Genomic DNA, 57,334 nt, shown 5'->3' with positions numbered 1-57,334 from the left:
GCCCACGCCTGCAGCCGTGGGTCCCCGGCCGTCACCGCTTCCGCGTGAGCCCTGCGAGCGCAGTCGATCGCCCCCGCGGTGTCACCGACGCAGGTGTTGTGCGCCCAGGAGAGGTAGTTCAGGTGGGTAGCGGCGGCGGCGTGGTCGGCAAGCTCGGCGGCGGCTTCACTGGACAGGGTGAACACCCGGGGCCAGTAACCCCAGTGGATCCAGCGGTCGGAGAACCAGTGCATGGCTTCGGCCACGTCGACCACCCGTCGCCACTGTCCGGCGGCGGCAGCCAGTTCCAGCGCGGCAAGCCAGTTGTCGGCCTCTGTCGTTAACCATTGCTGTGCTGTCTCCTGGGTGTCCACCCGCACGCGGTCGTCTTCCAGCCCGGGCAGGGCCGTAAAGGCGGGGTCAAACCGGCAACCGGCCACGATCGCGGTGTCCAGTAGCCAGTGCACCGCCCGTGCTTCGACGGCGGCGCGCTCGGTTTCGGGCTCTTCCTGCTCCAGCCGCCGCCGGGCGAAGATCCGGATGAGGTCGTGCAGCCGGTAGCGTGCGGTGAAAGCCGATTGGACCAGGCCGAACTCGACCAACTCGTCCAGAACGTCCTCCGTGTCGGCATCCGGCAGCCCTGCCAGCACTGCGGCCAGTTCCGGGCTGCAATGCGGCCCCGGCATCAGGGCCAGCCGCCGGAAGAGCCGCTGTGCGGCGCTGGACAACCGCGTGTAGGACAGTTCGAAGGCCACGGTGACCTCCAAGTCGCCCGCGGTCAGTGCGTCCAGACGGCGTTCCTCGTCCTCGAGCCGGGCGGCTAGCCGGTCGGGCGACCAGTCCGGACGGCTGGCCAGGCGGTTGCCGACGATCCGCAGGGCCAGCGGGAGGTTGCCGCAGGAGTGGGCCAGCCGCGACACCGCGTCAGCGGTACGACCGGCGGCAGGCAGACCCGCGATCAGGCGTTCCAGCAGATCTCGGGCTTCCTCGTCCGGCATGGACGACAGGGGGAGCCGGTCCACCCCCTCCAGCCCGGTGAGCATCCGGCGGCTGGTGACCACCGTCATGACCGCGCCGGTCGCCGGCAGCAGGGGGCGGATCTGGGCTTCGTCCGCCGCGTTGTCCAGGATTACAGCGATCCGGCGCCCAGACGCCACGGACCGGTACTGGGCGGCCCGGTCGCCCAAGTGCAGTGGCAACCAGGCGTGGGCAGGTTCCAGGGCACGGATCAGACGCTCCAGCACGATGCCAGGGTCCAACGGACGTGCGTCCAGGCCCCGCAAGTCGACGAAGAAGCACCCGTCCGGGAAACGCTGCGACAGCGCGGTGACGGCGTGTACGGCCAAGCTGGTCTTACCGACTCCCGGCTGGCCCGAGATCACGACGACGGGCGCCCGCCCGTCCGGCGGACCGTCCGCGAGCGAGGCCAACCGGTTCGACTCCTCGCTCCGACCGGTGAAGTCAGGTACCGCCCGCGGCATCGCCATCAGTCCCGGAGCCGAGGCCGGGCCGCGTTGCCAGCCGACCGCCTTCGGCGGGACTTTGCCCGTGCTCATCTGTGCCGAATGCGAATCCGGCTCAGTCGTCCCCTCGTCCGCCGTACGCCGTGCGCGATTCCGTACCGCGTCCGCCAGCGCCCAGCGCCGGTGCAACTCGTTCAGTTCCTCGGAGGTCGCCTTGCACACCCGGGCGAACCGGGCGACGGCAGCATTGTCGGTCGGCACCCCTTCCCCCTTGCAGTACCGGTGCAATGTCGAGGTGCTCATGTGAGCCTGCTTTGCCAGCGCCGCATAACTCAGTCCGGACCGCTCCTTCAACTTGCACAGCAGCTCGGCGAAACCAGTTGACTCCTCCGCTGTCCCCACCATTCCTCCATCCCATTCGACATCCCACGATCACTACGTTTCTCCAGGTCAGAGCAGTGTGGGCATCCCGGTATTCCAGAAATCCTGAGGGAATTGCCACCGGGACGCCGCACGGTACAAGCTCGGGGCTGTCCAAGTGCGGCACTTCGTCCGACACGGTCACCGGCCCCGTTCAACTCGTCCTCGGCAGGCCGTGATCCGGCCTCCTTCCGGGTGCGGGACCTCGCTTTCGTACCCGGAATGAGGAAACCAGCAAGGCACCAGTTCGAGTCACCTCCGCCGCAATGCGCGCCAAGACATTGGCCTGAGCACCTCAGTCGACGGTCGTGATGCCAGTCCGACCACGAGAGGAAGAAAGAGAATGAAACTTCCCATGCGCCGCTCCCTCGGTGTCGCAGCAGTCGCCGTAGCCGCCCTGGCGGCCACGGCCATGCCCGCTACGGCCGCCACGACGTCCACCAACGGAGTGTTGATCAACCGTACGGACTGCAACGAGAACGGCTACCTGGAAATTCACAACAACAGCGGCCGCGACACGCTCTGCTTCGCCAACGCCGGTTCGATTCCGGTCGCCATCTACGGCGTGAACTGGGTCGAGTCGGGGAACAACGTCGTGACCCTTCAGTTCCAGCGAAACCTGAGTGACCCGCGGCTCGAGACCGTCACCCTGCAGCGGTGGAGTTCATGGAACCCGGGCCACGTCCATGAGATCATATCGATCCGGATCCACTGACACCGAAGAGCGGTCGAAGGGCCTTTCGGGCCACCTTCTCGGACGACTTCTTCATGGCGCGATCGGTCGTTGACCGAGGCTTTCCCACCTGTCGAAGCCCTGGTCGGGTTGCGGCATACCGGTTGCATCGCACGGCGAAACTCCTGGTAGATCGTTTCTCGGCCGAGGGCCATCGCTCACCGGGAGTTTCGCCGGTCTGCTGTCCGTATACCGACGGGAGACCGGTTCGCGCCGGCGGCACTTGGCGCAGGACCGACGCATCCGATTCGTCCTGACGTGCTCACGAGACGGTGAGACCCATGTCCGGCCTCCCGACCGAAGCAGACGTCGAAAACACGACCATGAGGGCTCCGGGGCACGGCAATCGCCCCAGAGCCGCCGGGGTGACGGAGAGGTCGTGTCCAGACGCGGGCGAAGATCCAGCCGCGCAGAGCCGCGTGGCTGCTCGACTGGGACCGTTGGGAGCTCCCGGAGGCCGGTGACGGCAACGGGGGCATCGCGAGCGGCGGGCTGTACGCCAGCACGGGCCGGCCGGAGGTTCCACAGTCCTCCGGCCGCGCGCCGACGACCGGAGGACTGTGGAACCGGCTCACCTGGCGCGCAACTTGCGCCACGTGTTCTCCCCGACGATGCCGTCGCTGGTGATACCCCTGGAGCGCTGGAACGCAGCAACTGCGTCGAAGGTGTTGCTTCCGAACACCCCGGCGGCACCCGGCGAGCCGACGCCGTAGCCCTTGTGCGGGAGGAGGCACTGGATCTCCTTGCCCGGTCGCCGACGGCTCCCTGACGGATCACGATGTTCGACGCGCAGCTGTAGTTCGCGGTCCAACCCGCGTAGTTCGTCGACACCCGCCAGATGACGGAACAGGCAGCCGCCGAGGCGGACGACGAGTCTTGCCTCGACTGCCGTACCGGGGCCGGCCAGCACCATTCCCAGTGCGAGGGCGGGGCAGGCGGCTGCTCCGGTGAACGCGCTCCGGAAGCGGGTGGAGGACCGCAGGCTCATGTTTTCTCCTCGCTGGGCGCAGTTCTTTGCGTATCAGGGTGAGTCAGACTGATACGGCGACACTGGCAGGACAAGCGAACAACCACCACAAGCTTCCGTCCGTTCCAGACAGACCGGAGCTGTCCAACAGCCGCCTTGCGGCTACACGAACAGGGCGGAGTGCTCGGCCGCGCGGCCGGTGCGGATGCCTGCGGCGGTGCGTACGACTGGTGGGGCATCGGCGGGGCCGTGACGCCGCCCGCGTCGCAGAGGAGGGCGGTAGGGCGATGAGGTGGTGCGTACGGCCTACGGGAAGAGGAAGTTGACGAGAGTGGTGTCGACGAGCTGGGACACCGGCTTGAGCTGAGCGGACGTGGTGCCCACGCGGTTCTGGAAGACCGCGACGAAGCGTCTGCCGGTGGACCTCTCGTCGATGATCGCCGCTTCCGAGCACACGACCGCTCCCGTGTTCAGCGGCCCCTGCCCGACCTTCGAGAACACCATGTCGAAGTTCACCGTGGTGTCCTGGTCGAGCATGGAATGACGATTCAGCACCGCCTGCCGCAGCAGGGCCAGCATGGCTTCGTCGCCGTCCCCGTCGACAAGCGGGGTGTTCTGGGCACCGGCCAGACTCCGGCCGCCCAGAAAGGCGAACAGACGCGCCATCTGCCGGGCGGACGTCGCCTGCGCCACGGGCCCGGTGTCGTTGACGCACGGAATGCGCCGGGGCGTGAATCCGTTGGCGAAGTCGCCGCACAGCCACATGCCGTCGGCCGTCTCCGGGCTGCCGGTGGCGCTGTCATCGAAAAACCCCGCCGAGGCCGCGGCCTTGGTGAGATAGCCGAAGCCCAGCCCGTGGATCACCGTGCCGGCGGAGGTGTTGCTGCCGTTGGCGATCGCGTCCGACAGCTTGTCGGAGAACGCGGGAGTGAATTCCACGAAGGAATCTGCCCGCACGTCGAAAACGTCGTCCCAGCGCGGAAGCAGGGTGTTTCCCATGTCCACCCCTCGGAGCTGGGCCACCCGTTGCGCGTCGATGAGCGGATCGAACGCGTCGCGCAGCATGGTGATGACGTCGGCCGGAGGCGGTCGCGCGTCGAAGGAATCCACCAGTTCGTTCGTGGCGCGCAGCAGTTCGTGTGCCGCCCACATGGCGGTGGCCTTCAGCAGGCTCGCCGAGTAGTGGACCTCGAGTTCGAGCTGTCCGGTGAAGAAGTGCGGCTCCTGCTGGTTGAGGGCCACGACGACGACCGGCTCGCTGCCGAGCGCCTGCCCGGACGGGGTCTCCTTCGCGTCCTGGAACGCCTTGTCCAGACCGGCGTCCCGCTCCAGCAGGTCGCCCTTGAGATCCGGGAACAGCCCCATGGCCGCCTCCTCAGTGGTGGGGACCGTGCGGCCCTCTGTGCGGGCCTCCGTGGGGACCGTCATGTGGACCGTGGGGCCCGCCGTGGGGACCGTCATGTGGACCGTGGGGCCCGCCGTGGGGACCGTCATGTGGACCGTGGGGCCCACCGTGGGGACCGTCATGTGGACCGTGGGGCCCACCGTGGGGACCGTCATGTGGACCGTGGGGCCCGCCGTGGGGACCGTCGTGCGGCCCGTGTGGCCCGTCGTGCGGCCCGTGTGGCCCGTCGTGAGGCCCGTGCGGGCCAGGGTGCGGGCCGTTGTGGTGCGGTGATTCCACCTCCACCGTGTCCATGTACACGACGCTGCCCTGCGTCCCCGCCTCCGGATCCTCGGGATGGTAGGCGACCGTGACCGCCTCCTCGACGACCAGGAGCCTGCGGGCCGCCCCGCTGTCCGGCCCACCGCCCGCAAGGGGCAGTTGCCCCGTGTAGTCGGAGGCGGAGAGGGAGACGTCGTCGGCGCGCTCGAGTGGGGACGCGCTGTCCTCCAGGGTGAACCAGGCGACGGCGTCGTCGTCGAGTTCCGGATCGCGCTCCTGGAGGAACGCCGTCGCCCTGGCGGGACGCACGCCCGTGTCGGCCCCGCCGGGCACGGTGTAGTTGGGACCGGACAGCCGGACGAGCAGGGGATCCGTGCCGGCCACGGTGAGGATGCGCTCGGGGAGGACCCTCAGGTTGTCCGTGAGCACGATCTGCGACAGATGGTCACCCGGCAGGGAAGCGGGCTGGAAGCGCGTCAACGCCAGCCGGACGAACGGGAAGTAGGCGCCCCCGGTGTCGAGATCGATGTCGCAGAACCAGCGGCCGGCATCCCGGTCGAACCGCGGCTCGTAGCCGACGGCCGTGACCGTGAAGCCGGCGGTGAAGTCCGAGGGCTCCGGCAGGGGGAGGCCCGCCGCGACCGTCGCGGCGCCGGGGAAGGCGGACGCCGTCGGCGCGCTGACGGGCGCCGAGACGTGGATGGGGTCGCGGCCCATCACGCTGATGAAGGGGTACGAGGACTCCGGCGCGTCGCTCCCCTCGTCGCGGACCAGCACCCCGAGCAACTCGCCCTCGCCGGAGGAGAACCACGGCCGCTCCAGATAGACCCGCAGGCCGCCGAGCCGACGGCGGGTGAGCGTGCCGGGCAGGGAACCGGACGCGTCGAAGGACTGGGTCGGCACGACGTCGATCACCTTGGGCGCCGCCGGCTTGGCGCTGCTGAACACCGTGTGCGTGACGTCGACCGGCTGCTCACCCGGCCGGGACAGCAACCGCTGCTCGGGATGGTCCCCGAGATCGGCCGGGAAGCTGTCGGCGAACGGCGTGGTCGCCACCACGTGGTACCGCACCGTCCGGTGCTTCGTATCGCCGAACTCCTGCTTCTGCAAGGTCGGCGGAATGCTGCTGTCGCCGTCGGCGCGCGCCTGCTCTGCCGCCCGGGTGTTGAAGAACAGCGTGCCGCCGGCCAGGACGAAGGGGAGGGAGGCAGGGTCGTCGGGGACGTCGCTCCCCTCGAGCGGCGGCTTCGGCAGCGTCAGCCCGAAGACCGGCGCCGCACGGTCCTGCGGCGTACCGGGCTCCTCCTGCGCCGGGTCGTCGGTCACCTCGGTCCACTCCGCGAACAGATCGATCCGGTCGGTGCTCGCGGGGTCCACGCCGACCGTTCCCGACAGGTGCTCGGCGGTCTCGCCGTGATCACGCCCCGCGAGGTCCGGGATCTCCAGGACGGGCGCCGTCAGGGGGTGCTGCACGGCATGGACCAGAGTGAGCTCGTACCAGGGCGTGAGCATCCAGTGACGGCCGCTCCGGGACGCGTTCATGATGGCGGCGAAGCCGTCGCTGCTGTCGCCCAGCTCGTCGTGGCACCAGCGCAGCATGCCCATGATCCCTTCGTCGACGCGGACCTTGGAGCTGACCCGTACGACGGCCACCGCCGCCTTGGGCAGCGAGACCGTCAGCACGCGGGCGGCCGCGTCGAGAACCGGCGGCCCGGACCCCTCGACGACCCGCAGCCGCAGCGACCGGGGCGTGTGCCACTGCGCACCGGCCCACGGCACCTCGAAGGGCTCGTCCCGCTGGTTCTCGGGCAGGCCCGGCAGCCCGTGGAAGACCACGCCCAGCGACAGCGGATCGGGCAGGTACGGCACCTGGACCGACTCCCCGGTGTGCAGCGCGTAGCCGCCGGGGTGCCCCGGGGTGTCGGGCGCCGCCCGGAAGCCGGGCAGCCCGGGATCGTCGAGACTGCCCGACTCCCGTACGGCGAGCTGGTACACCGCCTGCCGGGTCGTCGAGTTGCCGGAGGCGATCGCGTCGTCGAGCTTGCCGTGGCGTTCGACGCACTCCAGCGACGCCTTCGGAGCCACCAGATGCCGTTCGTCGACGGGCAGGTACGGCGGATGCGTCCCGCCTGCGACCAGCGGGGAGGCGTTGAAGGCGGCGGCGTACGCGGCGGTGGACTGCCCGTCGTCACTGCGGATCACCATCCGGTGCGCGCCGGTTCCCTCCAGGAAGGGGGAGCGCGGCAGCAGCAGGGGGGCCGGGACCGGTTCGTGCCGCCGGAAGGTCGTCCCGCCGACGGGCAGCGCCAGATCGTCCTGGTCCATCCGGTCCGTCGCCTGCTCCACGGTGGGGCCGTTGCCCGCCAGGTCGACGGTGCGGACACGGAGTTCGTACTGAGCACCGAAGCGCAGCCGGGGCAGGCTGCCCGGCTTCGGAGCGGTCTCGATCTGCAGGGGCAGCTTCGTGAATGCCTCGTTGCGGACGGGCTGCGGTCCCGCCGTCGGGTCCGGTGTACCGGGGCCGCCGTTCGGGTCGTAACCGTCGACCATCACATTGCCCGGCAGGGGAGCCGACAGGGCCCAGCCGTTCCAGGTGACCATGTGCTCGTGCACATGGACGCGGCCGTCGGGCCCGTCCGGCTGCATCAGGCCGGTCTGCACGAAACCCTCGTCCGTGACGGGGGGAACGATGGGCGCGGTGCCCGCCTGCGCGCCGGGCGGGTTGTAGTTCACGATGCGTTCGTTCAAGGACCGCCACTTCCCCCGGTCGTTGACGTCGACCCGGTAGCCCCGCACCAGGTCCTCCGAGGTGAACGTGGTCAGGCCGGCATCGTCCCGCTGCCGGTGCTGGTCGGCGGCGTGCAGGAGACCGGACTGGAGGGCCTGTGCGTGGCCGGTGTGGACGAGGGCGAGGCCGGTGGTCCGTACGGTCGGCGGCGCGGCGGGGGCGGGTGAGCCCTCGGGCGGCGCATCGGCGGCGGCGGACGCGGCGAGCAGCTTCAGGTTCGTACCGTCCGTGTCGGTCTGCTCGATGCGGTACGTGTCGGGCCGTTCGACGCCGTCGTCACTCTCGCTGACGGGCAGCGCGAGCAGCCCGCGGGCGGGTGGACCCAGCGGATCGGATCCGGAGGCGGCGGCGCAGAAGTTTCCGTCCTGGTCCAGGACGTACAACGTGGCCGGCGTGTCCGGGACATTGGCGGAGTCCGGGAGCGCCGACGGGACGGTGGGGACGAGCACCAGGCCCAGCCCCCCACGGGTGCGCGGGAGTTGGCCGACCGGCAGGGCCAGGTCGATGACCAGGCCGAGGCGGCGCAGCAGCGCCGGATGGTCGCCGAGGGCGGAGAGCATCTGGTGGAAGTCGGGCTTGGGCTTGTCGGGCCGCGGCGGTGGCTCCGGCAGCTCGCCCGCCCCGGTGGACCCGTCCCGTATCTGCGGATGGAAAGCGAGGAACTGCTCCTGGGCCGAGGAGAGATCCGGCTGTACGTTGCCGGTGGGGTCGTCGGCGGCTCGTGCGTCGGCGTCGTCGAGCTTCCCGGTGACGTTCCGCAGGGTGTCGGGCATGTCCCCGCTCGCGGGGAATCCGGCGAACCCGCTCATGGCCGCGGGGTTCGGCAGCTCGGTCGGCGAGGCGGACGCGATGTCGGCGTAGGCACGGCGGTCCGCTCTGGCCAGGTCCGCCGCCGCATAGGTCACTTTCGCCCGTGGCGCGTAGTCGTCGAAGGCGAAGGAATCCAGCGGGGTGTCCGGGTGGAAGAACCGTTTCCAGAGGTTCGAGTCGGCGGGATTCCCGGTGAGGGTGAGTGGGCCGAACGGCGCACCGGCCGCCGTGCTGCGCCCGGTGCCCTCGTCCACGGTCGCGGTGTCGAGCATGAAGCGGGCGTTCGCCAGGCGCGCCGGCCAGTCGAGGAAGTCCTCGAACGGGGCGAGGGTCGCCCCCTGGCCGTCGCCGTCGACGCTCAGCCGGGGCGCCACGAACACCGAGACCAGGGCCTGGGTCCCGTCGGGCGACAGGCCGGCCGGCAGGACGACCCACTGGATGCGCTGTCCGATCGTCACGAGTGGATTCCCCTTCGTCTCGTTCGTCCCGCGCGGCTCCCGTGGCGCGCCCGGCTCAGGGGGCGAAGGCCAGGCAGTAGGTGTCCCAGTGGCCCGGCTTCACACAGTCGGCGAAGCTCGGGTCGCCCGAGCCGCCGAAGCGGCGCTGCAGTCCGAGGGAGACGGACTTGCTGAAGAACGCCACCTTCACACTGACGGTCAGGGTGCCCTCGCCGTACACTTCCGTACGGTTGCCGGACTTGACGTACGTGAGCTTCAGATAGAACTCCACGGACACGCTGACCAGCCCCAGCACGGACAGATAGCCGCCGCAGCGCAGATACCCGGTGAGCTGCACCGCCTGATCGCTGTACGCGAAGTAGATCCCCGCCATCAGATGGACGCCGCCGCTGGCGACCCCGAGATCGAGCGAGGTGTTGCCGCCGAACTCCAGTGACCCCTCGATGAGCTGGATACCGGCCGGGCTGACCGTCAGCGAGAAGAACCCGCCGCCGCCGAAGATGCCGACGCTCAGGTTGAACGGGTGGAACCGCTCGGCGACCGAGAAGCGGAAGGTGACCACCTGCCGGTCGTCGAACGGGATCCGCAGCTCCGCGCCGAGTGACACGTTGCTCAGACTGAAGACGCCGAACTGCACGGCGGGAACGGCGAGGGTGTATCCCGCCTTGATCCCGCTCTGGTCGACGTCCACGTAGGCGCCCTTGCCGAAGCCGTCCTTCGGCAGCAGTTCCTTGAGCGTGTTGATGAATTCCAGCGCGCTCTTGAAGCCGACCTGCAGACCGGAGGCGTTGAGGACCGGCCGGCTGCCCGGCTTCGTGACGAACTCGATCCGGCCGAAGTCGACGGTCAGGAGGCCGGCGAAGTCCAGGCCGAAGCCGGTCAGTACGCCGCGTACGGTCGACTTCTGCGCGGCGTCCGGCGTGCAGACCGTGGTGGCCTCCAGCGTGAGGGAGGCGTTCTTCAGGTTGATCGCGGCGAAGTCGGCCCCGGGCACCAACGGGGTCCGGCCCTGATGGAGCGCGGGCGTCCACAAGTAGCGCAGTTCCCGGCCGTTCGCCAGTTCGCGGGCCCGCAGGATCGGCACGGGTAGCAGACCCCTCGCCAGCCGGTCGGCGATGATCTCGTCGGCGTGCGGGCCGGTCAGCTGGGCCAGACCGTCGATTCCGGCGGGAGCGACCGGCTCGAGCAGTTTGAACAGGTCGACCGAGCCGAGCAGTTTGGCGTCGCCGAAGATGTGCTGGAGCTGGTCCATGCTGACAGCGGTCGCGGCACCGGCGAAGTCCTGTGGCAGCAGCCCCGCCTTCGCCGTGATCGCCTGGACCACCGAGGACGGCTGCGCGAGACCGCCGGCCTTCTCCGCGGCGAAGCTCACGGCCAGCGGGTCGACCAGGTCGAGGAAGGCGGAGCTGGGACCCGCGGCGGCGAACCCGCCCGCGACGTAATCCCGGCGCAGGGCGACCTGCCGCTCGGCGGGCGAACCGGTGAGCTGCTCCACGGCGTGTACCCGGGCCGTGGCAAGCTGCATCTCCGGCAGTGCGCCCAGCGGATGACCGGACACGGGGGCCATCGTGAAGGTGAGCGACCCGACCGGCATGCTCGTGGCACCGGACTCCACGCCGTCCGGCAGCGGCGTCAGGGCCATGGTCTGGCCCTGGAGCGTGACCCGGCGAAGGTCCTCGGGAGCGGAGCCGTAGATCCCGGCCACGTCCACGCCGGAGACTTCGCTCAGCGTGAAGAACAGCAGCGGCATGGTGAACGTGACGTGGCGCTGCTCGCTGTCGGTGCCGACGACGGTGAAGCGGAACGGCTCACCGGACCCCTCCAGCTCCACCCGGTGGGTGTTGTCGGCGGGGGCGAGCGGTGGAGTGATGGTGTCGGTGATGCGCAACGCCGCGAACGGCATGCTCTGGCCCGCATGGTGATAGTCGACTTCCGCCCCGTACGTCTGCTCGGGCTGCGTGACGGTGATGCGGTCCTCCCCCACCAGGTACGCGACCACCGTGCCGTCCCCTTGGGCCATGAACCTGCGCTTGGCGGTCTTCGTGCGGACCGCCGCGTGGCCCGAGCTCAGGAAGCCGCGTTCGACGACCCGTACGTACTGGTCCCGGCCCAGTTCCGCCTCGTGGTGGTAGCCCTGCAGGGAGATCCCCGGCAGCGGCGCGAAGTCGCCGCTCATCCGGACGCACGCGCCGAGCGGGGTGAGGATGAAGCGTTCGGCGCGCAGCGGCGCACGCCGGAATCCATCGACCGGCAGGCCGTTGAAGACCAGCTCGCCGGCGCTGGTGACCTTGACGAGGTCCCGCAGGTTGTCGTCACTGATGGGGGAACTGATGCGCTGCGGAGTGTCCGTGAAGGCGGCGAATGCCTTGAGCAGCCCCTCGGCTCCGTCCTGTCTCCTCAACGCCGCGCGCCACAGCGGTGCGTGCCCGTCCTTGGACACCGGGCCGTGCGTGAAGGACCATCCGCTGTCCCCCTCGGTCCCCAGCAGGAGGCGGGCGGGGAACTCGATCGCGGTGCGCGGCAGTCCGCCGAAGACGGAGATCTCGCCGTCGTCGGGAGGTATGGACACCGGTACGGAGGTGTTCTGCAGGAGTTCCCAGGCCAGCAGCGCCTCCGAGGCGAGGTCGATGCCGTCCTCGCCGTCCGGGAGCAGCAACGCCAGCCTGCTCGTCCCGGCCGAGACCGCCGGGACCGTCGGCGGGAAGGCATCGCGCACGTCCGACTCGCCGACGTGCTGCGGCGGAAGCCCGAAGAGCAGCACCGCCGGTTCGTCCGCGTTCTCGCGCACCAGCCGGGAGCCGTCGCGTTCGAGGTTGATCACCGAAACATGCAGCAGGAGCATGTCCTCGACCCGCAGAATGGTGAACGGATCGGCAGCCATCGCGGCACCGCCCTCTGTCGGCCGTCCCTTCTCCTCAGTGTGTCAAACGGGTGAGGTGTACGCACTTTTTGCCGCCTTCGTCGGGGCGGGCTCGGTCATGCGCCGTCTTCCATTTCCCGAACCCCGTAGGCAGGTCCCGCCACGGGGTGCCGGGTGCCAGTCCGCCGGCGGGAGAATGCCGTTGACGACTGCGCGGTGATCCCGCCGCCGGCCGCCCCGCCGTACCTCCTTCGGAAGGCGCGGCTCCGGCCGAGCCCACTCCGCGTCCGTGAGATCACCCCGCCCCGGGAGGGTGCTCCCGGTCCCGCGCGGTCAGAAGTGGGTGCCGCCGTCGATGCGGATCTCGGTCCCGGTGATGAACCGGCCGTCCTGGGAGGCGAGCATCGCCACCACGGACGCCACCGTCTCGGGGCCCGCGAAGCCCTGGCCGAGGGCGGGGGAGAGCTTGGCGAACAGGCGCATGTCCGCGTCGGCGGGCAGCCCCGGCCCGCTGCTCTGCCGGCTCGCACCGCTGCCGTCGGTCATGCCGCTGGAGATGGAACCGGGCTGCACGGCGGTGAAGCGGATGCCGCGGGACGCGTACTCGGCGGCGAGCGCGTGCGTCATCGACTGGATGCCGCCCTTGCTCGCCGCGTACGCCGCCATGTAGGGGTGGGCGAACTCGGCCGAGGTGGAGCTGAAGTTGACGACCGCCGCGTCCTGCCCGGCCAGCAGCGCCGGTACCGCCTCGCGGATCACCAGGAAGGTGCCGACGAGGTTCACCCGCAGGACGCGGGTGAAGTCGTCGAGGCTCGTCCGGTCGGTGTGCGAGGAGCGCAGGATGCCGGCGGCGTTGACGAGCACGTCGAGACCGCCGAGCGAGGCGGTCGCGGCGGCGACGCCCGCGCGTACGGAGTCCTCGTCGGCGACGTCCACGACCAGGGTCGTGAGGCGGTCCGCGTACGCGGCGGCCTTCTCCGCGGTGTCCCGCAGGCCCTGCTCGCTCACGTCCGCGGCCACCACGCTGCCGCCCTCGGCGAGGATGCGGAGCACGGTGGCCTGGCCGATCCCGGACCCGCCTCCGGTGACGAGCGCGCGGCGGCCTTCGTAGCGGTTCATGTGTCTCTCCTGCCCGTCCCACCGGGTCGCGGCGGGATTGTGCGGCGCCGGTTCCCTTGCCGTCCGGCGTTCCGATGTCCTTCACGTTACGACTAAGTGGCACGTTTTGCCACCTGGGCATCGTGTGCCAGCGGTGGCGTGCGGGCCGTACCCTTCTGGGGTGAGCACGAAGCCGCCCCCCTCTCTGACCGAGCGCCGCAAGGCCGCGACCCAGCTCGACATCGCCCACGCGGCGGCCGGGCTGTTCGCCGCACAGGGCCCGCACGCCACCACCGCCGAGGAGATCGCCCGGGACGCGGGCGTGGCGCTGCGGACCTTCTACCGCTACTTCCGGTCCAAGCAGGACGCGGTGAGCCCCCTCCTCGCCGACGGGGCCGACCGGTGGCGGGCGCTGCTGGAGGCGACGGAGCCCGGCACCGGCCTGTTCCGGGCCCTGGAGGCGGCGGTGGAGCGGTCGCTGGCGGCGCCGGACGAGGAGGCGGCGGAGGCGCTGCTGCGGACCCGGGGGCTGCTGCGGGCGGCGGCCGACGACCCCGCCCTGCGCGCGGTCTGGTACCGGGTGAACCAGGACTCCGAGGAGCGGCTCGTCCCGGTCGTCACCCGGCTCGCGGCCGGACGGCTGGAGGCGCTGCAGGCGCGTCTCGTCGCGGCGGCGGCCACGGACGCCATCCGCATCGCGCTGGAGACCTGGGCCGGCACCGACGCCGACGTCACCGGCGAGGGGTCCCCGGCGGCCCTCGCGCTGCGGTGCCTGCGTCAACTGCTCGGCGGGATGGACGCGTTGGCCGCGTCGGACGGCGGGAACCGGTAGCGTCCCGCGCCCGTCCCCGCCCGCCGGCCGGACAGGCGGGCCCGCCCGCCCGGACCGGGGGCGATGTCAGTGGGTGCCCCTACGGTGAGGAGCAGTTCAGGACCCGCGGGCACGGCCGTGGGTCCGTCCGGGGAGGGGTCTGCCATGTCCACGGCGTCCGCGATGTCGACGACGTATCTGGAGCTGTCGCAGGAGGGCGGCGGCGCCCACAAGTTCTACGAGGTGTCCGTGCACGGCCCGGTGGTGACGGTGCGTTACGGCAGGATCGGCGCGCCCGGGCAGACGCAGACGACGTCGTTCTCGACCGAGGAGAAGGCGCGGGCCGCCGCCGCGAAGAAGGTGGGCGAGAAGGTCCGCAAGGGGTACGCCCCGGCCGTCCCGGGCGGCCGTGCGCCGCGCTCCGTGACCCGCCGCCAGGTCAGCTCCGCCCCCTCCACCGCCCGCGCCGTGGCGCCGGTGCTGTGGCGGTTCCGCACCGGCTCCGCCGCGTTCGGCGTCCACGTCGACGACGAGCGCTGCTGGGTGGGCAACCAGGCCGGCGACGTCTACACCCTGGACCACGAGGGCGCCGTGCTGGCCCGCTTCAGCCTGCCGGACGGGGTGAAGTGCCTGGTCGCCGACGACTTCTGGATCTACGCCGGCTGCGACGACGGCAAGGTCTACGACCTCTCCTCCAAACTCCCCTTCGCCGCCTACGACATCGCGGCCGACGTCGACATCTTCTGGCTGGACATCCACGAGGGCGTGCTGGACGTCTCCGACCGCGAGGGCCGCCTCACGGTCATCGACCACGAGGACGAGCACCAGTGGTCCCGCCGCAGCCAGGGCGAGCACGCCTGGATGGTCCGCGCCGACGACCGGGCCGTCTACCACGGCCACCAGCGGGGCGTCACCGCCTACGCGCCCGACGGCGGCGGCGAGCTGTGGCACACCCCCACCAAGGGCGGCGTGCTGTTCGGCTGGCAGGAGCGGGACGCGGTGTACGCGGGCACCGCGCACAACGCGGTCCAGCGGCTGTCGAAGCACACGGGTGTCATCGAGGCGACGTACGCGTGCGACGGCGCGGTGTACTCGTGCGCCACCTCGCCCGGCGGCCGGTTCGTCTTCGCCGGTGACGCGGCCTCCTCCGTCTACTGCTTCGACCGGGACGGCAGGCGGCTGTGGAAGCTCGGCACCGGCAGCGGCTCGGCCCTGTCGATGCAGTACCGGGACGAGCGGCTGTACCTCGTCACCACCGACGGCTCACTGGTGTGCGTCGACGCGAGCGAGGCGGCCGTCGCCGCGGCACAGCAGGGCACGGTGCCGGTGGCGCGGGACGTCAAGCTGGCCGCCGCGCTGCCGACGTACGCTCCGGCCACGGCGGTGGCCGCGGTGGCCACGGTCGCGCAGGCGCCCGCCGGGGCGGTGGTGGTGGAGTGCCTGCAGGAGGGTGGCCGGCTGCGGGTGCACGTGCTCTCGGACGGCTACGACACCTCCTGGAACGTCCAGTTCCCGCGCGCGATACGCGAGCCCGGCGCCCGGTACGTCGTCGACGCCCTGCACCCCGCGGCGGGCGGCTTCTACCGCGTCCGCGGCGACATCCGCCGCCTGCTGTGACGCGGCCCGTCCCGGCCCGGCCCGCGGCTCCGGCCGCCCCGGGCGTCGTACGACCCCCGGGGCGGCCGGTCCGGCCGAGCAGAGGTTCCCGGCTCAGAAACTGGTGGTCGTCGCCCGGTCCAGGATCTCGCGGGCGACGGGGAGCACCTCGGCACGGTCCCGGGGGACCAGGCCGATCCGGGTGCGGCGGTCCAGGAGGTCCGACTCGTCGAGCGCGCCCTCGTGCCGCACCGCCCACAGGAGTTCGGCGCGGGTGACCGGGTGGCCGGGCAGCACCGGTTCGACCAGGGCCGGGTCCCGGACGGCCAGCGCGTGCACCGCGACGGCCTCGGTGCCGTACCGGCGGACCAGGCGGCGCGGCACGGGCAGCGCCCGCAGCCGGCCGGGAGCCGCGGCGCCGACCAGCGGCAGCGCGGCGGTGGGGGAGGGGCCGGCCCGCAGCCCGCGGGTCGCCGCGGCGGCGTCCACGGCGTCCTCGGCCATCCGCCGGTAGGTGGTGAGCTTGCCGCCGACCACGGTGGTGACACCGTCGGGCGAGGTCAGCACCGCGTGCCGGCGCGAGACGTCGGAGGTGCGCGCCGCCGCGCCGCCCGGCCCGGCGGCGTCCAGCAGCGGGCGCAGCCCGGCGAAGGCGCCGACGACCTCGTCCCGTGACACGGGGGCGTCCAGGACGGAGCCGAGCACGTCGAGCAGGAACCCGATGTCGGTCTCGGGGACCTCGGGCACGTCGGGGATGCCACCGTCCACCGGCTCGTCGGTGAGACCGACGTAGACCCGGCCGTCCCCCTGCGGCAGGACCAGGACGAAGCGGTTGGTCTCGCCGGGGACCGGGATGTGCAGTCCGGCCGGCAGGGTGCCGAGCCGCTCCGAGCGCAGCACCAGGTGGGTGCCCCGCGACGGCCGGATGCGGATGCCGTCGGCGAGGGCCCCCGCCCACACCCCGGTGGCGTTGATCACCGCGCGGGCCCTGATCTCGCCCTCCTCGCCGGTGAGTTCGTCCCGGACGCGGGCGCCCGAACCGGTCAGCTCCAGCGCCCGTACCCGGGTCAGCACCCGGGCGCCGTGCGCGGCGGCCGTCCGGGCCAGGGCCGTCACCAGCCGGGCGTCGTCGGTCACCTTCCCGTCCCAGGACAGCAGCCCTCCGCGCAGCCCGGACGCGTGGACCGCGGGCGCGAGGTGCCGGGCCTCCGTCCCGGACAGCCGGCGGGGCGCGGGCAGGACCCGCCGCGGGGTGCGGGCGGCCAGCCGCAGCACGTCCCCGGCCCGGAACCCGGCCCAGGCCAGCGACGCCTGCGCCCGGGACACCAGCGGGGTCAGCGGCAGCACGAACGGCTGGGCGGCCACCAGGTGCGGGGCCGTGCGGGTCATCAGCACCCCGCGCTCGACCGCGCTCTCGTGGGCGACGTCGAACTGCGCGGAGGCCAGGTAGCGCAGCCCGCCGTGGATCAGCTTGGAACTCCAGCGGGAGGTGCCGAAGGCCAGGTCGTGGGCGTCCACCGCGACGACGTCCAGGCCGCGGGCCGCCGCGTCGAGCGCGGCCCCGGCACCCGTGGCGCCGAGCCCGACGACCAGGACGTCGGCCACCCGGCCGTCGGCGGCCTCGGCCAGTTCCCGGCCGCGCCGGTGCGCGTCGAGGGACGAACCGGCCACGGCCTCGGTGTGGCTCATGGCGTCAGGATCCTCTCCAGAAGGATGCGCAGCTCACCCAGGAACGCGGCCGAGTCCAGTTCGGGATCGTCCTCGTCGGTCATCGTGCGCAGGGACAGGGTGAAGGACTGCACGGTCAGCAGCAGGGCGCGCGCCTGCCGTTCGGTGTGCCCCGGCCGGACCGACCCGTCCGCGTGGCCCTCGCGCAGGGCGTCCGCCAGCAGCGCCAGCAGTGCCACCTGGCTCGCGCCGCGCCGGTCGAGCACGTACGGCAGCAGCAGTTCCGGGTCCACGTCGAGGATCTTGCGGAAAAGCGGGTGCGCCCGGAACGCCGCCACCCCGGTCGTCAGCCCGTCCACGATCCGGGTGCGGGTGCTCACCCCGGGCGCGGGCTCCGGGATGGCCCGGGTGGCCACGCCGACCCACTCCCGGGTCATCAGATCGCCCACCAGGGTCCGCAGGTCCGGCCACCGCCGGTACAGCGTCATCCGGGAGACGCCGGCGCGGCGGGCGACGTCGGCGAGCGTGGTGCGCCGCACCCCGACGGCGAGCACGCAGTCACGTGCCGCGTCGAGCACGGAATCACCGTCCGAACCGTTGTGACGAATAGGCGTCATGTGTCACAGTGTAACGCCCTGGGAGCGGGACGGAACCGGCCCGGCCCCGGGACGGCAGCCGAGCCGAGCGAACCGAGCACACCGACCTGTGAGGACGACCGTTCAATGGACATGCTGTGGAACGGCTGGGGAGACCCGGCCAAGGCGGCGCCGCTGCCCGACTCGGTGACCGGGCTGCTGCGCGACCTGCTCGGCGTCAAGCCGTACGGCACCCCCGCGCTCGCCCTGGACGACGTCCGGCTGCCCGCTACCACCGCCGGGCCCGCCGCCCTCGGGGCACTGGCCGACGCGGTCGGCGGCGAGGAGCACGTCCGCACCGATCCGGACAGCCGCGTCCGGCACACCCGGGGCAAGTCCACCCCCGACCTGCTGCGCACCCGGGCCGGCGACTTCTCCGACGTTCCCCAGGCCGTCGTCCTGCCCGCGAGCCACGACGAGGTGCTCGCCGTCCTGCGCGCGTGTGCCGCGCACGGCCTGGCCGCCGTCCCGTTCGGCGGCGGCACCTCCGTGGTGGGCGGACTGGCACCGCGGCACCGCGCGTTCGTCGCCCTCGACCTGCGCCGCATGAACCGCCTGCTCGACCTGGACCCGGTCTCCCGTACCGCCACCCTCCAGCCCGGCCTGCGCGCCCCGGAGGCCGAGGCCCTCCTCGCCGGACAGGGCTTCACCCTCGGACACTTCCCGCAGTCCTTCGAGTGGGCCACCATCGGCGGTTTCGCCGCCGCCCGCTCCAGCGGGCAGGCGTCCGCCGGCTACGGCCGCTTCGACGACATGGTGCTCGGCCTGACCGTCGCCACCCCCGAGGGCACCCTGGAGACCGGCCGCGCCCCCCGCTCCGCGGCCGGCCCCGACCTGCGGCAGCTGATCCTGGGCTCGGAGGGCGCCTTCGGCGTCATCACCTCCGTCACGGTCCGCATCCGGCCCCTGCCCGAGGCCCGGGTGTACGAGGGCTGGCGGTTCGCCTCCTTCGAGGAGGGCACCGCCGCCCTGCGCGCCCTCGCCCAGGACGGGCCCCGGCCCACCGTGCTGCGGCTGTCCGACGAGACCGAGACGCTCATCGGCCTCGCGCAGCCCGACGCGATCGGCGCCGGCCCGGCGCAGGACGGCGCCGGCTGCCTCGCGATCACCGGTTACGAGGGCACGGCCGAGGACACCGCCCACCGGCGCGAACGGGCGGCGGCCGTCCTGGCGGCCCACGGCGGCACCCCGGCCGGCCCCGAACCCGGCGAACGCTGGGCGCACGGCCGCTACTCCGCGCCCTACCTGCGCGACGCCCTGCTCGACGCGGGTGCGTTCGCCGAGACGCTGGAGACCGCGGCCTTCTGGTCCCGCGTCCCCGGCCTCTACGCGGCCGTCCGGACCGCCCTGACCGACACCCTCACCCGGGCCGGCACCCCGCCCCTGGTGATGTGCCACATCTCCCACGTGTACGAGAACGGCGCCTCGCTGTACTTCACCGTCGTCAGCGCCCAGGGCGAGGACCCGGTGGCCCACTGGACGCCCGCCAAGCACGCCGCCAACGAGGCCGTGCTCGCCGCCGGCGGCACCATCTCCCACCACCACGGGGTCGGCACCGACCACCGCGACTGGTACGTCCGCGAGGCCGGCCCGCTCGGCGTCGGCGCCCTGCGCGCCGTCAAGCGCCGCCTGGACCCCGAGGGCCTGCTCAACCCCGGCGTCCTGCTGCCCACCGACTGAACCCACCCGATCCGACCGCCCGCCGCGAAAGGCACCCCGATGCGCCAGTTCACCGCCGTCGTCAACCCCACAGCGGGCGGCTCGACCGGGGCGGCGACCCTGCTCCGGCTGGCCCGGCTGCTCCGCGCGGCCGGCGCCGGGCTGGAGACCGAGTACAGCCACAGCCTCGCCCACGCCCAGGACATCGCCCGCACGGCCGGCGAGCGGGGCCGGATCGTCCTGGCCGTGGGCGGGGACGGCATCGCCGGGGGCATCGGCGGCGCCCTCAGCGGCACCGGCACCGTCCTCGGCCTGGTCCCCGCCGGCCGCGGCAACGACTTCGCCCGCGCGCTGGGGCTGCCCGCCGACCCGGACGCGCTCGCGGACATCCTGCTGCACGCCGAACCACGGCCCGTCGACACCGTCGAGGTCCAGTCCGCCGTCCACTCCGGCACCGTGGTCCTGGGCAGTGTGTACGCCGGGGTGGACGCGGAGGCCAACCGGCACGCCAACAACGCCCGGCTGCTGCGGGGTGCCGCCTCCTACTACGCGGGCGGCCTGCGGGCCGTCACCACCTGGCGGCCGGCCGACTACCGCGTCACCGTCGACGGCGAGGAACACACCCACCGGGGATACACCGTCGTCGCCGCCAACTCCCCCTACTACGGCTCCGGCCGGCTCATCGCCCCCGGCGCGCGCGTCGACGACGGCCTGCTGGACATAGTCATGATCCGGGAGGCCCCCCGCCGGCTGTTCTTCACCCTCATGAACGAGCTGCGGACCGGTGCCCACGTCGGCCGTCCCGAGGTGCGCGTCCTGCGCGGCCGGGAACTGCGCATCGAGGCCGCCCGACCCGTCCCGTACGGCGCCGACGGCGAGGTGGAGGCCACCCTCCCGGTCACCCTGCGGGTACGGCCAGGGGACCTGCCGGTGCTGTACTGACGCCCAGCGAGCCCGCGGCCCGGCCCGCCGGCCATCTCCGCCACGTGCCACCCCGGCGCCCCTCCGCTTGCGGTGCCGACCGCGCGGGGGTTCAGTGATTACGGACCCTCACAGGCCCCGCCTCGCCGACCCCCGCCCCGCGGCCCCCGTGCGGCCGGTCCCGCGGAGGCCCGCGCGGACCCCTCGTCGCGGACTGCCGACCCCACGCGCGCCAGGAGCTGTCATGTCGATGCCGTTCGGTTCACCCCTCGGTTCGTCGGACCCCTTCAACGAGCTGCTGAACCGATTCTTCGGGATGTCGCCGGCGTCCTCGCCCCCCGCCGTGCAGCGCGTCCCCATCGGCCGGCTGCTGACCGAGTCGTCGCAGCAGTTGCTCACCCTGGCCGCCCAGCGGGCCGCCGACGACGGCACCTCCGACCTGGACACCGAGCACCTGCTCTGGGCGGCCACCCAGGTCGACCCGTCGCGCCGGCTGCTCTCCCAGGTGGGCGTGGCCCCCGACGGGCTCGCCACCGAGCTGGGCAGGATCCTGCCCCGCGAGTCCGGCGAGCCCTCCGCGCAGCCCGGCCTCACCCCGGCGGCCAAGCGCACGCTCAGGGCGGCCTACGCCCAGTCCCAGGCGGCCGGTGTGTCGTACATCGGTCCCGAGCACATCCTCGGCGCGCTCATCGGCGACAGCGACAGCGACTCCGGCGCGGCCCGGCTGCTGCGGGCCGAGGGCCTGGACGCCAAGCGCCTCGCCGGGCTGGCCGAGCAGTCGGCGGCGCGTGCCGAGGCGGCCCCCGCCGAGCGGAAGAAGCCCGCCACCACGCTGGACGAGTACGGCCGGGACCTGACCGAGGAGGCGAAGGCGGGCAGGCTCGACCCGGTCGTCGGGCGGGGCGAGGAGATCGAGCAGACCGTGGAGATCCTCTCCCGGCGCACCAAGAACAATCCCGTGCTGATCGGGGAGCCCGGCGTCGGCAAGACCGCGATCGTGGAGGGGCTCGCCCAGCGGATCGTGGCGGGCGAGGTCCCCGACACCCTGAAGGACAAGCGGGTCGTCTCGCTGGACCTGTCGGGCATGGTGGCGGGGGCCCAGTACCGGGGGCAGTTCGAGGAACGGCTGAAGAAGGTCATCGAGGACGTCCAGGCGGCCGGCGGCGACATCATCCTCTTCATCGACGAGATGCACACGGTCGTCGGCGCGGGCGCCACCGGCGAGGGCTCCATGGACGCGGGCAACATGCTCAAGCCCGCCCTCGCGCGCGGCGAACTCCACGTCGTGGGTGCCACCACCATTGACGAGTACCGCAAGTATGTGGAGAAGGACGCGGCCCTGGAGCGCCGCTTCCAGCCGGTGCTGGTGCCCGAACCCACAGTCGAGGAGACGGTGCAGATCCTCGAAGGGCTGCGCGACTCCTACGAGGCGCACCACCAGGTCCGCTTCGAGGACGGCGCGCTGACGGCCGCGGCCGAACTCTCCGACCGCTACATCAGCGACCGCTTCCTGCCGGACAAGGCGATCGACGTGATGGACCAGGCCGGGGCCCGGGTGCGGCTGCGCAGCGCGGGCCGCTCCACCGAGGTCGTCAGCCGCGAGGACACCATCGCCAAGCTGCGCCGTGAGCTCGAACAGGCCGTGTCCGCCGAGGACTTCGAGAAGGCATCGGAGCTGAAGCGGCGGATCGCGGAGGCGGAGGGCGAACTCGCCGGCATCGAGGAACGCCGTGAAGGGGTCGTCTCGGTCACCGCGGACGACATCGCCGACGTCGTCGCCCGCCGCACCGGCATCCCGGTCGCCCAGCTCACCGCGAGCGAGAAGGAGAAGCTGCTGCGGCTGGAGGAGGAGATGCACGCGCGGATCGTCGGCCAGGACGAGGCGGTCAGCGCGGTCTCCCGGGCCGTCCGCCGCAACCGCGCCGGCATGGGCGACCCGAACCGCCCCGTGGGGTCCTTCCTCTTCCTCGGCCCGACCGGCGTCGGCAAGACCGAACTCGCCAAGACCCTCGCCGCCCTGCTGTTCGGCGACGAGGACCGCATGGTCCGGTTCGACATGAGCGAGTTCCAGGAGAAGCACACCGTCGCCCGGCTGGTGGGCGCGCCCCCCGGATACGTCGGGTACGAGGAGGCGGGCCAGCTCACCGAGAAGGTCCGCAGGCAGCCCTACAGCGTGGTGCTCTTCGACGAGGTGGAGAAGGCCCACCCGGACATCTTCAACACGCTGCTGCAGATCCTGGACGACGGACGGCTGACCGACGCCCAGGGGCGCACCGTCGACTTCCGGCACTGCGTGGTCATCATGACGTCCAACATCGGCGCGCACCGCATCCTGGACCACCAGGGCGACGTGTCGGAACTCAAGGACGAGTTGATGCAGGACCTGCGCGGCCGGTTCCTGCCGGAGTTCCTCAACCGGATCGACGACATCATCATCTTCCACGGCCTGTCCGAGGACGACCTCGAGCGGATCGTGGACCACCTGCTGGACCGCAGCAAGCACCGGGTGCACGCCCAGGGCATGCGCCTGGAGGTCACCGAGGCGGCGAAGAAGCTGCTCATCGCCCACGGCCACCAGCCGGAGTTCGGCGCCCGCCCGCTGCGCCGCACGATCCAGGCGGAACTGGACAACCGCATCGCCGACCTCCTGCTCGGCGGCGAGGCCGAGCCCGGCGACACGATCGTCGCCGACGTGCTCGGCGACTCGCTGCACTGCACGGTGCGCAAGTCCGACGCCGGTGCGCCGTCCGGCACCTGAGCGGGGCGCCCGCCGGGTCTACGACGCCGGTGGAGCCTCGCCGATCGAGACCACGACCGCCGTCACCGGCCCGTCCGGGGTGTCGTAGCGCACGGTGTCCCCGGGCCGGCGGCCGAGCAGGGCGCGGCCCAGCGGGCTGTCGGCGGTGACCAGGGTCTGGTCCAGCGCCTCGGCGACCTCCGCGACCTGGAGCGTCTCCACCGGACCGCCGGAGAAGCGGACGGCGACCGTGCTGCCCACGCCGACCTCGTCGGTGGGGGCGGGCCCGGCCTCCGCCGCCTCTCGCAGCCGTACGGTGATCTCCCCGATGCGGCGGTCGAGGCGCTCCAGCTGGTCGGCCCGCCGCAACTCGTCGGCCTGATCGGCCTCGTCGCCCACCGGGGCGGAGTCGCGGAGCGTCCCGGCGACCAGCCGGCGCTCGTCCCGCAGATCGGCCAGCTCCTGCTCCAGGGCGTGTCGGGCCTGCGCGCTGATGGGCTCCGGCTCACCGGTCATGGTCTCTGCTCCTCCGCGGTGGACGGCGGCCGGACCGCGTCTCGGAAACCGGCATGGCGCATCATAAGCGGACAGTCCGCCTGAGTGGTTCGCGGTGGAGTGGTGGTCGGCGCGGCGATAGTGTGCGGATGTCCGCAATGTCGGTACACGGAGCCGTACGCGCTCCGTCCGCGGCCGTGGAGGGAGGTGTCCATGTCCTCGAAGCGACGCCGGAAGAAGAAGTCGCGCCGCAAGCACGCGGCCAACCACGGGCGACGCCCGCAGTCCTGACGGACCGGTCGGACCTCACCCCTCCAGGGCGTCGCGGACGCTCGGGTAGCAGGCGATGAGGGGGGTGAGGCCGACGATCTCCAGCGTCCGCAGGACGGGCCGGCGCAGGCCCGCCAGCCGCAGCCAGCCCGTGGGGGCGTGGGCCTGGTGCCCGGCGATGAGGACGTTGATCCCGCTGGAGTCCATGAACGGCACACCGCTCAGGTCCGCGACGGTGCGCGCCCCGGGGGTGGTGGTCGGGGGGCTGAGGGCGTCCCGCAGGGCGCCCGCGGTGTGGTGGTCGACCTCGCCGGTCACCGTGACGACGGTGACCCCGTCCACGGTGGCTCGGATGACCGACAGCCCCTCCGGTCCCGCCTGCTCGTGTATGCCTGCTGTCTCTGCCACGAGTCCCTCGTCCACGCTCGCCGATCCTTGCCCAGAGCTTTGCCCAAGCTTCTCTCACGGGAGGCTGCCCCGGATCGCGCGGAGGATGCAGGCTGGTCGCACACCGTTTCGGGGCGTGCGCCCGGTACGGGCTCCCCGGTTCCACCGCACTTCCTCCACGGGTCCGGCGTACGGCATGTGACGCACCGCCACTTCGGCCGGCGGGCGCGGGGGAGACACTCGGGGACGCCGAGTTCCGGACTTCCGTCCGGGCGTATCGTATGCCGGAACATAAATGTCACGATGTGGAATGACGCGGGCATCCGTGTCGGATGAGGGGGCGGGACGTGCGACAGGCGGCCGGGGTCCGGTGGTGGCGTCGAGGGAGCGGTGCGGACGCCGGCCGGTGGCTGCTGCGCGGCCCGGCGCAGGTGATGTTCCTGCCCGACGCCCGCACCGGCGCCGTCCTCTGCGCCGCACTGGCCCTCGCGGACTGGCGGTACGGCCTCTACGCCCTGGGCGGCGCCGCCGTCGGCACCGGCACCGCCCGGGCGCTGCGAGTGGACCCCGACCGGGTGGCGCAGGGTCTGGAGGGCTTCAACTCCTGCCTCGTCGCCCTGGGCCTCGCGGTGTTCCTCGGCGCGGACCGGCCTGCCACGGTGCTGCTCGCCGTCCTCGGCTCCGTCGTGACCACGATCGCCACCGCCGCGGTCGTCCGGCTGCTCGGCGGCTGGGGGCTGCCCTCGCTGACCATGCCCTTCTGCCTGGTGGCGAGCGCGCTCACCATCGCCGCGCCCGCCTTCCCGCGGATCTGGCCGCACGGCCGCGGCCTCGCCGCACTGCCCCTCGCGGCGTCCGGCCCGGGCACGCTGCACCCCGGTGACCTGTGGCGGGCGTTCTTCCGCAACATCTCGCAGGTCTTCTTCATGGACCAGTGGTACGTGGGCGCGCTGCTGCTCGCCGGTCTCTTCCTGGCGAGCCGGGTGGCGGGCCTGGCGGCCTGCGCCGGCAGCGCCACGGGCCTCCTGACCGCCTGGGCGCTCGGTTCGCCGGCGGCCGGGATCGCCGACGGCCTCATGGGGTACAACGCGGTACTCGTCGCCCTCGCCCTGTGCGGCGTCTTCCTCGCGGCGGCCCCGGCCGCACTGCTGTACGCGGTGCTCGGCGCCGCCACGGCGACCGCCGTGACGCCGGCCGTCGCCCACCTGCTCGCCCCTTCCGGCGGGCACGCCTTCACCTGGCCGTTCGTGCTGACCACGCTCGGCTTCCTGGCCGCCGCCCCCGCGTTCCCCCGGCTGACCGGCGGGCCGGCCGCCGCCGGGGAGCCGGCCGCGCGCGAGGCCGACCTGCCGGCGGCGACGGCGTAGGCGGGGCCGCGCCCGGCTCTCAGGAACGGCACGTAGACTCCCGCTGCCCGTCCGGCGGGCCGTGGCGCGACGGCGCGGCGGTCCGGCCGGGGACCGGGTGTGACCTGGGCCGCACCTCGGCTGTTCGGGTCACTTTTGTTAGATTGCGCAACCACGCAATCGATTCCGTGCAGGCCCGACCGTTCAGGGGAGTGAAAGATGAGCGACCCGTGGGACGGCCCGGCCGGCCAGGCCACACCCGACCGGGGCGCGCGCGTGCCCGGGCGACGCGCGGACGGACCCGACGGAGCGCGTCCGCCGGGCGGCCGGGCGGTCCCGCGACCGCGCGGCGGCGGCCCGGCCCACACCGTCCCCCCGGTGCGCCGGGCCAGGAAGGTGCTGAAGACCACCGCCGTCTGCCTGTCCGCCCTGATCGTGGTCACCGCGGGCGCGGGCTGGTGGTTCTACGAGCACCTCGACGGCAACCTCCACAGCATCTCGCTGGACGGCAAGGGCGGCACGGAGAAGGCCGACGCCTTCGGACGCACCCCCATCAACATCCTGGTGATGGGCTCGGACGGCCGGACCAACGCGGCCGACTGCAAGCTCGGCGGCGGGTGCTCGGGCACCGGCGTGCAGTCCGGCAGCAACGCCGACGTCCAGATGGTCCTGCACATATCCGCGGACCGCTCCGACGCCACCGTCATGAGCATCCCCCGCGACACCATGACCAGGGTCCCCGCGTGCCGGGACGGCGCGAGCGGGCGGTCCACGGCCGGTTACTACGGCCAGGTCAACAGCGCGCTCCAGTACGGGCCCGCCTGCCAGGTGGCCACCGTCCACCAGCTCACCGGCATCCCCATCGACCACTTCGTCAAGCTGGACTTCTCCGGCGTGGTCAAGATGTCCGACGCGGTCGGCGGGGTCTCCGTGTGCGTCAGCGACGACGTCTACGACACCTACTCCCACCTGAAGCTGTCCGGGGGCAGCCACACCCTCAAGGGCGTCGCGGCCCTGGAGTTCGTCCGGTCCCGGCACGGCTTCGGCGACGGCAGCGACCTCGGCCGCACGATCTCGCAGCACATCTTCCTCAGCGCGATGATCCGCAAGTTCAAGAGCGCGGGCACGCTGACCGACCCCACCGCGGTGTACAAGCTCTCCGACGCGGCCACCAAGGCGCTGACGGTCGACGACGGCCTGGGCAGCGTGAAGAAGCTGATCGCGCTCGCCGGCGACGTGAACAAGGTGCCCACCGACAAGATCACCTTCACGACGATGCAGACCGCGCCCGACCCGGCCGACAAGGACCGCGTGGTGGTGGGGCCTGGCGCGAGGGCGCTGTTCGCCACCATCGCCGAGGACCGGTCCCTGAGCGCCGGCGGCGGCAAGAAGGCCGCGTCGGCCCCCGAGGCCACGCCCACGCCCACCGCCTCCGCCGTGCCCCCGTCCCGGATCTCCGTGACGGTGCGCAACGGCACCGGCATCGGGGGCCGCGCCGCCGGCATCGCGGCCGCCCTCACCGGCCAGGGCTTCGCCTCCGCCCCCACGGGCAACGCGCCGGCCCCCGCCACGCGCACCACTCTCACCTACGGCACCGGCGGGAAGGCCGCGGCCCGGACGGTCGCCAAGGCGCTCGGCCTGCCCGCCTCCAGCCTGGAGCAGGGCACGGGCAGCGGCCTGACGCTGGTGGTCGGCAGCGACTGGACCGACGGAAGCAGCTATCCGGGCGGGTCCACGGCCTCCCAGGCGCCGGCCGACAGCGAGGCCGCCGCGGGCAAGCCCGCCGGCTCCGGTGCCTCCGGCTCCGCGGCCGCCGTCTCGGACGCCCACGCCTCCACCGCCGCCCAGGCCAAGACCTGCGCCAAGGTCAGCCCCTACAAGACGGTCACGGTCGACGGCGTCACGATGACACCGGCCCAGGCGTACGCGGCGGCACGGAACAAGCCGGACTCCGACGCGTAAGCGGGCAGAGCCGGCCCGCCGCCGGCCGGCTCAGACCTCGCGCCAGCGGGCGTTGCACCAGGAGAACACGCCGAACGCGGCCAGGCCGATCGCGATCAGGGCGAGCAGCCAGGGCCCGGCCGGCAGGTCCCGGAAGCCGCGCAGGGTGTCGTCCATGCCCCTGGCCTGCCCCGGCTGGTGCCGGACGGCGGCGACGACGGCGAACACACCGGCGGTGGCGAAGACGATGCCGCGGGCCGTGCCGCCCGTCACCCCGAAGAAGTCGACGACCCGCCGGACCCGTGCCGACATGGCGCCGGTCCGCAGCTTCTTGCGGAACTTCTTCCGCACGGCCCGCACCGCGATCCACAGCCCGGCGACCACCACGCCGGCGCCCGCGGCCCCGACGAGCCACTGGCCGCCGGGCCAGTCCAGCACCCGGGCCGTGACGTCGTCGGTCTGCCGGTCGGAGGACCCGCTGCCGCTGCCCCGGTCCCCGGCGGCGTACGAGAGCACCGAGTAGGACACGAAGGCGTAGAAGACGGACCGGAGCAGGGCCGCCGCCCGCCGCGACGCCTTCGACCCGTCGGGGCCCGTCCCGCCGAACACCGCCTCCGACAGCCGCCACAGCGCCATCCCGGCCAGGGCGAGGCCCACGACCCACAGCACCGCCGACCCGAACGGCCGGTTCGCCAGCTCGTCGAGGGCTCCGCCGCGGTCGGCCTGGCGCCGGCCGCCGTCATCGCCGAAGGCGATCTGCAGCGCGATCACACCCACGAGTACGTAGATCAGCCCGCGCGCGGCGAAACCCGACCGGGCCGCCGCGGACATCGCCTTGCTGTCCGCCGCCCGGCGCGCCCCGCCCCGTCCGCGTAGTGCCCATGACTGTGCATCCATATTGCGCCGATGCCCCCGACGCCCAATCCGACACCTGCCACCTCCGCGTGCCGGCCGGGGGCGGGTCGCGCACGCGCCGCAGCCCCGCCCTGCCCGGGCACCCGCGCCCGGGGCGTCGCCACCTCGTGGCACCCGCGTACTCCGATGACGCCCCGGCGCCCCCGTACCCGGGTCGCGTGGCTTCGCCGCCGGGCCGGAGCGTCACCACCCGTCCCCGCCCGTGCGTGCGCCGTACGACCGTCCCCATCACCGGACCGCCCGCGCCCCGGCGCGCCCCGGTCCGGTCACGGTCGATCCGAGAAGGGCACCACGTGATCACTCCTGTCCTGCCCGCAGCACGGACCGCGGACGACCAGGCGCCGACCGCCGACGAGTCGACAACCGCATGGGCGCCGGCCGCCCGGGGCGGCGACGCCGACGCGGTCGAGCACGTCGTCCGGGCCCCGCACCGCGGCGTACAGCGCTACGTCGCCCACCTCCGCGCCGCCCCCCAGGCCGTCGATGACCTGGCCCAGGACACCTTCCCGCGCGCCCTGGGCAGCCTGCACCGCTTCGAGGGCCGCTCCTCGGCCCGCGCCTGGCTGCTCGCCGTCGCACGCCGCGCGGTGGCCGACGGCTACCGCCGTGCCGCCGCGCGCCCCCGGGCCTCCGACCTGGCGGACTGGCAACCGGCCGTCGAGTCGGCGCAGCCGCGGGGCCTGCCCGGCTTCGACGACGGCACCGCCCTGCTGGGCCTGGTCGCCGCCCTCCCGGACGAGCGCCGGGAGGCGTTCGTCCCCACCCAGCTGCTCGGCCTGCCCTATGCGGAGGCGGCCGCGGTCAGCGACTGCCCCGTGGGCACGGTCCGCTCCCGCGTCGCCCGCGCCCGGGCGACGCTGATCGGTCTGCCGGCGGCGGCGGGACAGCCGGCCGTGGCCTGGCCGGCCCGACGCTCCCGCGGTGCCGCCGGCCCCCGCGCACACCGTCCGATGCGTCCGGGCCGGCGGCAACCGGGCGGATGGTCTCCCTCGTGGGAGCCACCGGCCGAGGGATCGCCGAGCGGCTGGGCCGTTCTCGTACGCTCGTGTCCGTCTGGTCGGTGCCGCCCGGTCGTTGCCGTCCGGGCGCGGTCGGTCAGCGAACCCCCGTACGGGCACGAGCGCTGAGCAGTACCGCGCACGCCCCGGTGGTCAGCAGTCCGCCGGCGAGGAAGACGCCGCGTGCGCCGACGTGCGGCAGGAGCAGTGCCCCGAGTGCGGCGCCCGCCGCGATACCGGCGTTGTAGGCACCGGAGTTCGCCGCGAGGGCGGCGTCCGTACGGGCCGGTGCGCAGTGCAGCATCGCGTTCTGCGCGGTCATGAACACCGGCCCGAGCGCACCGCCCGTCAGCACCAGGAACACCACCGCCGCCACCTGATGGGCGCCCGCCGTGCACAGGCCGAGCATGCCGACTCCCTGCACGGCCACGGCGGCGGTCAGCGCGGCCCGCGGGAACCGGTCGAGCAGCACGGCGGTGACACCCACCCCGGCCAGGCACGCGACACCGAACACGGCGAGCAGGAGGCCGGTCGCGCCCGGGGAGAACCCGCTCACGTCACCCAGGAAGGCCACGACGTAGGTGTATCCCGCGAACGCCCCGGTGGCGGAGAGGCACCCGGCCGCCAGCACGGTCCGGAACCTGCGGGCGTCGGGCGCGGTCCCGCGGGCAGCCGGCTCCTCCTCCGGCCGCGAGGTCGGCAGCAGGACGGCGACCGTCACGAGCGAGAGCAGCCCGAGCGCGGCCGGCAGGGCGAAGGGCAGCCGCCACCCGCTCTGCCGGCCCAGCCAGGTCCCGGCCGGGACGCCGAGCACGAGGGCGAGCGATCCGGCGACGGACAGCGCCCCGACCACCCGTCCGCGGACCGCGGGTCCGAACAGGCCCACGGCGACCGGCCCCATCACGGCCCAGAACAGCGCCTGGGCGAGCGCGGTCAGCAGCCGGGACGCGAGGAGCACGCCGTACGAGGGCGCGAGCGCCGCCGCCACGCTCGACACGACGAGCGCGGCCAGCACCCCGGCGAGCACATGGCGGCGGGGTACCGCCCGCACGGCGTGCGTGAGCGGCAGCGAGGCCACGGCGACGGTCACACCGTAGGCGGTGACCAGCAGACCGGCCGTCGACAGCGACACCCGGAGGCTGCCGGAGACGATCCCCAGGAGCCCGATCGGGAGGTTCTCCACGGTGTTGAAGGTGAAGGCGCCCAGCATGAGGGCCGCGAGCACGGCCGGCCCGTGCCGGGCGCCCGGACGCACCGCCTCCCCGCGCGGCACCCGCACCACCCCGGCCTCCCACGCCTGTTCCGTCCCGGTCGTCCGCCCCCGTTCCGTCCCCGCCCCCCGCCCCCGTTCCGTCCCGGCCCGTCGGACCCGTCGCAGGGCACCGTCCACGTGCCCACCTCACCCGCCACACCGGCCCGCCGCAACCGAATTCGACCACTGGCCCCGCGACCGCCCCGTGCCCGGCACGCCCACCGCCGGTGTCTCCGGCCGCCGACGCGCACCACGTCCTCCGGACACCGGGCCGACGCGCACCGCGCCGTCGCAACCACCGGTCTCGCGTGCCGGGGTGCGACGACGGGGCACCCGGCCCCGTCTGACGCCGGTTCAGGCCGGCCCGGCCCGCCGGCCCGCGCTGGACCGGGGCATCGGGCGGATGCGCGGGCGCGACTCGCACCGGGAACAACCGAGGAGAGATCACATGGCCGGTATCACTAGGATGTGAGGCCAAGACAACCATGCGACCAGCCCGTTGGTTGAGGGCTGGTCGGGGTCGCCGATGCCAGGGACCGCTCCCCGGGCTGCGGTGATCTTCCTTCCCAGGAGGACCCTCCGCATGTTCCGACGAATAGGCAGCGCCGTCGTCCGTCATCCCATCTGGACGATCGTGGCGTGGCTGATCGCGGCGGTGGCGATTGTCGCCACCGCGCCCGGCCTGCCCTCGAACAGTGACGAAAGCAGTTTCCTACCCAAGAGTTACGAGTCCATCAAAGCGGCGGAGGTCCAACAGAAGGCGTTCCCCAGCGCTTTCACCCCGTCCGCGATAGCGCTCTACCAGCGCACCGACGGCGGCAAACTCACCGCCGCGGACCAGAAGGACGTCGCCCGGATCACCTCCGAACTGGGCAAGAAGCACATCGACCAGGTGCAGAAGGTCGTCCCCGGCCAGCCGTCCAAGGACGGCCGGTACACCATGACCTTGGTACAGATGGACAGCAAGAAGGCCGGCCAGCCCGAACAGGCGGACGCGGCCAAGGAGTTGCGTGACCAGGCCAAACTGCTGGCCAAGGGGACGCAACTCGACGTCAAGCTCGGCGGTTCCGCCGCGCAGGCCCTCGACCAGCAGGATTCGTCCAAGCGCGGCGAGGCGCTGATCGGTATCGGCACCTTCGGCATCATCCTGGTGACGCTGCTCATCATCTTCCGGGCGCCGCTCCTGGCCATCCTGCCCCTGGTGCTGATCGGCCTGGTCTCCGCCGTCGCCAACGGCCTGATCGCCTACGCCACCAAGCTGTTCGACCTCCAGGCCAACAGCTCGATCTCGTCGATCCTGATCGTCGTGCTCTTCGGCGTGGGCACGGACTACTTCCTCTTCCTCATCTTCCGATATCGCGAAAGCCTGCGCGCGGGGGACGAACCCAAGGAAGCCATGATCAACGCGGTCGGCCGGGTCGGTGAGGCGATCGCCTCCGCAGCCGGTGCCGTCATCATCGCGTTCCTGGCCCTGGTGCTCTCCACGCTGGGCTTCCTGAAGCAGATGGGCCCGGCGCTGGCCATCGCGGTCGCCGCCACCCTGGTCGCGGGCCTCACCCTGATCCCCGCCGTGGTCTCGCTCATCGGCCCGAAGGTCTTCTGGCCCTCGAAGTCCTGGCAGCGGGAGCCGCAGAACGCGCGGTTCGCCGCCCTCGGCCGGGGTGTCCAGCGCCGCCCGGCACTGACCGCCGTGGTCTCGGGCCTCATCCTGCTCGCCCTGTCCGTCGGCACGTTCGGCTACAAGGCCACCTTCGACCTGGCGTCCGGCTCCATGCCCAAGACCAAGGAGTCCATGGTCGTCCAGGACGAGATGCAGAAGGCGTACTCGGCGGGCGCCGCGGCACCCACCGACGTCTACCTGTCCAGCGTCGACGGCAAGCCGCTGGACAAGTCCGCGTTCGACGCGTACGCGCGCAAGCTCGGCGCGGTGGACGGCGTCGCCGACGCGCGCATGAGCCAGGTGAACGAGCAGGGCACCACCGCGGACTTCACCGTCACACTCAAGTACGAGGCGTCGACGGACAAGGCGCTCGACGCCGTGGGGCGGGTCCGCGACGTCGCGCACGCGCAGGCACCGGACGGCACCGAGGCGCTCGTCGGCGGCATGTCCTCGATCTTCAAGGACATCAACGCGGCGGTCAATCACGACTACAAGACGGTCTTCCCCGTCGCCGCCGTCCTGATCATGGTCATCCTGGGACTGCTGCTGCGCAGTGTGGTCGCCCCCTGGTACCTCATGGCCTCCGTGGGCCTCGGCTTCGGCGCCACGCTGGGTGCCACCGTGTGGATCTTCCAGGACGGCCAGGGGCACCCGGGTCTGATGTTCATGCTGCCGGTGATCATGTACCTCTTCGTGGTCGCCATCGGCACCGACTACAACATCCTCATGATCGCCCGGCTGCGCGAGGAGGCACGCGAGGGCCGCGATCCGCGCGAGGCGGCCGGCATGGCGCTGCGGCACGCCGGTCCGACCGTGGCCGCCGCGGGCTTCATCCTGGCGGCGACCTTCGCCACGATGATGCTGGCGGGCAACGCGCTGCTCACGGAGATGGGCTTCGCGGTCTCCTTCGGCATCGCGGTGGCCGCGTTCGTCATGGCGATGTTCTTCACCCCGAGCCTCACGGCCCTGATCGGCCACGCCGCCTGGTGGCCGGGCCACGGGGACCGGGCGGAGCCGGCGGTCGCCGGCGCCGGGGCCACGGGCACCGGGGACCCGCGCACCGACGCGGAGCGGGACACCGTCCACGATCCCGCCGGGCGCCGCGGCTAGTCCTGTGGTGAACCTGTGGTGAAAGCGCCGGTCGCAGCCGCTGGTTGAGGGCCGCGACCGGCGGCAGCCGATGTGACGGAGGAGTCCTGCCGGGCCGCGAGGTCCGGCAGGACTCCTCCGTTTCCACGGTCCTCGCGCGGTCCTCGCGCGGCCGTCGCGGGCCCCCACCGGTCACCACCGGCCCGCCGGCATCCCACCACCGTCACAGCGGTTCTGTACCCTCCCGGTGATCCACTTCCCGGCCGACCGGAGGCACCATGAGCCGCACCCCCAGACCGTCCACCGGAGCGGTACTCGACGCGCTGCCCGGTCTCGCGCCGTACGCGCGCGAAGCGGTCGTCCTGCACCCCGAGCGCGGGGAGCCCGGGACCGGGGACAGTTCGATCGGCGGCCCGCCGCTCTGGCCCGGCGACGAGCCCTGGCCCGAGTGCTCCCTGCCCGACGCCGACAGCCCCGACGGGATGCCCGCAACGGCCATGGTGCCGGTCGCCCAGTTGTACCGGCATGACGTGCCGGGGCCGTGGTGGCCCGCCGACGCCGACCTGTTGCAGATCCTCTGGTGCCCGAACGAGCACTGGGACCCGCCGGCCCCGCAGGCCGACATCAGCCCGGTGCTGGAGATCCGGTGGCGCCGGGCCGCCGACGTGCGCGACGGGCCGGCGGCCCCGCCCGCGCCCTCGCGCTTCGGGGAGGACGGATACCTGCCCCGGGCGTGCCTCCTCACCGCCGAGCGTGTGACCGACTTCCCCTACCGCGAGGAACTGCCCCCGCCGCTCCGGTCCGGACTGGAAGACCTGGTGCGCCGGACCGGTGACGGCGGCGACGCCGTCACCCGGATCGGGGGCTGGAAACTGGGCGGCTGGCCGACCTGGCACCTGAGCCACCCCGCCGTGTTCCCCTGCGATGCGTGCGGAACCGCCATGACACTGCTGTTCACCGTGGCGAGCGACGCCGAGACGGGTGTGATCGTCGGGCGGTACGGCGAACTGCGCGTCTTCACGTGCCCCGCCGACCCCCGCCACGCCTTCCAGGCGGACCTGCACTGACCGGGGGCGGCCCGGCGATCGCCGACCGGGGACGCGGGGGCCTCCGCGCGGCGACGGCGGGGCCGCCGAGCGCGCGCCGCATGCCCGTGTGAGCCCTGGACGCGCCCCCGGCCGCACGGCGAGACTGCGCTGTCGGCGGGCAGGCGACCGGGCGCCGTCCGCCCTTCGTCCCGAACCCCAGGAAGGCAGGTCGGCCGCCGTGCTGTTGCGTCTGCCCACAACCGTGCCGGAAGCCCAGGAGTCCCTCGCCGACGGGGCCGTGCCCATAGGCGGGGCGACGCTCGTCTGGGCGACGTGGCAGCGCGACGGCTTCCCCGGGCTCGCGGTGTCGCTGCGCGAGTTGCCGCAGGCCAACGCCGTGGGCCGGGAGGCCCTCGGCGGCGCCGTCGTCCTGCACCGGATCGACGAGCGGGTTCCGGACGTCCTCCGGCTGGCCGCCGCCACGGTGGGCACCGGAGCGGTGCGGCGCACGGCGACGGTCGGCGGCAACATCGTGGGCAGCACGCTGCGTTGCCTGCTGCCCCCCGCCCTCGTCCTGGACGCGCGGGCCACCGTCCTGGAACCCGACGGCGTCCGCGAGACGGACCTGGCCGAGGTGGTCGCCAAACGCCCCCTGCTGCTCGGCCTGCGCTGGCGCACGCCGATCGCCTCGGCCTACCGCAAGCTGCCCGCCGAGCCGGGCGGCCGCCCGCCCCTCGTCGTGGCCTCGGCCCTGCACCCCGGGGACGGGGGCCCGGACCGCCTGCGCGTCGCCGTCCGGGACGGGTACGACGTGCTCGACGGCAGCGTCCTCCGGGGCGGTGACGCCGACGAGACCCTCGACGCCCTGCGCGCCACTGCCGTGGGAGACCTGCCCGCCACCGCGTGGGAGGTCGTACGGCCGCACGTGAGGCGCCTGTTGGAGCGCAGTCGGGCCAACTGAGCGCCCGGCGGCGCCCCTTGTTTGCCGTCCCGGCAAAGACGCTGGTCGGAACCGGTCCTCGTGGCCGAGCCTGACCCGGTACGACCCCGGTACCGAAAGGCGGACGATGGCCGTGACGACGATTCCCCCTGCCCAGCCCGTGCTGAGCGGACGCAGACGCCGGACGGTGCTGGCCGTCTGCTGTCTGAGCATGTTCCTGGTCGGCCTCGACACCACCGTCGTCAACGTCGGCCTGCCCGCCATCGGACGCGGTCTGGACGTCGGCACCCGCAGTCTCGAATGGACCGTGGACGCCTACACCGTCGTCCTGGCCGGCCTGCTCATCTCCTCCGGGGCGCTGGCGGACCGGTTCGGGCGGCGCCGGGTGTTCCTATCCGGGCTGGCCGTGTTCGGCGTCGCCTCGCTGGCCTGCGCACTGGCCCCCACGGTGGGCACGCTGGTCGCCGCCCGCGCGGTGCAGGGGATCGGCGCCTCCATGCTGAGTCCCGTGGCCCTGGCGATCGTGGTGAACGCGACGCCCGACCCGCGGGAACGGGCCCGGGCGATCGGCGTCTGGGCCTCGGTGTTCGGCCTCAGCATGGCGGCGGGGCCGGTCACCGGCGGCGCCCTCGTCGCCGGTCTCGGCTGGCGGTCGCTGTTCTGGATCAACGTCCCGGTGGTGGTGGCGGCCCTGGTGCTCACCGCGGTCTTCGTGCCGGAGTCCCGGGCCCCGAAGGCGCGACGGCTCGATGTGCCGGGGCAGCTCCTGCTGACCGTGACGATCGCGGTCTGGGTCGGTGTCCTCATCGAGGGGCCGCGCATCGGCTGGACGACGCCGGCCGCGCTGACCGCCTACGCCGTGGCCGCCGCGGCGACCGCGGGTTTCGTGTGGGCGGAGGTCCGCCGGGAGGAGCCGCTGGTGGATCCCCGGCTCTTCCGGGGGCCCGTGTTCAGCGGCGCGGTGCTGGGCGCCGTCGCCGTGTTCGTCGCCCTGAACGCGACGCTGCTGCTCAACACCCTCTACCTCCAGCACACCCGGGGGTTCACCCCGCTCGCCGCCGGGACCGCGACCCTTCCCATGGCGGTCGCGGCGACCGTCTGCGCGCCGTGGTCCGGCCACCTGGTCGGCCGCGTGGGGCCCCGGCCGCCGCTGCTCCTGGCGGGCGGCTTCCTCACCGCCGGCGGGCTGTGCCTGGTCGGACTCGACCGGCACACGAGCATTCACCTGCTCCTGTTCGCCTACCTGCTCATCGGGACCGGCTTCGGCTTCGCCAACGCGCCCATCACCAACATCGCGGTCAGCGGGCTGCCGGCCGCCCGGGCCGGTGTCGCGGGCGCGATCACGTCCACCGCGCGCCAGTTCGGCGCCGCCCTCGGCATCGTCCTCGCCGGCGGCCTGGTCGCCGGCGAGGACCCGGCGGGGCTCGCGCACGCCTCCCGTCCCGGCTGGATGCTGGTCGCCGCCTGCGGGCTCGTCGTCCTCCTCCTGGCCGGTGCCGTACGGCCGAAGCCGCGCGGTGGCGAAGAGACCCCCTCCAGCACCGCCCCGGCGGCCCGGACGCGCTGAGCGCGGCACCCGCGCGTGCCTGCCGGAAGACGCCCGCGCGCCACGGGCTGGTGCCCGCGCCCTGCCGGAAGACGCCCGCCGGTGACGCTCCCGCCCCCCGCGCTCGCGGGTCGGCCGTACCCGTGCCGTCGTGGCTACGGGCCCGGCGGCGGCTCCGGCTGCCGGGTGGCCTCAGGCGAGCGGTGCGGGGGAGGGGACCTGGCCGCGGGAGGGATACGGCGGCAGGGGAGCGGGGTTCGGGACGGGCGGGGCGGCGACCGGTTCCGGGCGGTCCGCGGGCGAGGCCGGTGCACGCGGGGAGGGCGCGGGGTCGAGCCGGAGCAGGGCCTGCTCGTCCGGGCTGCCGGGAGCCGCCTGGTAGACCACCAGCCGCTGGCCCCCGGTCCGGGCCAGGCGCATCACCTCGTACGTCAGGGTCATCGGGCCGACGCCCGGATGGCGGAAGCACTTCTGCCCGCCACCGCGCTCGCACACCTCGTACCGCTCCCAGATGCGTGCGAAGTCCGGTGACTTCACGAGCAGTTCACCGACCAGCGCGGTCAGCTCGGGGTCGTCCGGGTCGGCGCCCGCGATCGCGCGCAGATGTGCCACCGAGTGGGTGACCGTCTCCTCCCACGGCTCGTACAGCGTCCGGCCCACCGGGTGGAGGAAGAGGTACCGGGTGAGACTGCGCTGCTCCTCCGGCCAGTCCCACAGACCCGGCAGCAGTCGCCGGCCCGGGGGGTTGGCGGCCAGGACGCGGTTGTGGCGGCTGGCCACGTAGGCGGGCAGCGGGCGCACCGACTCCAGCATCCGCAGGACCGAGTCCCGCACGGTCCGGTCGGCGCAGGCCGGCAGCTCCGAGACCCGGCCGGAGGCCAGTTCGGCCAGTTCGTGCAGGCGCTCGTAGCCGTCGCCGCGCAGGCGCAGGGCACGGCCGAGGGCGTCCACGACGGCGGGCGAGGGATTGGTCTCCCGTCCGCGCTCCAGACGGATGTAGTAGTCGACGCTCACCCCGGCCAGCGCGGCCAGCTCCTCCCGGCGCAGCCCGGGGGTGCGGCGCAGCCCCGCGCCGGCGGGAAGGCCCACGTCCTGCGGGCGCACCTGCGCCCTGCGGGCCTTGAGATACCTGCCGAGTTCGGTGCCGCGCCCCTCTGCTGCTGCCATCCGGACATTGTGACAGCCGGACGACCCGCCTGAGGGGGTGTGTCAGGGCCTGGAACGCCGCACCCGGGGAACGACGCGGTCTGCCGGACGGCCGTCCCCCGATGGAGAGTTGTCCCGGAGCGGGCGGCCCGGAGACCGGGACCCAGGGGGTGCGAGACACCGGACCGCGGCCCGGCACCGCCGCGGCCGCCCGCCACCGACACCGTCTCCACCTACCGCGCAAGGGAGTCGACCATGCCGACCACGCGTCGTCCCGTCCCGCCGCCCCCTGCCGCACCCGACGGCGGGCACCGCCCCGGGACGGCGAAGCGTCCGCCGCGACAGCCGGCTCCGAGGCCGCGGCACCCGGACGGGACGCGACCGGCCGCCCGGCCCGCGACCAGACCCGGGGCGTCCCCGCGCAGGGGAGTCGAACTCGTCGCCGCGCTGCTGGGGTTCACGGTGATCACCATCGACGTCTCGGCCGTGAACATCGCGCTGCCCGCGATCCGCGACTCCCTGAGCGGCGGCATGACCGGCCTGCAGTGGGTGGTGGACGCCTACACCCTGATGTTCGCGGCGCTGGTGCTGTCCGCCGGCGCCCTGGCCGACCGGGCCGGCGCCCGCCGCGCCTACGCCTGGGGCGTCGCCCTGTTCACCCTGGCCTCCCTCGCCTGCGCGGTCGCGCCCGGCATCGGCGTCCTGATCGCGGCACGGGTGGCGCAGGGTGCCGCGGCCGCCGTCGTGATGCCGGCCTCGCTGGCGCTGGTCCGCCAGGCCTACGCGGACGCCCGGGCCCGGGCCCGCGCGATCGCGCTGTGGACGGTCGGCGGCTCGGTCGCGATGGCCGCGGGCCCGGTGCTGGGCGGGCTGCTCACCGACGCGGCCGGCTGGCGGTCGGTCTTCCTGCTGAACCTCCCGGTGGGCGCGGTGATCCTCACCCTGCTGCTGCGGGTGCCGCGCTCGCCGCGCCGGCCCGCCGCGCTGGACGCGGCTGGTCAGCTCACCGCCGTACTGGCCCTGGCGGGACTGGCGTTCGCGGTGATCGAGGGGGGCCGGCTGGGCTGGACCTCGGTCCCCGTGCTGGCCGCCGGCGCGCTCGCCGTCGCCTCCGGCTGCGTCTTCCGCGTGGTCGAGGCCCGGCAGGCCCGGCCGATGGTTCCGTTCGGGATGCTGACGGACCGCCGGGTGGCCGTCCCGCTCGCCGTGGGCTTCGCCGTCAACGCCGCCTTCTACGGCGGGATCTTCCTCCTCGGCCTGTACTACCAGCAGTTGCGCGGGATGTCGGGGATCGAGGCGGGACTGATGTTCGTGCCGATGTCGGTGGTGGTGACGGCGACCAACCTGGTCTCGCCCCGGCTGGCGGAGCGGATCGGGCCCCGATGGGTCATCGTCGTCGGGCAGTTGGTCTTCGCCGGGGCGATGGTGGCCCTGCTGCCGCTGACCGCGCACACCCCGGTGTGGCTGGTGCTGGTCCTGCTGCTGCCGCTGAGCACCGGCGGGGCGCTCGCGGTCCCGGCGTTGACCGCGCTGCTGATGGACGCCGTTCCGGCGGAGCGCGTGGGGACGGCGTCGGGGCTGCTCAACGCCCTGCGGCAGACCGGCGGGGCGTTCGCCGTCGCCCTGTTCGGAAGCCTGCTGGCCGGCGGCGGTGACGGCTTCTCGCTCCCGGGCATGCGCCTCGGACTCCTCGCCGTCGCCGTCGTCCTGCTGGTGACCGCCGCCCTCACCCGCTTCCTGCTGCCGCGCGACTGACGACCCCGCGGCGCTGCCGGGACCGCCGGACCGGAGCGGGGCCGGTGCCGACCGGGCGGGCCCCCTCGGTCCGGCGCGGGGCCGGAGGGCGGCCCCGGCCGGGCGCGTCGGCCGACCTCGTCGGCGGGACGGCGCAAGGACCGCGACGCCCCGCTCAGCGGCGGTGCGCCGGGTGCGTGGGGGAGATGGTGGCGATGGGCGCACCTATGTCCACGATCTGGTCCTCGGCGGCGGTGATGGAGGTCAGGATGCCGGTGGCGGGTGCGGGGATCTCCGCGTCGACCTTGTCCGTGGCGGCCTCCAGCAAGGGTTCGCCCTCCCGGACGAGCTGGCCGACCTGCTTGAGCCACCGGGTGATCGTCCCCTGGGTGACACCGGCACCGAGTGCGGGAAGCACCACCACGGTCCCGCCGGGCGCAGCCGGGCCGGGTGAGTCGAGCAGGGTGGGGGACCTCCTGCCGGGATCCGCGGGCCGGAGGAGGGCGAGCACCTCGCCGATGCCGGGCCGGTCCGCGGGGTCCTTGGCCAGCAGGGCGGCGACCAGCCGGTCGAGGTCCACCGGAACGTCGGGCCGTACCGAGCGCAGGCGCGGCGGCACCTCTTCCAGGTGCCGCCGCATCAGCACCCACATCTCGGTGTCGGGGAAGGGCGGCGCCCCCGCCACCAGGGCGTACAGCACACAGCCGAGCGCGTACAGGTCGCACCGCGCGTCGACGTCCTCGCCGCGCCAGTGCTCGGGCGCCATGTAGCGCGGACTGCCGATCAGCCGGCCGGTGACCGTCAGGCCGCGGGTGGCGCCCGCGGCGCGGGCGATCCCGAAGTCGCAGATCTTCAGCCGGCCGTCCGTCAGCAGGAAGAGGTTGTCCGGCTTGAGGTCGCGGTGCACCACCCCCTGGGCATGCGCGGCGGCCAGCGCGTCGGCGGCCTGCCGCGCGAGCCCGACGGCCTGCGACACGGCGAGGCCGCGCGGCGCACGGGCCAGCAGTTCCGCGAGGTCGGTGCCGCGGAGCAACTCCATGACGATGAACAGGCGGTTGTCGTGGTGCCCGACGTCGTACACCACGGTGATCCCCGGATGCTGGAGCCGCGCGCCGATGTGCGCCTCGCGCCAGAAGCGCCGGAGCGCCTCGTCCCGGGCGTCGAAGTCCAGCAGCAGCTTCAGCGCGACCGCGCGGCCGAGCCGGACGTCGTACGCCTGCCACACCTCGCCCATGCCGCCGTGGCCGAGCCGTGCGTCCAACCGGTATCTCCCGGCGAGGTGGTCTCCCGCTCGCACGGTCCCTCCTTGCGGTCGTCACCTCCGTCGTGGCACGGGTCATTGTGCCGATCGGCCGCGGCGGCGATCAACACGGTGACGAGGTCCCGTGCCCGGTCACCGGCGAGCGGCCGCACCGGCCCCGCGAGGACCACGGCACCCCGGCCGCCGCCGGGCGGATGCTCCGGGCGCACGCGGAACCGGTCCGCGGGAGCGGAGAGCGCCCGGGTGGCGCAAACACAAGGCCGCCGCGGCCTACCATCGCCGCGAGCCGGGGGATACCTCTGGGAGGGCGGCCGCCACCGGGGCCGCACACCACCCGTGGAAGGAGTCCGGCCGTGGACGGCTGGTACGTGGACGACCGCTGCACGAACTGCGACGCGGCGCGGCAGTTCGCCCCCGAGCTGATCGGCGAGGAGAACGGGAGGTCGCGGATCCTGCGCCCGCCGGCCGACGAGGCGGAGAACCGGCGGCTGCACGCCGCGGTCTTCGCCTGCCCCACCCGCTCGATCCGGCCCGCGACCGGCAGCGTGGACCGGGCACTCGACCCGTTCCCGCTGGCCCTCGACGACCGGGTGCTGATCTGCGGGCACAACTCGACGCACACCGCGGGCGCCAACTCCTACCTGCTGCTGCGGCCGTCCGGCACCCGCATCATGATCGACACGCCTCGCTGGAGCCGTGAACTGGCGGCGCGCTGCACGGCGTCGGGGCCCGTCACCGATGTGCTGCTCACCCACCGCGACCACGCCGCGCACGGCCGCCGCTACGCCGACCACTTCGGCGCCCGGCTGTGGATCCACGAGGGCGACCTCGACGCCGCGCCGGACGCGGACGAGGTGATCCGCGGCCGCGAACCGCTGGAGATCGCCGAGGGCGTCACCGTGCACCCGTTCCCCGGGCACACCCGGGGCAGCGTCCTGTGCCTGGCCGACGACCGCCACTGCTTCACCGGCGACAGCTTCTACTGGTCGCGTACGACCGGTGACCTGGAGGTCGTCGAGAGCGTCACCTGGTACTCCATCGGGGAACTGGCCGACTCCCTGGCCCGGGCCGCGGGACGGCTGCGGTTCGAGTGGGTGCTGCCGGGCCACGGGGACCGGCGCCGCCTGCCGGCCGACGAGATGTCCCGGCGGCTGCGCGGCCTCGCGGACCGCGCGCGCCGGCTGCGCCCGCGGCCGATCGACTTCACGGCCGTCCGCTGGTGAGGGGGTGGGGGCGGCGGGGCCGGGTGGGTGGCACGGTCGCGCGGGGTCACTTGAGGGCGCCGCCGGTGGCCCCGGCGGCGACGTACCGCTGGGCGGCGACGAGGAGCACCGCGGCCGGGACGGACGCCAGCACGGAGGTGGCCATGACGGCGTTCCACCGGTCGGTGTGCGCGCCGATGTACTGGTAGATGCCGACGGTGACCGGCCGGACCGCGTCCGTGGTGTTCAGGGTGAGGGCGAAGAGGAAGTCGCTCCAGGCGAAGAGGAAGGCGAAGAGCCCGGTGGTGACGAGCGCGTTGCGGCTCACCGGCAGCACCACCGACCACAGGACGCGCACCGGCCCGGCGCCGTCCACCCGTGCGGCCTCGACGATCTCGCGCGGGACGCCCCGCATGAACGCGGACAGCACGAGGATCGCGAAGGGCACCCCCGCGGTCGAGTCGGCGAGGACGAGCCCGAGGCGGGAGTTGAGCAGCCCCAGGTCGGCGTAGGCGCCGTACAGCGCGTCGGCCACGACGATGCCCGGCACCGCCTGGGTGACCAGGACGGCGAGGACCACGGCCGTGCCGCCCCGCGGGCGGAACCGGGCCAGCGCGTAGGCCGCGGGCGTGGCGAGCGCGAGGCTCAGCAGCGCGCTGCCGAGGGCCACCACGAGGCTGGTGGCGAGGCTGGGACCCTGGTCGCGCAGGGCGGTGGCGTACCCGGTGAGGTCCGGGTGGCGCGGGAACCAGTCCGCCCGCAGGGCGTCGCCCGCCGGTTGCAGCGAGAGGTTCACCATCCAGTACACCGGGAACAGCATGAGCGCGAGCAGGGCCGTCGCCGCGAGCGTGGCCGCCACTCGCCGTACGGATATGAGGGTCACGGAACCGGCCTTCAGGCGTTCGGGGCGCGGCGGTGGACGCGCAGGTGGATCAGGGCGAAGACGAGCGAGAGGACGACGAGGACGTTGCCCGTGGCGGCGCCCCGGCCGAACTCGAACTGCTGGAAGGACAGCTCGTACGACCGCGTGGCCAGGGTCTCGGTGGCGCCGGCCGGTCCGCCGCCCGTCAGCACCAGGACGAGGTCGAGGGACTTGACGGTGTAGACGGCGCCCAGGACCAGCACGACCGCGGCCACCGGCCGCAGCAGCGGCCAGGTGACATGGCGGAAGGCCGCCACCGGACCGGCGCCGTCCAGCTTCGCCGCCTCGTACAGGTGCACCGGGATGTCCTGGAGCCCGCCGTACAGGAGCGCGGTGTTGAAGGGTATCCCCACCCAGACGTTGACCAGGATCACCGACACGAGCGCCTGGGTGGTGCCGGTCAGCCACGGGACGCCGGAGGACACCAGGTGCAGCTCGCGCAGCACGCGGTCGACCACCCCCGACTCGGGCTCCAGCATCCGCTTCCAGACCGTTCCGGAGACCACGAGGGGCAGCAGCCACGGCAGCAGGAGGAGCGAGCGCAGCACACCGCCGAGCGGGAAGCCGCGCCGGAAGAACAGCGCGATGGCCAGTCCGGGCACGAACTGGCCGCACAGCGACCCGGCGGTGAACAGGACCGTGGTCAGCAGGGCCTGCCGGAACCCGTCCGAGGAGAGGACGCTCGTGTAGTTGGCCAGCCCCGCGAACGGCGCGGCACCGGTGGGATACGTCGCGGCGGAGTAGTGCCGGAAGCTCGTCACGACGTTCATGACGAGGGGCCAGCCGAAGAACAGCAGCAGATAGGCGGTGGCGGGCAGGAGGAACAGCCACCCGGTGACCCGCTCGCGGCGGGCGGCCCGGCGCGCGCCGTGCGCCCCGTCCGGCCGGGGGACGGCGGGGTCAGGAGTCGGTCGCGGTACGCTGCGCATCCCCGAGCGCTTCCTCCGGTGTCCGCTCGCCGGTCAGCGCGGCCTGGACCGCGGTGTAGAGCGCGGTCGCCGCCTGCGGCCACCGGGTCCCGAGCCGGTCGGTGCGGGCCCGGGAGCGCTCGACGCTCTCGACGAAGGCGGCCATCGAGGGGACCTGCCGGGCGTACCGGGCGGCCACCGCGGGACGCGAGGGCACCGTGAAGTACTGCCGGGCCAGGGCGAGCTGGGACGAGGAATCGTTCAGGCAGGCCAGCACCCGGGCGGCCGCCGCCTGCCGGGCCCCGGAGGGGCCGTGCGGGACCGTCCACACCTCACCGCCGAGCGGGGTGACGAGGGTCTGCCCCGGCCGGCGCACGGGGAGCGGGGCCACGCCCCAGTGCAGTCCCTCCGTCTTGTTCATCGCGGCGATCCGCCAGGGGCCGTTGACCATCATGGCCGCCCTGCCCGCGACGAACTGGTCGTGGACGTCGACCTGGGTCCAGTTCAGCGCCGACCTCGACAGGGACCCGTCCGCGGCCAGGTCCGTCCACAGCCGCAGCGCCTGCGCGGCCTGCGGGGTGTCCAGGTGCCGTTCGTCCCCGCCGTTGGACCACAGGAAGGGCAGGAACTGCCAGGCCGCCTCGAAGGTGGCGTTGGCGTCCAGAGCGATGCCGTGGCGTCCCGGCCGGGTCAACCGGGCCGCGGCCGTCCGCAGCTCGTCCCAGGTCCGCGGTACGGCGACGCCCGCCTCGGCGAGCATGTCCTTGTTGTAGAAGAGGGCGACCGTGTTGACCGTGGGCGCCAGCCCGTACACCTTGCCCTGGTAGGTGCCCGCCGACAGGATGGCGTCGGCGACGCCCCGGGAGCCGATGCCGTAGCGGTCCAGCGGTGTCAGCGCGCCGGTCTGCGCGATCCGCTGGAGATCGGCGTTGTCCAGCATCAGCAGATCGGGGAGGGTGCGCGAGGAGGCCTGCCGCAGCACCGTCGGCACGAGCGCCGACGCCGGCACGCTCCGCTGCTCGACGGTGACGCCGGCCCGCTTCCCGCAGGCCGTGAGCAGCCTTCCCCACTGGGCGTGCTCGGTGGCGTCGGTGTAGTAGTCGAGCGCGGTGACGGAGGTCACCGTGTCGTCGCCCGGCCGGCCACCGCATCCGGCGACGGCCAGGACCAGGGCGAGCGTCGCGCACAGGGCGCCGACGCGCCGCGCGGTGCGCCCGGCCGCTGAGAACATGGGGGTGCCTTCCCGAGCGTGTGGGGGTGTGGGCGGAGCGCCGGTCCCGGGCGGCGGGGCGAGACGGTCCGTACCGGAATGTTCCGATCCGAGCGGGATGCTACCGCATTCAACCGTCTACTGGATCAGCAGGTCGCCGCCCTCCCGCCCGCCGCCTCCAGGATCACCGCGGCCACGGCGCCGGGCCGGGAGCGGGGCACGGCGTGCGAACCCTCCAGCACGTACGCGTCGGCCGCCATCCGCTGGGCCATGAAGCGCTGGGCGACCGGGCTGAGCATCCGGTCGTCGGCGGCGATGGCGTACCAGGACGGCTTGCCGGCCCAGGCCGGCGCGCCCGATCCGGCGGACAGCGCGGCGCGGGCGATCGGCCGCTGCGTCACCGACAGCACGCGCGTGACGCGGGGCGGCAGGTCGGCGGCGTACACCTGCCGGAAGCGCGTGCCGCACAGGTACAGCTCGCTGCCGGGGGCGGCGGCGGTGAGCGCGGGCACGGCGGCGCTGCGGGTCGCGTTCCAGGCGGGCGTGGGGGAGAAGCGGCCGGTGACGTCCAGGACGCTCTCCCCGGCGTCGAGCGCGAAGGCCGCCACGTAGCACAGGGCCACCACGTCGTCGGCGTCGGTGGCGGCCTCCGTGACGACCGCGCCGCCGTAGCCGTGGCCGACCAGCACGACCGGCCGCCCGATCTGCCGGACGACGCCGCGCAGGTAGGCCGCGTCGTGCGCCAGGCCGCGCAGCGGATTCGCCGGGGCGCGCACCGCCAGTCCGGCGGCGTGCAGGTGCCGGATCACCCCCGTCCACGCCGAGGCGTCGGAGAACGCCCCGTGCACGAGCACGACGGTCGGCGGTACGGGGACGGGTCCGGGCACGGGGGCGACCTCCGGCTGGGTGGGGCTCCCAGCCAAGCGCACCCGGGGCCGGCGGGCATCGCGTGAACGTACCAGGTCCGGCCCGCTCAGTCGCCGGGCAGGCTCCTGACCAGGTTGGCGAGCTGGACCCGGGAGTTGACGGACAGCTTGCGGAAGGCGGACGTCAGGTGCGTGTTGACGGTGTGCGGGGAGACGACGAGCGCTTCCGCGGCCGCCCGGTTGGTGTGGCCGTCGGCGACGAGCCGGGCGACCTTCTTCTCCGAGGCCGTGAGCGCCGCCCAGCCCTGGACCGGGCGCCGCCCGCCGGGCGCCCGGCGGTCCCCGGCGCCCGGCAGGGCCCGCTGCACGCGGGCCGCGGCGGCGTCCGCGCCCGCCGCCGCGAACGCGGTACCGGCCCCGGTCAGCGCGGCCACCGCCTCGTGTTCGCGGCCCGCCGCCAGCAGCGCCCGCCCCAGGTCCGCGCGGGCCGCCGCGCGCACCAGCGGGCGCGGTCCCCGCCGGAGCAGGGCGTCCGCGCGTTCCAGCAGGACGACGTCGGCCGCGGCCAGCCCGCGGGCGTGCGCGGCGACCCCCGCGGCCGTCGGCACCGCCGGATTGCGCGCGGCGTGGGCCTCGGCCTGCGCCGCCAGGTCCTCGGCGAGAGCGCGGTCCCCGCCGCGCAGCGCCGCCCGGACCGCGGCGCCGACCCAGGTGCGCAGCAGCCGCCAGCGCAGGAACGGACCCTCCTCCTGGACCCGGTGGATCCGCTCGACGGCCAGCGGCGGGTCCCCGTCGGCGTCCGCGTGGACCGCCTCCAGGAAGCGCACCGCGGCCGTGTTGCCCGGGTTCGGTTTCGCCGCCAGCCGCTCCCGCGCCGCCGCGAGGTGCTGCCGCGCGGCCTCCCGGTCGCCGCGCAGCAGCGCGATCCGGGACCGGATCACGCGCGCGTTCACCTGCTGGACGGGCACCCGCACGTCGTCCTCCAAGCGCTCCATCGTCACGAAGTCGGCGTCGGCGTCGTCGAGCCGGCCCAGCGCCAGGTGCTGCTGCCCCTGCGCCCACAGCAGCATCGCCTCGCGGAGCCCGCCGGAGTCCTCCGCCGCCCGCGCCAGCAGCCGCCCGGCCGTCTCGAAGTCGTCCACGTGCTGGTACGCCACGATCTCTTCCGGGACGTAGGCGGAGTCGACGGCCCGGAGTGCGGTGAAACGTTCCAGCGCGGCGGCGGTCTCACCGGCGTTCAGCGCGATCTCGCCGAGCGCGGACAGCGCGCCGACGTGCGCCTGGCGGTCCCCGACGGCGACGGCGGCGCGCAGCGCCTCCTCGCCCGCCTCGCGGGCCGGGGCCAGGTCGCGCCCCCGGGACAGGGCCAGGGCGCGCAGCGCCGCCAGCCGTGCCCCGACGTCAGGGGCGGCGCCGCCGACCGCGAGCGCCGTCCCGGTCCGGCGGCCGAGCTCGTCGGCGAGGTCCATGTTCCACAGCGCCGGGCCGAGCGCCGCGTGCAGCCGGCCGAACGTCTCCAGGCGCGGCCGGCACTCCAGCAGCCGGTCCCCGGTCGACAGCGCCTCCCGGTTCCGGCCGGCCCGGGTCAGGCAGACCACCGCCTGCTCACCCACGTCGAACCAGAGCGGCCGCGCGGTCGGCACCAGCTCCAGCGCGCGCGTCGCCAGGTCCGCCGCGAGGCCCGGGGTGACCGGCAGGACGTCGTCGGCGGCCCGCCGGAGCAGGGTCACCGCCTCGTCGTCCCCGGGCCGGGCGCCCCGCAGCAGGTGCGAGACCACGTCGATCGGCTGGTGGCCGGCCACGACCAGCAGGCCCGCGGCCTCCCGGTGCAGCGCCTTGCGGGCCGAGGGCGGGATGTCCACGTACACCGCCTGGCGCAGCAGGTCGTGCCGGAACACGAGCCGGTCGCCGTCGTCGTCCAGCAGGCCCGCGCCCACCGCCTCCTCCAGGGCCGGGAGCAGGGCCACGGACGGGCTGCCGCAGAGCGCGGCGGCGTCGTGGAAGCCGAAGCTCCGCCCGAGCACCGCTCCCATCTGCAGGAAGCGCAGCGTCTCGGGCCGCAGCGACCTGAGCCTGCCGCGCACCCCCAGCACGAGCCCGGGCGGCACGGGATCGTCGAAGGCGCCGGCGCCGCGCAGCCCGGTGAGCATCTCGACCGCCAGGAACGGGTTCCCGCCCGCGCCGTCGAGCAGACCGCGCACCCGCTCGTCGACGCCGGCGCCCAGGGTGTCGCCCGCGAGCTGGCCGATGGCCGCGCCGGACAGCGGGCCCAGGGACACCGTGTGCACCGGCAGCTCACCCGCGACGGCGGGCAGGATGTCCTCGGCCGGCTCGTCGGCGCCGCGCCGACTCGTCAGCAGCCACAGCACCGGGGAGGTCCGCAGGCGCTTCGGCAACTGCTGGAGGGCGAACCTGCTCAGCGGGTCGGCCCACTGCGCGTCGTCCAGGGCGATCAGCACGGCCGCGCTGCCGGCGCGCTCCTCGATCGCCTCCGCCAGCCGTTCGACCAGCCAGATCCGCTGGTCGTGACGGCGGGCGAGATCGGCGAACGCGTCGCCGGTCAGCAGTGGCCGCTCGCCGTGCAGGACGCAGGTCGCCAGCGACGAGAGCGGCACGAGGTGGTGCAGCTCGTCGGCCTTGCCGAGGCCGACGGAGAAGCCCGCCGCCTCGGCCCGGGCGACCGCCTCGGTGAGCAGGGTCGTCTTGCCGATGCCCGGCTCCCCGCGGAGCAGCGCGAGCGCGCCGCTGCCGCTGCCGGCCACCGAGGCGATCAGGTTCCGCAGTGCGTCGAGTTCGGCCTCCCGGCCGCGCAGACCGTGCCGGGACAGCGCTTCCCCTGTCCCCGCCACCTCGGTCATCTCTGCCCGTACCTGTCCGTGTCTGTTCGCACCCGTCCGTGCCTGATCGTGCCTGTCCGTATATGCCCGTGCCCTCGCCGCGCGGGGGTCCACCGTGACAAAAACGGCAGCTCAGGGTACCTGCGAACGCCCCGGCGGCCGACCTCGGCTGCCGGGCCCTACGGCACCGGCCACAGACGGGAGCCGGGGGAGGACGGGGAGGACGACGAACGGGCCTCGTGCAGGGCGGAGTTGCGCCACTCGGCGGGGGAGACGCCGTAGGCGGCCCGGAACACCCGGCTGAAGTGGGAGGCGCTGGTGAAGCCCCAGCGGTGCGCCACCGCGGCGATCGTCGCCCCGGCCGGCTCCCGGCGGGCCAGGTCGCGCCGGCACTGCTCCAGCCGGCGCTGCTGTATCCACCGGCTGACGGTGATGTCCTCCAGCGCGAACAGCTTGTGCAGGTAGCGCACGGAGATGTGGTGGGCCCGGGCGATGGCCTCCGGGCTCAGGTCCGGGTTCGCGAGCTGCTGGTCGATGTACGCCCGGATCCGCACCAGCGTGGTCCGCGCGGCGCTCGGCGTGTCCTCGGCGCCGCGGCCCAGCCGCTCCTCGGCCAGCGTCTGCACCAGGTCCACGACGTTGCGGGCGACCAGCTCCGCCGTGCGCTGCGGGTACGTGCCCGCCGTGTCCACGAGCCGGGACAGGAACGGGGTCAGCAGCCCGCCGAGCGCCGACTCGGTGCCGAGCGGAGAGGCGGTGATCCGCCGCAGGTCCGCCTCGCCCAGGCCCAGCAGCCGGCGGGGCAGGACGAGCGACTTCGTCCGGAAGGACTCGGGCAGGGTCAGCCGCACGGGGCGCGCCGTGTCGTAGACGAAGAGCTGGCCCGGCCGCACGGCCGAGTCCCGGCCGTCCTGCTCGATGCGGCCGGCGCCCCGGCTCAGCAGCTTCACGACCACGTGGTCGCCCTCGCCGCCGTTCGCGCGGGTGCGCACGGCCCGCAGCGGGTCGCCCTCCACCATGACGACCCGCATGGGGCCCAGCACCGACGTGCGGATGGTGCCGCTGCCGATCTCGTCGGGCACGCTCATGTCGACGGCGCCGAACGTGCGGGACAGGGCCTCGCGCCAGTAGGCCCGTCTGCGGTCCGCGGGCACCGCGTCCGTGGTGTGGAGGGTGCCCGAAGACCCCGGGGTGAGCGTGGATGGACCCGGCGACATACGATCTCCGCCCTTCGGCACGTGCGGCTTACCGGCATACCGTGCCAGCGCGCCCCCGCCGCCGCATCGCGTGAATCCGCGAGATCGCGAACATGACGGGCGGGGGCCCTGCGGGCCGGGAGGCGCCGCCGACCTGCTGTGACGTCTCCCACGCGCCCTTGTCGCGGCGCGAAGGGCTCCTTAAGTTCGGGGACATGTCCCCCCAGCACCACCCCACCCCGCCCGGCGAACCGGTCGCCTTCGCCGTCGACCTCACCGCCCACGAGATGACCCGGCGGGCCCACGTCATGGCCGCGCTCGACGACGGCTGGGACCCCGCGGCGGCGGTGCGCGGGGAGGAGGAGGCGTACGACCTGCTCTACTCCGGCCTCGACGAGGAACAGCAGCGGCTGTACGACACCCTCGCCGAGGCCGGTGTCCTCCCCCTGCGCGGAGACGGCCGTGCTGCCGCTTGACCCCCAGGCGGACATCGGGCGCCGCGCCTGGGTTACCTGCCCGGCCTGCGCGGACCACCTGGACTGCGCCACGTGCGCCCAGGGCCGCCGGTGCCGGGACCACTGGCGCTACCTGCTCGGCAACACCGGCAGCCTCCTGCACCTCCAGTGCCCCTCGTGCACCCACGTCTGGGACCACGAGACCGGCTTCGGCGCCACCCGCACCCGCCGGACCCGCCCGACCGGCGGCCCGCCGCCGCGCTGACGGCGGCCGGACGCACCGCGGACGCACGGGCGGCCCGGCGCGTCGTACGACACGCCGGGCCGCCGTCGCCGGATCACCTCAGGAGCGGACCAGCGGGGTGTCCACCAGGTGCTCGGCCAGGAACCAGGCCTGGAGTTCGCCGGTGCGGATGATCTGCGAGACCAGCACGTCGTTGGTGCCGTCGTCGCCCAGCTCGGCGGTGCGGGCGGCGGCGTCGTGCGCGTCCGTCAGGATGGTCTCGTGGGCCTCCAGGAGCCGCGAGAGCATCGCGGGCACCTCCTCCACGCCGTCCGGCGGGCGCGGGATCGACGTGATCTCGGCGACGTGCCGGGCATCGCCCACGGCGACCCCGCCCAGGGTCTGGACGCGCTCGGCGAGGGTGTCGACGATCTCCAGCTGCTCACCGGCGTGCTTGTCCAGGAGCAGGTGCAACTGGTAGAAGGTCGCGCCCCGCATGATCCAGTGGTGCTTCTTGTAGAGCCCGTAGAGCATCTGCGTGTCGGCCAGGACCTTGTTCAGGCGCTGGCAGGAGTACATGCGGGCCTCGTAGGACAGGGCGACGGGGAACTGCTTGACGGTCCCGAACTCCTGGATGACGCTCCCCTTCTGGTGCAGCCACGGCTGGCTGCCCGCGGGCCGGGTCTCGGTGGTCATGGTGTTCCTCCTGGGTCATGCCGTGCTGTGCGTACGGGGCGACGCTAGGCGCGCTTCGGGCGGCCGCGTCGTCCCGGAGCGCACGCGTCGGTGCCGGTCAGCGCACCGGCGCCGGGCGGACGGATCACCCGCTGCCGGCGGTGAGCCGTTCGACGACCCGGTCCAGATCGATGTGGCGGTGCTCCGTGCCCGGCGGCACCAGCGCGTCGGCGCGGCGCAGGAAGCCCGCGACGGCGCCGCGCCGAAGCTCCAGGAGTGCCGCGCCCGAACGTCCCCGCAGCAGGACGCGCACCGCGTCCGGGCGGCACCGCCGGCGGGGCAGCACCACCACGTCCCCGGCCCCCGCCGGGCGGTGCAGGCCCCGGGCGAGGAGCGAGCGGGCGAAGACCCAGTCGACCGGGGCCGCGAGGGGGGCGCCCACGGACAGGCGGACCGCGTAGGGGTCCGCCGCGGTGTACCGCAGCTCGGCGGGGAGCGGTACCGGCCGCTCGCCGGCCACGACCACGTGGCTGCTCGTCCGGCACACGACCGGGTCTCCGTCCGCGGCACCGGCAGGTCGATGTGTCATGCCGCCCCTGTCTGCGTCTGTTCGGCCGGCCCGGCGGTCAGGTCGCCGCCGGGCCGAGGTGCTGCCGACGGTACGGCCGGTCCCGGCGGGCGGGTTGCCGTCCAGCGCACGGTCCGTTGCCCCACCGGGCATCGCGCTGGCGCCGGGGCGCGGCGGGCCGCATGTTGGGCGGGGGAACCGCGGTGGCGCCCGTGCGCGACCGCCCCCATGATGGTTGAATATAAAACAATTAATGGGCTGAGAGGTGGTCGACGATGAGCAATGTCGAGACGGAACCCGTGGAAGTGCGCTGCGGCACGGCGGTCGACGGTACGCGGCCGGCCGAGGCGGCCCGGGTGGACGTGCTGACCCCGCGCGACGTCCCCCTGGGCGGCCCGCGGGCGATGACCGTGCGGCGCACCCTGCCGCAGCGCGCCCGGACCCTGATCGGCGCCTGGTGCTTCGCCGACCACTACGGCCCCGACGACGTCGGCGAGAGCGGCGGCATGGACGTCGCCCCGCACCCGCACACCGGCCTGCAGACGGTGAGCTGGCTCTTCAGCGGGGAGATCGAGCACCGCGACAGCCTGGGCAGCCACGCCTTCGTACGGCCCGGCGAGCTGAACCTCATGACCGGCGGGCACGGCATCGCCCACTCGGAGGTCTCCACCCCGCGGACCACCGTCCTGCACGGCGTCCAGCTCTGGGTGGCGCTGCCCGAGGCGCACCGAGGCACCGCGCGGGACTTCCGGCACCACGTGCCCGAGCCGGTGACGGCCGACGGCGCCGAGATCCGGGTCTTCCTGGGCTCCCTGGCCGGAACCGCCTCCCCGGTGCCGACCTTCACCCCGCTGCTCGGCGCGGAGATCCTGCTCCGGCCGCGGGCGACGGTCACCCTCGCCGTGGACCCCGGCTTCGAGCACGGCCTCCTGGTCGACCGGGGGCCCGTACGCCTCGCCGATGCCCTCCTGGACTCCGCCGAGCTGGGGTACGTCCACCCCGGCCCCGCCACGCTGACCCTGGTCAACGAGTCGGACACCACAGCCCGGGCGGTCCTCCTCGGCGGAGCACCCTTCGAGGAGGAAATCGTCATGTGGTGGAATTTCATCGGACGCAGCCACGACGATATCGTCAAGGCGCGCGAGGAATGGCAGAATTCCAGTGATCGCTTCGGCGCTGTCGAAGGATATCCGGGGGACCGCCTCCCCGCCCCCGTCCTGCCCAACGCCACCATCAGGGCGCGCCGCAACCCGCCGCGTCACTGACCCTTTCGAAAGGCATCCGATGAACCAGCCTCCCGCCGCCCCGGTCGTCGAGCGCATAGACGCACGGCACCGTTACGAGATCCGCGTCGCCGACGAGCGGGCCGGGCTGACCGCCTACCGCGACCGTGATGACCAGCGTGTCTTCTTCCACACCGAGATCGGTGACGCCTTCGCCGGGCAGGGCCTGGCCTCCGTGCTCGTACAGGAGGCCCTCACCGACGTACGGAATTCCGGGAAGCGGATCGTGCCCGTCTGCCCCTATGTCGCCAAATTCCTGACGCGGCACGATGAATTCGCCGACCTCGTGGATCCCGTGACGCCCGAGATCCTTGAATGGCTGAACGGCCAACTGGGCTGACACCGCCGCCGTCGGGCCGGCCGCCGGAATTCCGGCGACCGGCCCGACGGCGTTTTCCCGGGCACCCGCGGCCCCAATTTCCCTCAGCCGTGGCCCGGCGCCGCCCGGTGTTCCGGCGGGCCCCGGCGGGCAGCGCGGCGGCCCCGGCGGAGCCCCCGGAGGCCGGGGGTCCGCCGGGGCCGGGCGGCTCCGCGGTGGTGGACCGGTCTCAGGCCGGCGGCCGGGTCCAGACCGCGTCGGTGGCGGACAGGCGGTGGGTCACCACCGAGGTGAGCGCCAGGAGCAGCAGGCACAGCCCCAGGGTGAGCACCAGGTGGCCGTGCAGGACGAGTCCGGCGCCGGCCAGGGCGCCGAACAGCATCACCAGCACGGACAGCACCCGGCGGCCGGGCCGCGGCGCGGCGCCGCCCGCCGGGGTGGAGTCCGCGGCCAGACCCGTGAGCGTCAGCGTCAGCACGGTGGTGGTCAGATCCGGGACGCCGAGGCGCCGGGCGACCGCGTTCTGCAGGCCCATGCCGAGCCCGAGGCACACGATCAGCGTGTACTGCACACCGGTGGTGACCCGCCCGTCCGCGGCGGCCGTGACCACGACGGCCACGGCGACCAGGACGGTCTGCGTCGCGGTGGCCGCCGTCAGCAGGCGGCCCCGGTGCGCGGCGAACCTGCTGCCGAGCCCGCCCCCGGCCAGCGCCCCGAGCAGGAACACGGCCAGCGTGACGACGGAGGCGAGCGCGGACAGGCTCTGCGCACCCCCCAGCGCGAACCCGAGGAAGACCACGTTGCCGGTCATGTTGGCGACGAAGACGTGGCCAAGGCCCAGGTAGCTCACCGCGTCGACCAGACCGGTGACCAGCGTCAGCGTCAGCAGCAGCGGGGGCAGCGGGCCGTGGCGGTCGCCCTTCGGCGGCGCCAGCGTCCGGACGGCGTCAGTCAGCAAGGTGCGCACGGGGCCCCACCTCCGCGGTCGCGGGCGTACGGTGCAGGACCAGCCGGGTCAGCAGCCCGCTGGCGGGCCCGACCACGATCGCGGCGACGGCGACCCACACGGGCCACGGGGTGATGCCGAGCGCCCCGTCGAGCGACCACCGGCCCGGCCCGGTCAGGGCCAGCGCCGCGGAGACGGTGACGAGGACCAGCGGGTACTCGTAGCCGTCGTTCTGCACCCACAGCCCCTTGGGCCGCTTGACGGTGCCCGCGACCGTCATCACCCCCATGGCGGCCATCGCCGCCAGCGGCGTGAGGAGCCCGGCGGTCAGGAACAGGCCGGCACCGATCTGGCTGGCGCCCGCGGCCACCGCGGTCAGTCTGCCTCCGCGGAAGCCGTCGTGCCGGAACTCCTCGGTTCCGCCTGCCAGGCCTTGGCCCCCGAGCCGGTGGCTCACCTTCTGCACTCCGTGTCCGGCGATGAGGAGCCCCGCCACCGCCCGGAGGACCAGCAGTCCCGTATCCATCTCTTCCTGCCTGTTCGTGAGTCCGTCCTCGTCCGGCCGGGATCAGCCGGCGGCGTGGGCGCCGATGACGGCCTGGGCGTACACGAGGCCGAGGCCGTAGGCGCCGCCGTGCTCCTTGACGACCTCCGTCACCGGCACGTACGTCTCGCCGCGGGCCCAGTCGCGCTGGAGCTCCAGCAGGACCTGCACCCAGGTGACCGGCACGGCACCGGCCTGCACCATGCGCTGGACGGCGTGCTCGTGCGCCTGCGGGCTGACACCGCCGGACGCGTCGGTGACCACGTAGACCTCGTAGCCCTGGGCGAGGGCGGACAGGGTCGGCAGGACCACGCAGACCTCGGTCCACAGACCCGCTATGACGAGCTTCTTGCGGCCGGTCGCCTTGACGGCCTCGGCGAACGCCGGGTCCTCCCAGGCGTTCATCGTGGTGCGGTCGACGATCTCGTGGCCCGGGAAGACCTCCGCGAGCTGCGGCATGATCGGACCGGAGAAGGACTCGGCGGCCACGGTGCTCAGCACGACGGGCACGTCGAAGACCCTGGCGGCCTTGGCCAGGCCCTGGGTGGCGTTGATGATCGCGGTGCGGTCGCCGCTGCCCGTGCCGAAGAACATCTGCGGCTGGTGGTCCACGAAGAGGACCGTGCAGTTGTCCGGCGTCAGCAGGTCGGGGCTGGGGGACGAGGTGACCTGGGCGATGTCGGTGATGGTCATGGTGGTGCCTTTCCCGTGGGTGTCGGCGACGGACGGGCGTCCGCGCCGGTCGTGGCCGTCCGGTGGACGGAAGCGGTGGGGATGCGTCCCGGCGGGGGCGGGCGGCGGTGCCGGCCGCCCCCGCGCGGTCAGAGGACGAAGCAGGGGTCGAAGGGCGCGTCGGCGCCGTCGGGGAGCAGGCCGCGCCGCACCCGCCAGGCGCGGTGCCGCTCTGACTCCGCGACGGCCTCGCCGAGCGACTCGGCCTGGCGCACGCCCGCCGACCGGGCGGCCTGGTAGCCGCCGAAGTGCGCCACCGGGCTCCACGCGGGGGTCACGGCCGGGAGCTGCTCGTCGAGCCCCTCGTATTCGCCGGCGGCGTACACGATCCGGCCGCCGGTGACCGTGAGCAGCGACTCGATGTGCGCGATCTCCGGCTCGGGCACGGTGAAGTAGTCGTCGGACAGCACCGCGAGATCGGCCAGGCAGCCCGGCCGCAGCACGCCCTTGACGTCTTCCTCGCCGGTCAGTTCGGCGCCGGCGACGGTGAACATCCGCAGCGCAATCTGCCGGTCGACGCGGTTGCCGCGCGGACGGAGCACGGCGTCGCCGGCGCCGCGCCCGCTCACCAGCCAGTGCAGGGCGACCCACGGGTTGTAGGTGGAGACCCGGGTGGCGTCCGTGCCGGCGGCCACGGTCAGCCCGCGGTCCAGCATGGCCCGGATCGGCGGGGCGTCCGCGGCGCGGCCGGGGCCGTACCGGCGCAGGAACGCCTCGCCCTGGAAGGACAGCCGGTTCTGGACGGACATGGCCCCGCCGAGCGCGGCGACGCGGTCGAGGCTCTCCGGCGACGCGGTCTCCGCGTGGTCGAACAGCCACCGGTTGCCCGCCGGGAACAGCCCCTCGGCGGCCAGCTTCTCGAAGACCGCGAGGTCGCGGCGGATGGTCTCGTCGTACGTGGCGTGCAGCCGGAAACCCCAGCCGTGCTCCATGAGGAGCCGGACCGCCTTCTCGAACTCCGCCTCGTAGGGGCCGAGTTCGGGACGCGGCTGGGCGAAGTTCTCGAAGTCCGCCGCCGCCCAGGTCAGGTTCTCGCCCGCGCCGTTGAGCCGGAGCCAGGCGTCCCCGTCCTCGGGCCGGGCCGTCTCGATCCAGCGGGTGAGGTCGGCTATCTCCTGGCCCGCCGTCTGCGGGAAGAGGTGGTAGGCGATGCGCAGCGACAACTGGCCGG

At 73.8% G+C, this 57,334-nt stretch carries 45 protein-coding genes and 2 pseudogenes (2 of these 47 cut by a window edge); 20 read left to right on the top strand and 27 right to left on the bottom strand.

Going from position 1 to position 57,334, the window contains the following annotated elements; translation table 11 throughout:
* Positions 1 to 1,847, bottom strand: the 5' portion of a protein-coding gene (locus tag ACZ4K2_RS21525; RefSeq protein WP_467475573.1) for a helix-turn-helix domain-containing protein. The gene continues 556 nt to the left of window position 1, outside the view; only the first 1,847 of its 2,403 coding nucleotides appear in the window; it begins with the start codon at positions 1,845 to 1,847; the stop codon falls past the left edge of the window.
* A gap of 358 nt (positions 1,848 to 2,205) precedes the next feature.
* Here ACZ4K2_RS21525 and ACZ4K2_RS21520 point away from each other — a divergent pair, with 358 nt between their 5' ends.
* The gene (locus ACZ4K2_RS21520; RefSeq protein WP_467475572.1) at positions 2,206 to 2,577 is read left to right on the top strand and encodes a beta/gamma crystallin domain-containing protein; all 372 of its coding nucleotides are present in this window, start codon (positions 2,206 to 2,208) and stop codon (positions 2,575 to 2,577) included.
* A 589-nt stretch (positions 2,578 to 3,166) separates the two neighbouring features.
* Here ACZ4K2_RS21520 and ACZ4K2_RS21515 read toward each other — a convergent pair.
* The 6 genes and pseudogenes from ACZ4K2_RS21515 to ACZ4K2_RS21490 form a co-directional block, all read right to left on the bottom strand.
* Entirely contained in the window at positions 3,167 to 3,583 is a 417-nt protein-coding gene (locus ACZ4K2_RS21515) for a peptidoglycan-binding domain-containing protein (protein WP_467475571.1), read from the bottom strand.
* A 285-nt stretch (positions 3,584 to 3,868) separates the two neighbouring features.
* Positions 3,869 to 4,927 (bottom strand): hypothetical protein, encoded by a 1,059-nt coding sequence (locus ACZ4K2_RS21510; RefSeq protein WP_467475570.1) that lies wholly within the window; start codon positions 4,925 to 4,927, stop codon positions 3,869 to 3,871.
* A gap of 10 nt (positions 4,928 to 4,937) precedes the next feature.
* Positions 4,938 to 9,284 carry a hypothetical protein gene (locus ACZ4K2_RS21505; protein ID WP_467475569.1) on the bottom strand — a complete coding sequence of 1,449 codons (4,347 nt, stop codon included), beginning with the start codon at positions 9,282 to 9,284 and terminating at the stop codon, positions 4,938 to 4,940.
* Between the two features lie 55 nt (positions 9,285 to 9,339).
* A complete protein-coding gene (locus ACZ4K2_RS21500; protein ID WP_467475568.1) occupies positions 9,340 to 12,165 on the bottom strand; it encodes a hypothetical protein in 2,826 nt (941 codons plus the stop codon).
* A gap of 85 nt (positions 12,166 to 12,250) precedes the next feature.
* A pseudogene (locus ACZ4K2_RS21495) lies at positions 12,251 to 12,450 on the bottom strand (transposase); the annotation flags it as partial.
* 27 nt (positions 12,451 to 12,477) lie between these two features.
* Complete coding sequence (locus ACZ4K2_RS21490) at positions 12,478 to 13,263, bottom strand: SDR family NAD(P)-dependent oxidoreductase (protein WP_467475567.1); 786 nt, start codon at positions 13,261 to 13,263, stop codon at positions 12,478 to 12,480.
* Between the two features lie 160 nt (positions 13,264 to 13,423).
* On the opposite strand from ACZ4K2_RS21490, the gene ACZ4K2_RS21485 reads away from it, so the two are divergent.
* The gene (locus ACZ4K2_RS21485) at positions 13,424 to 14,074 is read left to right on the top strand and encodes a TetR/AcrR family transcriptional regulator (RefSeq protein WP_467475566.1); all 651 of its coding nucleotides are present in this window, start codon (positions 13,424 to 13,426) and stop codon (positions 14,072 to 14,074) included.
* 162 nt (positions 14,075 to 14,236) lie between these two features.
* Positions 14,237 to 15,670, top strand: coding sequence for a WGR domain-containing protein (locus tag ACZ4K2_RS21480; protein WP_467475639.1), 1,434 nt, complete (start codon positions 14,237 to 14,239; stop codon positions 15,668 to 15,670).
* A 93-nt stretch (positions 15,671 to 15,763) separates the two neighbouring features.
* Here the strand turns inward: ACZ4K2_RS21480 and ACZ4K2_RS21475 are convergent, their stop codons facing one another.
* Positions 15,764 to 17,338, bottom strand: coding sequence for a glycerol-3-phosphate dehydrogenase/oxidase (locus tag ACZ4K2_RS21475; protein WP_467475565.1), 1,575 nt, complete (start codon positions 17,336 to 17,338; stop codon positions 15,764 to 15,766).
* Positions 17,335 to 17,934: a TetR/AcrR family transcriptional regulator gene (locus ACZ4K2_RS21470; protein ID WP_467475564.1), complete on the bottom strand. Its 600-nt coding sequence runs from the start codon at positions 17,932 to 17,934 to the stop codon at positions 17,335 to 17,337. Before ACZ4K2_RS21470 ends, ACZ4K2_RS21475 begins: the two co-directional genes overlap by 4 nt.
* 105 nt (positions 17,935 to 18,039) lie before the next feature.
* Here ACZ4K2_RS21470 and ACZ4K2_RS21465 point away from each other — a divergent pair, with 105 nt between their 5' ends.
* From ACZ4K2_RS21465 to ACZ4K2_RS21455, 3 genes are all read left to right on the top strand, one after another.
* A complete protein-coding gene (locus tag ACZ4K2_RS21465) occupies positions 18,040 to 19,632 on the top strand; it encodes an FAD-binding oxidoreductase (RefSeq protein WP_467475563.1) in 1,593 nt (530 codons plus the stop codon).
* Positions 19,633 to 19,671: 39 nt separating this feature from the next.
* Positions 19,672 to 20,553, top strand: coding sequence for a diacylglycerol kinase family protein (locus ACZ4K2_RS21460; protein WP_467475562.1), 882 nt, complete (start codon positions 19,672 to 19,674; stop codon positions 20,551 to 20,553).
* Positions 20,554 to 20,776: 223 nt separating this feature from the next.
* Complete coding sequence (locus tag ACZ4K2_RS21455; RefSeq protein WP_467475561.1) at positions 20,777 to 23,290, top strand: ATP-dependent Clp protease ATP-binding subunit; 2,514 nt, start codon at positions 20,777 to 20,779, stop codon at positions 23,288 to 23,290.
* Positions 23,291 to 23,308: 18 nt separating this feature from the next.
* Here ACZ4K2_RS21455 and ACZ4K2_RS21450 read toward each other — a convergent pair whose 3' ends face one another.
* Complete coding sequence (locus tag ACZ4K2_RS21450; RefSeq protein ID WP_467475560.1) at positions 23,309 to 23,785, bottom strand: GreA/GreB family elongation factor; 477 nt, start codon at positions 23,783 to 23,785, stop codon at positions 23,309 to 23,311.
* Positions 23,786 to 23,977: 192 nt separating this feature from the next.
* Here ACZ4K2_RS21450 and ACZ4K2_RS21445 point away from each other — a divergent pair, with 192 nt between their 5' ends.
* On the top strand, positions 23,978 to 24,055 hold the full coding sequence (locus ACZ4K2_RS21445) for a 50S ribosomal protein bL37 (protein WP_467258484.1): 78 nt from the start codon (positions 23,978 to 23,980) through the stop codon (positions 24,053 to 24,055).
* Between the two features lie 15 nt (positions 24,056 to 24,070).
* Here the strand turns inward: ACZ4K2_RS21445 and ACZ4K2_RS21440 are convergent, their stop codons facing one another.
* On the bottom strand, positions 24,071 to 24,442 hold the full coding sequence (locus ACZ4K2_RS21440; RefSeq protein ID WP_467475559.1) for an STAS domain-containing protein: 372 nt from the start codon (positions 24,440 to 24,442) through the stop codon (positions 24,071 to 24,073).
* Between the two features lie 326 nt (positions 24,443 to 24,768).
* Here ACZ4K2_RS21440 and ACZ4K2_RS21435 point away from each other — a divergent pair, with 326 nt between their 5' ends.
* Positions 24,769 to 25,788, top strand: coding sequence for an urea transporter (locus ACZ4K2_RS21435; RefSeq protein WP_467475558.1), 1,020 nt, complete (start codon positions 24,769 to 24,771; stop codon positions 25,786 to 25,788).
* Between the two features lie 198 nt (positions 25,789 to 25,986).
* Complete coding sequence (locus ACZ4K2_RS21430) at positions 25,987 to 27,729, top strand: LCP family protein (protein ID WP_467475557.1); 1,743 nt, start codon at positions 25,987 to 25,989, stop codon at positions 27,727 to 27,729.
* 30 nt (positions 27,730 to 27,759) lie between these two features.
* Here the strand turns inward: ACZ4K2_RS21430 and ACZ4K2_RS21425 are convergent, their stop codons facing one another.
* Positions 27,760 to 28,605 carry a DUF1206 domain-containing protein gene (locus tag ACZ4K2_RS21425; RefSeq protein WP_467475556.1) on the bottom strand — a complete coding sequence of 282 codons (846 nt, stop codon included), beginning with the start codon at positions 28,603 to 28,605 and terminating at the stop codon, positions 27,760 to 27,762.
* A 311-nt stretch (positions 28,606 to 28,916) separates the two neighbouring features.
* Between ACZ4K2_RS21425 and ACZ4K2_RS21420 the strand changes: the two are divergent.
* Positions 28,917 to 29,516: pseudogene (locus ACZ4K2_RS21420) on the top strand (sigma-70 family RNA polymerase sigma factor); the annotation flags it as partial.
* A 202-nt stretch (positions 29,517 to 29,718) separates the two neighbouring features.
* On the opposite strand, the gene ACZ4K2_RS21415 reads toward ACZ4K2_RS21420, so the two are convergent.
* Complete coding sequence (locus ACZ4K2_RS21415; RefSeq protein WP_467475638.1) at positions 29,719 to 30,831, bottom strand: MFS transporter; 1,113 nt, start codon at positions 30,829 to 30,831, stop codon at positions 29,719 to 29,721.
* A 625-nt stretch (positions 30,832 to 31,456) separates the two neighbouring features.
* On the opposite strand from ACZ4K2_RS21415, the gene ACZ4K2_RS21410 reads away from it, so the two are divergent.
* The 4 genes from ACZ4K2_RS21410 (at position 31,457) to ACZ4K2_RS21395 (ending at position 37,157) form a co-directional block, all read left to right on the top strand.
* Complete coding sequence (locus tag ACZ4K2_RS21410; protein ID WP_467475555.1) at positions 31,457 to 33,643, top strand: MMPL family transporter; 2,187 nt, start codon at positions 31,457 to 31,459, stop codon at positions 33,641 to 33,643.
* Between the two features lie 257 nt (positions 33,644 to 33,900).
* A complete protein-coding gene (locus ACZ4K2_RS21405) occupies positions 33,901 to 34,689 on the top strand; it encodes a YwqG family protein (RefSeq protein ID WP_467475554.1) in 789 nt (262 codons plus the stop codon).
* Between the two features lie 199 nt (positions 34,690 to 34,888).
* A complete protein-coding gene (locus tag ACZ4K2_RS21400; RefSeq protein ID WP_467475553.1) occupies positions 34,889 to 35,611 on the top strand; it encodes an FAD binding domain-containing protein in 723 nt (240 codons plus the stop codon).
* 106 nt (positions 35,612 to 35,717) lie between these two features.
* Positions 35,718 to 37,157: an MFS transporter gene (locus ACZ4K2_RS21395; protein WP_467475552.1), complete on the top strand. Its 1,440-nt coding sequence runs from the start codon at positions 35,718 to 35,720 to the stop codon at positions 37,155 to 37,157.
* A gap of 171 nt (positions 37,158 to 37,328) precedes the next feature.
* Here ACZ4K2_RS21395 and ACZ4K2_RS21390 read toward each other — a convergent pair whose 3' ends face one another.
* The gene (locus ACZ4K2_RS21390; RefSeq protein WP_467475551.1) at positions 37,329 to 38,303 is read right to left on the bottom strand and encodes a helix-turn-helix domain-containing protein; all 975 of its coding nucleotides are present in this window, start codon (positions 38,301 to 38,303) and stop codon (positions 37,329 to 37,331) included.
* 426 nt (positions 38,304 to 38,729) lie between these two features.
* Between ACZ4K2_RS21390 and ACZ4K2_RS21385 the strand changes: the two genes are divergently transcribed.
* The gene (locus ACZ4K2_RS21385; RefSeq protein ID WP_467475637.1) at positions 38,730 to 40,037 is read left to right on the top strand and encodes an MFS transporter; all 1,308 of its coding nucleotides are present in this window, start codon (positions 38,730 to 38,732) and stop codon (positions 40,035 to 40,037) included.
* Positions 40,038 to 40,191: 154 nt separating this feature from the next.
* Here the strand turns inward: ACZ4K2_RS21385 and ACZ4K2_RS21380 are convergent, their stop codons facing one another.
* Positions 40,192 to 41,313, bottom strand: coding sequence for a protein kinase domain-containing protein (locus ACZ4K2_RS21380; RefSeq protein WP_467475550.1), 1,122 nt, complete (start codon positions 41,311 to 41,313; stop codon positions 40,192 to 40,194).
* Between the two features lie 317 nt (positions 41,314 to 41,630).
* Between ACZ4K2_RS21380 and ACZ4K2_RS21375 the strand changes: the two genes are divergently transcribed.
* The gene (locus ACZ4K2_RS21375) at positions 41,631 to 42,500 is read left to right on the top strand and encodes a 4Fe-4S domain-containing protein (protein WP_467475549.1); all 870 of its coding nucleotides are present in this window, start codon (positions 41,631 to 41,633) and stop codon (positions 42,498 to 42,500) included.
* A 46-nt stretch (positions 42,501 to 42,546) separates the two neighbouring features.
* On the opposite strand, the gene ACZ4K2_RS21370 is transcribed toward ACZ4K2_RS21375, so the two are convergent.
* The 6 genes from ACZ4K2_RS21370 to ACZ4K2_RS21345 form a co-directional block, all read right to left on the bottom strand.
* On the bottom strand, positions 42,547 to 43,299 hold the full coding sequence (locus tag ACZ4K2_RS21370) for a carbohydrate ABC transporter permease (RefSeq protein ID WP_467475636.1): 753 nt from the start codon (positions 43,297 to 43,299) through the stop codon (positions 42,547 to 42,549).
* A 74-nt stretch (positions 43,300 to 43,373) separates the two neighbouring features.
* Positions 43,374 to 44,330, bottom strand: a complete 957-nt coding sequence (locus tag ACZ4K2_RS21365) for a carbohydrate ABC transporter permease (protein WP_467475548.1) — start codon at positions 44,328 to 44,330, stop codon at positions 43,374 to 43,376.
* Positions 44,302 to 45,540 (bottom strand): sugar ABC transporter substrate-binding protein, encoded by a 1,239-nt coding sequence (locus ACZ4K2_RS21360; RefSeq protein ID WP_467475547.1) that lies wholly within the window; start codon positions 45,538 to 45,540, stop codon positions 44,302 to 44,304. The genes ACZ4K2_RS21365 and ACZ4K2_RS21360 overlap by 29 nt, the downstream gene beginning before the upstream one ends.
* A 125-nt stretch (positions 45,541 to 45,665) precedes the next feature.
* Entirely contained in the window at positions 45,666 to 46,406 is a 741-nt protein-coding gene (locus ACZ4K2_RS21355; protein WP_467475546.1) for an alpha/beta fold hydrolase, read from the bottom strand.
* An 86-nt stretch (positions 46,407 to 46,492) separates the two neighbouring features.
* The gene (locus ACZ4K2_RS21350; RefSeq protein ID WP_467475545.1) at positions 46,493 to 49,243 is read right to left on the bottom strand and encodes a helix-turn-helix transcriptional regulator; all 2,751 of its coding nucleotides are present in this window, start codon (positions 49,241 to 49,243) and stop codon (positions 46,493 to 46,495) included.
* A 158-nt stretch (positions 49,244 to 49,401) separates the two neighbouring features.
* Positions 49,402 to 50,439, bottom strand: a complete 1,038-nt coding sequence (locus ACZ4K2_RS21345; RefSeq protein WP_467475544.1) for an AraC-like ligand-binding domain-containing protein — start codon at positions 50,437 to 50,439, stop codon at positions 49,402 to 49,404.
* Between the two features lie 194 nt (positions 50,440 to 50,633).
* On the opposite strand from ACZ4K2_RS21345, the gene ACZ4K2_RS21340 reads away from it, so the two are divergent.
* Both ACZ4K2_RS21340 and ACZ4K2_RS21335 read left to right on the top strand, forming a co-directional pair.
* The gene (locus tag ACZ4K2_RS21340; protein WP_467475543.1) at positions 50,634 to 50,894 is read left to right on the top strand and encodes a DUF6400 family protein; all 261 of its coding nucleotides are present in this window, start codon (positions 50,634 to 50,636) and stop codon (positions 50,892 to 50,894) included.
* Positions 50,881 to 51,138, top strand: a complete 258-nt coding sequence (locus tag ACZ4K2_RS21335; protein ID WP_467475542.1) for a hypothetical protein — start codon at positions 50,881 to 50,883, stop codon at positions 51,136 to 51,138. The genes ACZ4K2_RS21340 and ACZ4K2_RS21335 overlap by 14 nt, the downstream gene beginning before the upstream one ends.
* A 78-nt stretch (positions 51,139 to 51,216) precedes the next feature.
* Here ACZ4K2_RS21335 and ACZ4K2_RS21330 read toward each other — a convergent pair whose 3' ends face one another.
* Entirely contained in the window at positions 51,217 to 51,792 is a 576-nt protein-coding gene (locus tag ACZ4K2_RS21330; RefSeq protein ID WP_467475541.1) for a Dps family protein, read from the bottom strand.
* A 124-nt stretch (positions 51,793 to 51,916) separates the two neighbouring features.
* Entirely contained in the window at positions 51,917 to 52,360 is a 444-nt protein-coding gene (locus ACZ4K2_RS21325) for an SsgA family sporulation/cell division regulator (protein WP_467475540.1), read from the bottom strand.
* A gap of 254 nt (positions 52,361 to 52,614) precedes the next feature.
* On the opposite strand from ACZ4K2_RS21325, the gene ACZ4K2_RS21320 reads away from it, so the two are divergent.
* On the top strand, positions 52,615 to 53,604 hold the full coding sequence (locus ACZ4K2_RS21320; RefSeq protein WP_467475539.1) for a pirin family protein: 990 nt from the start codon (positions 52,615 to 52,617) through the stop codon (positions 53,602 to 53,604).
* A gap of 19 nt (positions 53,605 to 53,623) precedes the next feature.
* Complete coding sequence (locus ACZ4K2_RS21315; RefSeq protein WP_467475538.1) at positions 53,624 to 53,962, top strand: GNAT family N-acetyltransferase; 339 nt, start codon at positions 53,624 to 53,626, stop codon at positions 53,960 to 53,962.
* Positions 53,963 to 54,170: 208 nt separating this feature from the next.
* Here ACZ4K2_RS21315 and ACZ4K2_RS21310 read toward each other — a convergent pair whose 3' ends face one another.
* The 4 genes from ACZ4K2_RS21310 to ACZ4K2_RS21295 all read right to left on the bottom strand — a co-directional run.
* Positions 54,171 to 54,908: a YoaK family protein gene (locus tag ACZ4K2_RS21310; RefSeq protein ID WP_467475537.1), complete on the bottom strand. Its 738-nt coding sequence runs from the start codon at positions 54,906 to 54,908 to the stop codon at positions 54,171 to 54,173.
* Positions 54,889 to 55,413, bottom strand: coding sequence for a DoxX family protein (locus ACZ4K2_RS21305; protein WP_467475536.1), 525 nt, complete (start codon positions 55,411 to 55,413; stop codon positions 54,889 to 54,891). The genes ACZ4K2_RS21310 and ACZ4K2_RS21305 overlap by 20 nt, the downstream gene beginning before the upstream one ends.
* Positions 55,414 to 55,455: 42 nt before the next feature.
* Complete coding sequence (locus ACZ4K2_RS21300) at positions 55,456 to 56,118, bottom strand: hydrolase (protein WP_467475635.1); 663 nt, start codon at positions 56,116 to 56,118, stop codon at positions 55,456 to 55,458.
* 134 nt (positions 56,119 to 56,252) lie between these two features.
* A protein-coding gene (locus tag ACZ4K2_RS21295) for an amidohydrolase (protein ID WP_467475634.1) crosses the window boundary here: on the bottom strand, positions 56,253 to 57,334 show its 3' portion. Its footprint extends 787 nt past the window's final position; the window shows 1,082 of its 1,869 coding nt (coding positions 788-1,869); the start codon falls outside the window, past its right edge; it ends in the stop codon at positions 56,253 to 56,255.

Source organism: Streptomyces sp. NPDC025833 (genome assembly GCF_055558055.1).
The sequence above is the reverse complement of the archived record's forward strand: the minus strand, read 5'-3'. Positions and strand labels throughout refer to the sequence as shown.

Coding starts and splice junctions, on each gene's coding strand:
- ACZ4K2_RS21520 (WP_467475572.1), top strand. CDS start 2,206: ATGAAACTTCCCATGCGCCGCTCCCTCGGTGTCGCAGCAGTCGCCGTA.
- ACZ4K2_RS21515 (WP_467475571.1), bottom strand. CDS start 3,583: ATGAGCCTGCGGTCCTCCACCCGCTTCCGGAGCGCGTTCACCGGAGCA.
- ACZ4K2_RS21510 (WP_467475570.1), bottom strand. CDS start 4,927: ATGGGGCTGTTCCCGGATCTCAAGGGCGACCTGCTGGAGCGGGACGCC.
- ACZ4K2_RS21500 (WP_467475568.1), bottom strand. CDS start 12,165: ATGGCTGCCGATCCGTTCACCATTCTGCGGGTCGAGGACATGCTCCTG.
- ACZ4K2_RS21490 (WP_467475567.1), bottom strand. CDS start 13,263: ATGAACCGCTACGAAGGCCGCCGCGCGCTCGTCACCGGAGGCGGGTCC.
- ACZ4K2_RS21480 (WP_467475639.1), top strand. CDS start 14,237: ATGTCGACGACGTATCTGGAGCTGTCGCAGGAGGGCGGCGGCGCCCAC.
- ACZ4K2_RS21475 (WP_467475565.1), bottom strand. CDS start 17,338: ATGAGCCACACCGAGGCCGTGGCCGGTTCGTCCCTCGACGCGCACCGG.
- ACZ4K2_RS21470 (WP_467475564.1), bottom strand. CDS start 17,934: ATGACGCCTATTCGTCACAACGGTTCGGACGGTGATTCCGTGCTCGAC.
- ACZ4K2_RS21465 (WP_467475563.1), top strand. CDS start 18,040: ATGGACATGCTGTGGAACGGCTGGGGAGACCCGGCCAAGGCGGCGCCG.
- ACZ4K2_RS21460 (WP_467475562.1), top strand. CDS start 19,672: ATGCGCCAGTTCACCGCCGTCGTCAACCCCACAGCGGGCGGCTCGACC.
- ACZ4K2_RS21455 (WP_467475561.1), top strand. CDS start 20,777: ATGTCGATGCCGTTCGGTTCACCCCTCGGTTCGTCGGACCCCTTCAAC.
- ACZ4K2_RS21450 (WP_467475560.1), bottom strand. CDS start 23,785: ATGACCGGTGAGCCGGAGCCCATCAGCGCGCAGGCCCGACACGCCCTG.
- ACZ4K2_RS21445 (WP_467258484.1), top strand. CDS start 23,978: ATGTCCTCGAAGCGACGCCGGAAGAAGAAGTCGCGCCGCAAGCACGCG.
- ACZ4K2_RS21430 (WP_467475557.1), top strand. CDS start 25,987: ATGAGCGACCCGTGGGACGGCCCGGCCGGCCAGGCCACACCCGACCGG.
- ACZ4K2_RS21425 (WP_467475556.1), bottom strand. CDS start 28,605: ATGGATGCACAGTCATGGGCACTACGCGGACGGGGCGGGGCGCGCCGG.
- ACZ4K2_RS21415 (WP_467475638.1), bottom strand. CDS start 30,831: ATGCTGGGCGCCTTCACCTTCAACACCGTGGAGAACCTCCCGATCGGG.
- ACZ4K2_RS21410 (WP_467475555.1), top strand. CDS start 31,457: ATGTTCCGACGAATAGGCAGCGCCGTCGTCCGTCATCCCATCTGGACG.
- ACZ4K2_RS21405 (WP_467475554.1), top strand. CDS start 33,901: ATGAGCCGCACCCCCAGACCGTCCACCGGAGCGGTACTCGACGCGCTG.
- ACZ4K2_RS21395 (WP_467475552.1), top strand. CDS start 35,718: ATGGCCGTGACGACGATTCCCCCTGCCCAGCCCGTGCTGAGCGGACGC.
- ACZ4K2_RS21390 (WP_467475551.1), bottom strand. CDS start 38,303: ATGGCAGCAGCAGAGGGGCGCGGCACCGAACTCGGCAGGTATCTCAAG.
- ACZ4K2_RS21370 (WP_467475636.1), bottom strand. CDS start 43,299: ATGCTGTTCCCGGTGTACTGGATGGTGAACCTCTCGCTGCAACCGGCG.
- ACZ4K2_RS21365 (WP_467475548.1), bottom strand. CDS start 44,330: ATGCGCAGCGTACCGCGACCGACTCCTGACCCCGCCGTCCCCCGGCCG.
- ACZ4K2_RS21360 (WP_467475547.1), bottom strand. CDS start 45,540: ATGTTCTCAGCGGCCGGGCGCACCGCGCGGCGCGTCGGCGCCCTGTGC.
- ACZ4K2_RS21350 (WP_467475545.1), bottom strand. CDS start 49,243: ATGACCGAGGTGGCGGGGACAGGGGAAGCGCTGTCCCGGCACGGTCTG.
- ACZ4K2_RS21345 (WP_467475544.1), bottom strand. CDS start 50,439: ATGTCGCCGGGTCCATCCACGCTCACCCCGGGGTCTTCGGGCACCCTC.
- ACZ4K2_RS21340 (WP_467475543.1), top strand. CDS start 50,634: ATGTCCCCCCAGCACCACCCCACCCCGCCCGGCGAACCGGTCGCCTTC.
- ACZ4K2_RS21330 (WP_467475541.1), bottom strand. CDS start 51,792: ATGACCACCGAGACCCGGCCCGCGGGCAGCCAGCCGTGGCTGCACCAG.
- ACZ4K2_RS21325 (WP_467475540.1), bottom strand. CDS start 52,360: ATGACACATCGACCTGCCGGTGCCGCGGACGGAGACCCGGTCGTGTGC.
- ACZ4K2_RS21320 (WP_467475539.1), top strand. CDS start 52,615: ATGAGCAATGTCGAGACGGAACCCGTGGAAGTGCGCTGCGGCACGGCG.
- ACZ4K2_RS21315 (WP_467475538.1), top strand. CDS start 53,624: ATGAACCAGCCTCCCGCCGCCCCGGTCGTCGAGCGCATAGACGCACGG.
- ACZ4K2_RS21305 (WP_467475536.1), bottom strand. CDS start 55,413: ATGGATACGGGACTGCTGGTCCTCCGGGCGGTGGCGGGGCTCCTCATC.